This is a genomic window from Pantoea sp., from assembly GCF_039594315.1.
Taxonomy (GTDB): domain Bacteria; phylum Pseudomonadota; class Gammaproteobacteria; order Enterobacterales; family Enterobacteriaceae; genus Pantoea.
Genome location: NZ_JBCNNP010000019.1, coordinates 1 through 55,444, shown reverse-complemented (window position 1 = coordinate 55,444; position 55,444 = coordinate 1). Strand labels below are relative to the sequence as shown.

At 53.3% G+C, this 55,444-nt stretch carries 60 protein-coding genes (1 of these 60 cut by a window edge); 44 read left to right on the top strand and 16 right to left on the bottom strand.

The window, feature by feature from the left end; translation table 11 throughout:
- From ABDW13_RS13175 to ABDW13_RS13160, 4 genes are all read left to right on the top strand, one after another.
- A protein-coding gene (locus tag ABDW13_RS13175; protein WP_343553007.1) for an aldehyde dehydrogenase family protein crosses the window boundary here: on the top strand, positions 1-1,055 show its 3' portion. The gene continues 322 nt to the left of window position 1, outside the view; only the last 1,055 of its 1,377 coding nucleotides appear in the window; the start codon falls outside the window, past its left edge; it ends in the stop codon at positions 1,053-1,055.
- Between the two features lie 168 nt (positions 1,056-1,223).
- Positions 1,224-2,498 carry a nucleoside permease gene (locus tag ABDW13_RS13170; RefSeq protein WP_343553006.1) on the top strand — a complete coding sequence of 425 codons (1,275 nt, stop codon included), beginning with the start codon at positions 1,224-1,226 and terminating at the stop codon, positions 2,496-2,498.
- A 10-nt stretch (positions 2,499-2,508) separates the two neighbouring features.
- The gene (locus ABDW13_RS13165) at positions 2,509-3,537 is read left to right on the top strand and encodes an ADP-ribosylglycohydrolase family protein (protein WP_343553005.1); all 1,029 of its coding nucleotides are present in this window, start codon (positions 2,509-2,511) and stop codon (positions 3,535-3,537) included.
- Entirely contained in the window at positions 3,524-4,504 is a 981-nt protein-coding gene (locus tag ABDW13_RS13160; RefSeq protein ID WP_343553004.1) for a PfkB family carbohydrate kinase, read from the top strand. Before ABDW13_RS13165 ends, ABDW13_RS13160 begins: the two co-directional genes overlap by 14 nt.
- Here ABDW13_RS13160 and ABDW13_RS13155 read toward each other — a convergent pair.
- Complete coding sequence (locus ABDW13_RS13155; RefSeq protein ID WP_343553003.1) at positions 4,491-5,231, bottom strand: GntR family transcriptional regulator; 741 nt, start codon at positions 5,229-5,231, stop codon at positions 4,491-4,493. The genes ABDW13_RS13160 and ABDW13_RS13155 overlap by 14 nt on opposite strands.
- A 186-nt stretch (positions 5,232-5,417) precedes the next feature.
- On the opposite strand from ABDW13_RS13155, the gene ABDW13_RS13150 reads away from it, so the two are divergent.
- On the top strand, positions 5,418-7,118 hold the full coding sequence (locus ABDW13_RS13150; RefSeq protein WP_343553002.1) for a molecular chaperone HscC: 1,701 nt from the start codon (positions 5,418-5,420) through the stop codon (positions 7,116-7,118).
- Positions 7,115-8,473 (top strand): J domain-containing protein, encoded by a 1,359-nt coding sequence (locus ABDW13_RS13145; RefSeq protein WP_343553001.1) that lies wholly within the window; start codon positions 7,115-7,117, stop codon positions 8,471-8,473. Before ABDW13_RS13150 ends, ABDW13_RS13145 begins: the two co-directional genes overlap by 4 nt.
- A 62-nt stretch (positions 8,474-8,535) precedes the next feature.
- On the opposite strand, the gene ABDW13_RS13140 is transcribed toward ABDW13_RS13145, so the two are convergent.
- Together ABDW13_RS13140 and ABDW13_RS13135 are read right to left on the bottom strand one after the other, a co-directional pair.
- Complete coding sequence (locus tag ABDW13_RS13140; RefSeq protein ID WP_343553000.1) at positions 8,536-8,721, bottom strand: tautomerase family protein; 186 nt, start codon at positions 8,719-8,721, stop codon at positions 8,536-8,538.
- Between the two features lie 108 nt (positions 8,722-8,829).
- Positions 8,830-9,351, bottom strand: coding sequence for an N-acetyltransferase family protein (locus ABDW13_RS13135; RefSeq protein ID WP_343552999.1), 522 nt, complete (start codon positions 9,349-9,351; stop codon positions 8,830-8,832).
- Positions 9,352-9,548: 197 nt separating this feature from the next.
- Between ABDW13_RS13135 and ABDW13_RS13130 the strand changes: the two genes are divergently transcribed.
- The gene (locus ABDW13_RS13130) at positions 9,549-9,878 is read left to right on the top strand and encodes a type II toxin-antitoxin system RelE/ParE family toxin (RefSeq protein WP_343553021.1); all 330 of its coding nucleotides are present in this window, start codon (positions 9,549-9,551) and stop codon (positions 9,876-9,878) included.
- Between the two features lie 28 nt (positions 9,879-9,906).
- A complete protein-coding gene (gene nadS, locus ABDW13_RS13125) occupies positions 9,907-10,203 on the top strand; it encodes a NadS family protein (protein ID WP_343552998.1) in 297 nt (98 codons plus the stop codon).
- A 22-nt stretch (positions 10,204-10,225) separates the two neighbouring features.
- On the opposite strand, the gene ABDW13_RS13120 is transcribed toward nadS, so the two are convergent.
- Complete coding sequence (locus tag ABDW13_RS13120; protein ID WP_343552997.1) at positions 10,226-10,774, bottom strand: XRE family transcriptional regulator; 549 nt, start codon at positions 10,772-10,774, stop codon at positions 10,226-10,228.
- Positions 10,775-10,875: 101 nt separating this feature from the next.
- Here ABDW13_RS13120 and ABDW13_RS13115 point away from each other — a divergent pair, with 101 nt between their 5' ends.
- The 12 genes from ABDW13_RS13115 (at position 10,876) to ABDW13_RS13060 (ending at position 21,766) form a co-directional block, all read left to right on the top strand.
- A complete protein-coding gene (locus ABDW13_RS13115; RefSeq protein ID WP_343552996.1) occupies positions 10,876-11,550 on the top strand; it encodes an AzlC family ABC transporter permease in 675 nt (224 codons plus the stop codon).
- Positions 11,540-11,860, top strand: coding sequence for an AzlD domain-containing protein (locus ABDW13_RS13110; protein ID WP_343552995.1), 321 nt, complete (start codon positions 11,540-11,542; stop codon positions 11,858-11,860). The genes ABDW13_RS13115 and ABDW13_RS13110 overlap by 11 nt, the downstream gene beginning before the upstream one ends.
- 51 nt (positions 11,861-11,911) lie before the next feature.
- Positions 11,912-12,382, top strand: a complete 471-nt coding sequence (locus tag ABDW13_RS13105; RefSeq protein WP_343552994.1) for a GNAT family N-acetyltransferase — start codon at positions 11,912-11,914, stop codon at positions 12,380-12,382.
- 34 nt (positions 12,383-12,416) lie between these two features.
- A complete protein-coding gene (gene corA, locus ABDW13_RS13100; protein WP_343553020.1) occupies positions 12,417-13,385 on the top strand; it encodes a magnesium/cobalt transporter CorA in 969 nt (322 codons plus the stop codon).
- A 316-nt stretch (positions 13,386-13,701) separates the two neighbouring features.
- A complete protein-coding gene (locus ABDW13_RS13095) occupies positions 13,702-15,129 on the top strand; it encodes an amidase family protein (protein WP_343552993.1) in 1,428 nt (475 codons plus the stop codon).
- 36 nt (positions 15,130-15,165) lie between these two features.
- Entirely contained in the window at positions 15,166-15,963 is a 798-nt protein-coding gene (locus ABDW13_RS13090; protein WP_343552992.1) for a DeoR/GlpR family DNA-binding transcription regulator, read from the top strand.
- Positions 15,902-17,191 (top strand): M20 family metallo-hydrolase, encoded by a 1,290-nt coding sequence (locus tag ABDW13_RS13085; RefSeq protein ID WP_343552991.1) that lies wholly within the window; start codon positions 15,902-15,904, stop codon positions 17,189-17,191. The genes ABDW13_RS13090 and ABDW13_RS13085 overlap by 62 nt, the downstream gene beginning before the upstream one ends.
- Positions 17,188-18,123 (top strand): phosphotransferase, encoded by a 936-nt coding sequence (locus ABDW13_RS13080; protein WP_343552990.1) that lies wholly within the window; start codon positions 17,188-17,190, stop codon positions 18,121-18,123. The genes ABDW13_RS13085 and ABDW13_RS13080 overlap by 4 nt, the downstream gene beginning before the upstream one ends.
- Positions 18,120-19,058 (top strand): choline kinase family protein, encoded by a 939-nt coding sequence (locus ABDW13_RS13075; RefSeq protein ID WP_343552989.1) that lies wholly within the window; start codon positions 18,120-18,122, stop codon positions 19,056-19,058. The genes ABDW13_RS13080 and ABDW13_RS13075 overlap by 4 nt, the downstream gene beginning before the upstream one ends.
- A gap of 157 nt (positions 19,059-19,215) precedes the next feature.
- On the top strand, positions 19,216-19,485 hold the full coding sequence (locus tag ABDW13_RS13070; protein WP_343552988.1) for a hypothetical protein: 270 nt from the start codon (positions 19,216-19,218) through the stop codon (positions 19,483-19,485).
- On the top strand, positions 19,482-21,008 hold the full coding sequence (locus ABDW13_RS13065) for a sodium:solute symporter family protein (protein ID WP_343552987.1): 1,527 nt from the start codon (positions 19,482-19,484) through the stop codon (positions 21,006-21,008). Before ABDW13_RS13070 ends, ABDW13_RS13065 begins: the two co-directional genes overlap by 4 nt.
- Before the next feature lie 62 nt (positions 21,009-21,070).
- Positions 21,071-21,766 (top strand): DJ-1/PfpI family protein, encoded by a 696-nt coding sequence (locus tag ABDW13_RS13060; RefSeq protein WP_343552985.1) that lies wholly within the window; start codon positions 21,071-21,073, stop codon positions 21,764-21,766.
- A gap of 56 nt (positions 21,767-21,822) precedes the next feature.
- Here ABDW13_RS13060 and ABDW13_RS13055 read toward each other — a convergent pair whose 3' ends face one another.
- Positions 21,823-22,554, bottom strand: coding sequence for an SDR family oxidoreductase (locus ABDW13_RS13055; RefSeq protein WP_343552984.1), 732 nt, complete (start codon positions 22,552-22,554; stop codon positions 21,823-21,825).
- A 158-nt stretch (positions 22,555-22,712) separates the two neighbouring features.
- Between ABDW13_RS13055 and ABDW13_RS13050 the strand changes: the two genes are divergently transcribed.
- On the top strand, positions 22,713-23,639 hold the full coding sequence (locus tag ABDW13_RS13050) for an AraC family transcriptional regulator (RefSeq protein WP_343552983.1): 927 nt from the start codon (positions 22,713-22,715) through the stop codon (positions 23,637-23,639).
- A gap of 1 nt (position 23,640) precedes the next feature.
- On the opposite strand, the gene ABDW13_RS13045 is transcribed toward ABDW13_RS13050, so the two are convergent.
- Both ABDW13_RS13045 and ABDW13_RS13040 read right to left on the bottom strand, forming a co-directional pair.
- Positions 23,641-23,772 carry a hypothetical protein gene (locus ABDW13_RS13045; protein ID WP_343552982.1) on the bottom strand — a complete coding sequence of 44 codons (132 nt, stop codon included), beginning with the start codon at positions 23,770-23,772 and terminating at the stop codon, positions 23,641-23,643.
- A 203-nt stretch (positions 23,773-23,975) separates the two neighbouring features.
- Complete coding sequence (locus ABDW13_RS13040) at positions 23,976-24,680, bottom strand: SDR family oxidoreductase (protein WP_343552981.1); 705 nt, start codon at positions 24,678-24,680, stop codon at positions 23,976-23,978.
- Between the two features lie 105 nt (positions 24,681-24,785).
- Here ABDW13_RS13040 and ABDW13_RS13035 point away from each other — a divergent pair, with 105 nt between their 5' ends.
- The 9 genes from ABDW13_RS13035 to ABDW13_RS12995 all read left to right on the top strand — a co-directional run bounded on the left by ABDW13_RS13035 (position 24,786) and on the right by ABDW13_RS12995 (position 32,788).
- Complete coding sequence (locus tag ABDW13_RS13035) at positions 24,786-25,673, top strand: LysR substrate-binding domain-containing protein (protein ID WP_343552980.1); 888 nt, start codon at positions 24,786-24,788, stop codon at positions 25,671-25,673.
- Between the two features lie 264 nt (positions 25,674-25,937).
- Positions 25,938-27,125, top strand: coding sequence for a M20 family metallopeptidase (locus tag ABDW13_RS13030; RefSeq protein WP_343552979.1), 1,188 nt, complete (start codon positions 25,938-25,940; stop codon positions 27,123-27,125).
- A 24-nt stretch (positions 27,126-27,149) separates the two neighbouring features.
- Positions 27,150-27,986 carry a transporter substrate-binding domain-containing protein gene (locus tag ABDW13_RS13025; protein ID WP_343552978.1) on the top strand — a complete coding sequence of 279 codons (837 nt, stop codon included), beginning with the start codon at positions 27,150-27,152 and terminating at the stop codon, positions 27,984-27,986.
- Positions 27,987-27,998: 12 nt separating this feature from the next.
- A complete protein-coding gene (locus ABDW13_RS13020) occupies positions 27,999-28,718 on the top strand; it encodes an ABC transporter permease subunit (protein WP_343552977.1) in 720 nt (239 codons plus the stop codon).
- A 9-nt stretch (positions 28,719-28,727) separates the two neighbouring features.
- Complete coding sequence (locus ABDW13_RS13015) at positions 28,728-29,414, top strand: ABC transporter permease subunit (RefSeq protein WP_343552976.1); 687 nt, start codon at positions 28,728-28,730, stop codon at positions 29,412-29,414.
- Positions 29,411-30,187, top strand: coding sequence for an ATP-binding cassette domain-containing protein (locus ABDW13_RS13010; RefSeq protein WP_343552975.1), 777 nt, complete (start codon positions 29,411-29,413; stop codon positions 30,185-30,187). The genes ABDW13_RS13015 and ABDW13_RS13010 overlap by 4 nt, the downstream gene beginning before the upstream one ends.
- Before the next feature lie 93 nt (positions 30,188-30,280).
- Positions 30,281-31,612: an ATP-binding protein gene (locus ABDW13_RS13005; RefSeq protein WP_343552974.1), complete on the top strand. Its 1,332-nt coding sequence runs from the start codon at positions 30,281-30,283 to the stop codon at positions 31,610-31,612.
- A gap of 4 nt (positions 31,613-31,616) precedes the next feature.
- Positions 31,617-32,228, top strand: a complete 612-nt coding sequence (locus ABDW13_RS13000; protein WP_343552973.1) for a response regulator — start codon at positions 31,617-31,619, stop codon at positions 32,226-32,228.
- Positions 32,229-32,314: 86 nt separating this feature from the next.
- Entirely contained in the window at positions 32,315-32,788 is a 474-nt protein-coding gene (locus ABDW13_RS12995) for a heme-binding protein (RefSeq protein WP_343552972.1), read from the top strand.
- Positions 32,789-32,875: 87 nt separating this feature from the next.
- Here ABDW13_RS12995 and ABDW13_RS12990 read toward each other — a convergent pair whose 3' ends face one another.
- From ABDW13_RS12990 to ABDW13_RS12980, 3 genes are all read right to left on the bottom strand, one after another.
- The gene (locus tag ABDW13_RS12990) at positions 32,876-33,634 is read right to left on the bottom strand and encodes an ABC transporter permease (RefSeq protein ID WP_343552971.1); all 759 of its coding nucleotides are present in this window, start codon (positions 33,632-33,634) and stop codon (positions 32,876-32,878) included.
- The gene (locus ABDW13_RS12985) at positions 33,634-34,557 is read right to left on the bottom strand and encodes an extracellular solute-binding protein (RefSeq protein ID WP_343552970.1); all 924 of its coding nucleotides are present in this window, start codon (positions 34,555-34,557) and stop codon (positions 33,634-33,636) included. The genes ABDW13_RS12990 and ABDW13_RS12985 overlap by 1 nt, the downstream gene beginning before the upstream one ends.
- A gap of 115 nt (positions 34,558-34,672) precedes the next feature.
- Positions 34,673-35,233: a thioredoxin gene (locus ABDW13_RS12980; protein WP_343552969.1), complete on the bottom strand. Its 561-nt coding sequence runs from the start codon at positions 35,231-35,233 to the stop codon at positions 34,673-34,675.
- A gap of 280 nt (positions 35,234-35,513) precedes the next feature.
- Here ABDW13_RS12980 and ABDW13_RS12975 point away from each other — a divergent pair, with 280 nt between their 5' ends.
- Positions 35,514-35,783, top strand: a complete 270-nt coding sequence (locus ABDW13_RS12975; RefSeq protein ID WP_343552968.1) for a hypothetical protein — start codon at positions 35,514-35,516, stop codon at positions 35,781-35,783.
- Positions 35,784-35,905: 122 nt separating this feature from the next.
- A complete protein-coding gene (locus ABDW13_RS12970; protein WP_343552967.1) occupies positions 35,906-36,922 on the top strand; it encodes an NAD(P)-dependent alcohol dehydrogenase in 1,017 nt (338 codons plus the stop codon).
- Positions 36,923-36,962: 40 nt separating this feature from the next.
- Here ABDW13_RS12970 and ABDW13_RS12965 read toward each other — a convergent pair whose 3' ends face one another.
- Together ABDW13_RS12965 and ABDW13_RS12960 are read right to left on the bottom strand one after the other, a co-directional pair.
- Complete coding sequence (locus tag ABDW13_RS12965) at positions 36,963-37,493, bottom strand: hypothetical protein (RefSeq protein ID WP_343552966.1); 531 nt, start codon at positions 37,491-37,493, stop codon at positions 36,963-36,965.
- Positions 37,459-38,280 carry a winged helix-turn-helix domain-containing protein gene (locus tag ABDW13_RS12960; RefSeq protein ID WP_343552965.1) on the bottom strand — a complete coding sequence of 274 codons (822 nt, stop codon included), beginning with the start codon at positions 38,278-38,280 and terminating at the stop codon, positions 37,459-37,461. Before ABDW13_RS12960 ends, ABDW13_RS12965 begins: the two co-directional genes overlap by 35 nt.
- 653 nt (positions 38,281-38,933) lie before the next feature.
- On the opposite strand from ABDW13_RS12960, the gene ABDW13_RS12955 reads away from it, so the two are divergent.
- The 6 genes from ABDW13_RS12955 (at position 38,934) to ABDW13_RS12930 (ending at position 45,521) form a co-directional block, all read left to right on the top strand.
- Positions 38,934-39,443: a fimbrial protein gene (locus tag ABDW13_RS12955; RefSeq protein WP_343552964.1), complete on the top strand. Its 510-nt coding sequence runs from the start codon at positions 38,934-38,936 to the stop codon at positions 39,441-39,443.
- Positions 39,444-39,498: 55 nt separating this feature from the next.
- Positions 39,499-40,173: a molecular chaperone gene (locus ABDW13_RS12950; RefSeq protein WP_343552963.1), complete on the top strand. Its 675-nt coding sequence runs from the start codon at positions 39,499-39,501 to the stop codon at positions 40,171-40,173.
- A gap of 37 nt (positions 40,174-40,210) precedes the next feature.
- Positions 40,211-42,808 (top strand): fimbria/pilus outer membrane usher protein, encoded by a 2,598-nt coding sequence (locus ABDW13_RS12945; RefSeq protein WP_343552962.1) that lies wholly within the window; start codon positions 40,211-40,213, stop codon positions 42,806-42,808.
- Positions 42,809-42,874: 66 nt separating this feature from the next.
- Positions 42,875-43,780, top strand: a complete 906-nt coding sequence (locus ABDW13_RS12940) for a fimbrial protein (protein WP_343552961.1) — start codon at positions 42,875-42,877, stop codon at positions 43,778-43,780.
- A 40-nt stretch (positions 43,781-43,820) separates the two neighbouring features.
- Entirely contained in the window at positions 43,821-44,333 is a 513-nt protein-coding gene (locus ABDW13_RS12935) for a fimbrial protein (RefSeq protein ID WP_343552960.1), read from the top strand.
- A 168-nt stretch (positions 44,334-44,501) separates the two neighbouring features.
- Positions 44,502-45,521: an NAD(P)-dependent alcohol dehydrogenase gene (locus ABDW13_RS12930; RefSeq protein ID WP_343552959.1), complete on the top strand. Its 1,020-nt coding sequence runs from the start codon at positions 44,502-44,504 to the stop codon at positions 45,519-45,521.
- 84 nt (positions 45,522-45,605) lie between these two features.
- Here ABDW13_RS12930 and ABDW13_RS12925 read toward each other — a convergent pair whose 3' ends face one another.
- Both ABDW13_RS12925 and ABDW13_RS12920 read right to left on the bottom strand, forming a co-directional pair.
- The gene (locus tag ABDW13_RS12925; RefSeq protein WP_343552958.1) at positions 45,606-47,342 is read right to left on the bottom strand and encodes a DUF2534 family protein; all 1,737 of its coding nucleotides are present in this window, start codon (positions 47,340-47,342) and stop codon (positions 45,606-45,608) included.
- A 73-nt stretch (positions 47,343-47,415) separates the two neighbouring features.
- Entirely contained in the window at positions 47,416-47,832 is a 417-nt protein-coding gene (locus tag ABDW13_RS12920) for a DUF2946 domain-containing protein (protein WP_343552957.1), read from the bottom strand.
- Between the two features lie 186 nt (positions 47,833-48,018).
- Between ABDW13_RS12920 and ABDW13_RS12915 the strand changes: the two genes are divergently transcribed.
- Positions 48,019-48,960 carry a D-2-hydroxyacid dehydrogenase gene (locus ABDW13_RS12915; protein ID WP_343552956.1) on the top strand — a complete coding sequence of 314 codons (942 nt, stop codon included), beginning with the start codon at positions 48,019-48,021 and terminating at the stop codon, positions 48,958-48,960.
- 3 nt (positions 48,961-48,963) lie between these two features.
- Here the strand turns inward: ABDW13_RS12915 and glsB are convergent, their stop codons facing one another.
- Entirely contained in the window at positions 48,964-49,887 is a 924-nt protein-coding gene (gene glsB, locus ABDW13_RS12910; RefSeq protein WP_343552955.1) for a glutaminase B, read from the bottom strand.
- Positions 49,888-50,032: 145 nt separating this feature from the next.
- Here glsB and ABDW13_RS12905 point away from each other — a divergent pair, with 145 nt between their 5' ends.
- Positions 50,033-50,380 (top strand): cupin domain-containing protein, encoded by a 348-nt coding sequence (locus tag ABDW13_RS12905; protein WP_343552954.1) that lies wholly within the window; start codon positions 50,033-50,035, stop codon positions 50,378-50,380.
- Between the two features lie 139 nt (positions 50,381-50,519).
- A complete protein-coding gene (clcA, locus tag ABDW13_RS12900) occupies positions 50,520-51,929 on the top strand; it encodes a H(+)/Cl(-) exchange transporter ClcA (protein WP_343552953.1) in 1,410 nt (469 codons plus the stop codon).
- Here clcA and ABDW13_RS12895 read toward each other — a convergent pair.
- Entirely contained in the window at positions 51,926-53,119 is a 1,194-nt protein-coding gene (locus ABDW13_RS12895) for an L-talarate/galactarate dehydratase (protein WP_343552952.1), read from the bottom strand. The genes clcA and ABDW13_RS12895 overlap by 4 nt on opposite strands.
- Positions 53,120-53,319: 200 nt before the next feature.
- Between ABDW13_RS12895 and ABDW13_RS12890 the strand changes: the two genes are divergently transcribed.
- The 3 genes from ABDW13_RS12890 (at position 53,320) to ABDW13_RS12880 (ending at position 55,306) form a co-directional block, all read left to right on the top strand.
- Complete coding sequence (locus ABDW13_RS12890) at positions 53,320-54,333, top strand: LacI family DNA-binding transcriptional regulator (protein ID WP_343552951.1); 1,014 nt, start codon at positions 53,320-53,322, stop codon at positions 54,331-54,333.
- Between the two features lie 91 nt (positions 54,334-54,424).
- On the top strand, positions 54,425-54,892 hold the full coding sequence (locus ABDW13_RS12885; RefSeq protein WP_343552950.1) for a heme-degrading domain-containing protein: 468 nt from the start codon (positions 54,425-54,427) through the stop codon (positions 54,890-54,892).
- Positions 54,893-54,958: 66 nt separating this feature from the next.
- The gene (locus ABDW13_RS12880; RefSeq protein WP_343552949.1) at positions 54,959-55,306 is read left to right on the top strand and encodes a helix-turn-helix transcriptional regulator; all 348 of its coding nucleotides are present in this window, start codon (positions 54,959-54,961) and stop codon (positions 55,304-55,306) included.
- Positions 55,307-55,444: the final 138 nt, after the last annotated feature.

The window sequence follows — 55,444 nt, the reverse complement described above, 5'->3', positions numbered from 1 at the left end:
CTACGCTGGTGGAAAACCAGCAGGCCTGGCAATCATTTCGCCCGTTGGGTGTGATCCTTGCAGTGATGCCGTGGAACTTCCCTTACTGGCAAGTACTACGAGGCGCAGTCAGCATGCTGTTGGCAGGTAATACCTATGTCTTGAAACATGCGCCTAGCGTTATGGGATCGGCAAACCTAATGTCATCGCTGTTTGATGCCACAGAACTGCCTAAAGGCGCGTTTACCGTGATTAACGTCGACAATGATGGCGTTTCAGCGGCGATCAAAGATCCACGTATCGCCGCCGTCGCTGTTACTGGCAGCGTGCGTGCGGGCGGCGCTATCGCTGCGCAAGCCGGTGCGGTATTGAAGAAAACAGTATTAGAACTCGGCGGCGCGGATCCTTTCATCGTACTGGCTGATGCTGATCTGGACGCAGCAGTGGCCTCAGCGGTCACAGGACGCTATCAGAACACCGGACAGGTCTGTATGGCAGCCAAGCGCTTCATCATTGAAGAGAGCGTCGCAGAAGCGTTTGAGGCGCGTTTTAGCGCAGCGGTTCAGGCATTGAAAATCGGCGATCCTTTAGAGGAAGAAACCTACATTGGTCCGATGGCGCGTTACGATCTGCGCGATGAACTTGATAACCAGGTGCAGCAGACTATTCAGCAAGGCGCGCGATTAGTATTAGGCGGCCACAAGATCGAAGGCGTTGGCAATTACTACGCACCGACGATCCTTGCCGATGTCACGCCAGACATGATCGCTTTCCAGCAGGAGATCTTTGGTCCGGTTGCCGCCATCACCATCGCTCGTGATGCACAGCATGCGCTTAAACTGGCCAACGATAGCGAGTTTGGCCTGAGCGCCACCGTGTGGAGCGGCAATGAAACGCTGGCAAACGAGTTGGCGGAAAAACTCGAAACTGGCGCGGTATTCATCAACGGCAACGGCGCATCCGATCCGCGTGTCGCGATTGGTGGCGTGAAGAAGAGTGGTTATGGCCGTGAGCTCTCAAGCTTTGGTGTTCATGAATTCTGTAACATTCAAACGGTCTGGAAAAACCGCCGTTAATGCTCCGCAAGGCGCGCTTGTCGCGCCTTCATTGATTTAACCCGCCTAATATTGTTGTTGCTCATCAGTTAAATGTTGTGGACCAGTTCAAAAAATCCGCCATTGGTATTATAAAGGTATTATCACTGGTGCTAGATTGGCCCCACCTACACCGGGGAGTCCTAACTGATGAAAACAACAATCCCAAAACTGTCGTTCATGATGTTCTTAGAGTGGTTTATCTGGGGTGCATGGTTTGTGCCGCTCTGGGCATTTCTCAGCAAAAACGGCTTTTCGCCGGTTGAGATCGCCTGGTGCTACGCCTGTACCTCGATCGCCGCCATTCTGTCGCCGATCCTCGTTGGATCGCTGGCCGATCGCTTCTTCCAGGCACAAAAAGTGTTATCGCTGCTGACGATTGTCGGTTCGATTCTGATGTTCTTTGCCGCGCAGCAAACGCATTTCAGCGGCTTCTTCCCGCTGTTACTGCTTTATGCGCTCACCTATATGCCAACCATTGCCTTAACTAACAGCATCGCGTTTTCACATGTTGCTGATGTGGAACGTGATTATCCGCGCATTCGCGTGATGGGCACCATTGGCTGGATCGCGTCAGGCATCGTGTGTGGTTTTCTGCCGCCGCTGCTGGGTTATGGCGATATCTCTGCCAGTAATGTCCCGTTATTGATCACCGCCGCGAGTTCATTACTGCTGGGTATTTTCGCCTTAACGCTACCTGCCACCGAGCCAAAAAGCACCGGCAAATTCAGCCTGCGTGTCGCGCTGGGTCTGGATGCACTGCACTTGCTCAAAGACCGCAGTTTCCTGGTGTTTTTCGTCTGCTCATTCCTGTTCAGCATGCCATTGGCGTTCTACTACATCTTTGCCGAAGGTTATCTGACCGAAGTCGGATTGCCGCATGCAACCGGCTGGATGACGCTCGGCCAGGTCTCTGAGATTTTCTTCCTGCTGGCGCTGCCGTTCTTCATCAAGCGCTTCGGCATTGGCAAAGTCCTGTTGCTTGGTTTAGCGACCGCCGCGTTGCGCTATGTGTTCTTCGTGTTTGGCGGCGATCAGAACATGCTGACCTACGGTTTGCTGTTTATGGGCATTCTGCTGCACGGCGTCAGCTACGATTTCTACTTCATTACCGCGTACATCTACGTAGATAAAAAAGCGCCTGTGGCGATGCGTAATGCTGCACAAGGGCTGATCACGCTGGCATGTCAGGGCATCGGCAGTTTGCTTGGCTACCGCCTGGGCGGCTATCTGATGCAAGAGATGTTCGCCTATGACCAACCGCGCAACGGGCAAACTTTCAACTGGGCCGGCATGTGGATGTTTGGCAGCGTAATGATCGTAATTATCACCATCGCCTTTATCGTTCTGTTCCGCGACGGCAAAAAACGCAGCGATGAACTGACCGCTTTCGACAATTCAGCAACCGCTGACAGCCATAAATAAGGGATTCACCATGACGATGACACAGCAAGAAAAACGGATTTTGGGCGCGTTTTATGGCCAGGCGCTGGGCGATGCGATGGGCATGCCATCCGAACTGTGGCCGAGAACGCGCGTGAAGCAGCATTTTGGCTGGATTGATGGTTTCCTGCCGGGCCCAGCCGAAAACAACGCCGCCTGCTATTTTGGCCGCGCTGCCTTTACCGATGACACCTCGATGGCGCTGGCGCTGGCGGATGCCATCATCACGCACGATGGCGCAATTAACGCGGAAAGCATCGGCGCCAATATCCTCAAATGGGCTGAGAGCTTTGATGCCTTCAACAAAAACGTATTGGGGCCAACCTCAAAAATCGCGTTGAATGCGATGAAAGCCGGCACGCCGGTCTCGCAGCTGGAAAACAATGGCATGACCAACGGCGCAGCGATGCGCGTTTCACCGCTGGGATGTTTGCTGCCCGCGCGTGATTTATCAGCTTTCATTGATGATGTGGCATTGGCATCCAGCCCAACCCACAAGTCAGATGTGGCGATTTCCGGCGCAACGGTGATTGCCTGGGCGGTGTCACGGGCAATTGATGGCGCGAGTTGGACCACTATCCGTGATGAACTTCCTGCGATTGCGCGTGCAGCACAGGAAAAGCGTGTGACCACCTTTAGCGCCTCAATGGCGGCGCGTGTTGAACTGGCGCTGAGCGTTGTAGAGCGGGGCAGGGGCGTGGAGTCAACCATGCAGCAAATCTACGATCTGGTCGGCACCGGAACCGGCACCATTGAATCGGTTCCGGCGGCGATTGCCATGGTGGAATTGGCCGCAACCGATCCCAACCGCTGTGCCATTCTTTGCGCCAATCTGGGCGGTGACACTGACACCATTGGCGCGATGGCGGTGGCGATTTGCGGCGCGCTACACGGCATTGATGGCATCGACAGCGCATTGAAAGCCGAGCTGGATGCTGCCAACGCGCTGGACTTCACTCGCTACAGCGCCGCCTTTACCCGATTCCGCCAGCAGCGTGAGGCCGCTTATGCTGACGCCTGATGATTTGCAGCGGCTGGAAGGTCGTCTGCCGGTATGCGTGATTGGCGCAGCGGTGGTGGATGTGATTGCCGATGCTTACTCGTTGCCGCATCGAGGCAGCGATGTTGAACTCCACCAGCAAGGCGTCAACGTGGGCGGATGTGCGTTGAATGTGGCGATTGCGCTGCATCGTCTTGGCATTCCATCAATCAACGCTTTGCCGCTCGGCAATGGGACCTGGGCCAGCATCGTGCGGCAGAAGTTGACCGAATACGGTATTCACAGCGTGTTAGAAACGGCGAAAGGCGATAACGGCTGGTGCCTGGCGCTGGTGGAACCGGATGGAGAGCGCACTTTTCTGTCGGTGAGCGGCGTGGAAAACCAGTGGGATGCTGCGCTGTTAAGCACGTTGCCGCAGCCCGCCAACCGCTGGATCTACCTTTCCGGCTATCAACTCACCAGTAAGAGTGGCGATGTGCTGATCGATTGGCTTGAGCAACAAACGCAGCCGCATCAACTGCTGGTGGATTTTGGGCCGCGTCTGGCGGATATCGGTGATGCGCAATTTGATCGCATTATGGCGCGTCATCCACTGATTACAGTGAACAGACAGGAAGCAGAATTGCTGTGGCAGGAACGATTGGGAATCAACGAACCTTTTGATGCGCAGCAATTAATGACGCATTGGCAGCAACGTTTCGGCGGCGCGATGGTGGTGCGACTTGATAGTGAAGGTGCCGGTTTTGTTAACGCTGACACGCAAGGTTGGATTCCGGCGTTGGCGACCAAAGTGGTGGATACCATTGGCGCCGGCGACAGCCATGCAGGCGGTTTGTTAGCGGGTTTGGCATCAGGTTGGTCGCTGGCCGAAAGCGTTGCGTTGGGCAACGCGGTGGCATCGTATGTAGTGTCCCAGAGAGGCGGCGATTGCGCGCCCGATCGCGCCACCTTGAGCGCCTATTGGCAGCAACGTCTTACTCAGCAATAAACACGTACATGTCGCTACGACAGTAGCTAATGCTGTACTCCAGCGGATTGCCTTGCGCGTCTAACGCCAGTTGTTTGATCACCAACACTGGCACGTTGGCGGGCAGGGCGATCTGTTGCTGGAGCGCTTCATCAGGCATGCGAGCGCTTACTCTGCTTTGCGATTTCACCGGTTGGATTTGCTGCCGATGAAAGTAGTCATACAGTGAAATCCCAATGTCATCAGCATCTGCGATGAACCGCGCCGGCACCCACGATTCCTCCACCGACACCGCTTGTTGATCGACGTAGCGAATGCGTTTTAGCAAATAGACATCGCTGCCTTTGCTCAATCCCAGCTTCTCGGCAATCTCGGCGCTGCAATGGATTTTGCTTTTGTTGATCCACACCGTATCCGGCTTTTTCCCGCGCAACACTGCTTGCTGTGACAAGCCTTTTGGCTCTTTCAACGAATACTCAAACTGGCTGCAGATTTGCGTACCGTAACCGCGTGAACGCAGCACCACGCCTTCTTTCTCCAGTTCATCCATGGCCTTGCGCACCGTAATGCGTGAAATATTCAGCGATTGGCTGAAATCACGTTCGCTTGGCAGGATCTCTTCGTGCACCAACACGCCATCGCGGACCGCGTCTTTAATCGCGGCGGCAAAGCGCTTATACAGCGGCGTGCGACTCTCATCAGCCAGCGTGGTTATCAGCCGCGAAAACAGTGCAGTTTGTTCAGTCATAGCAGAAGGATTCACTCAGTTCGGTCAGCGGCAGAATGGCTTATGATACTGACTTTTCGCCGGATATTCATTGCTAGCAACATAAAGCTAAAGATCGAAATTGTCTCGCCGATAAGCCGAGTAACTCTCTTACACAGGGCAACAACCGCAAGCGCAGGCAACGCCGTTGCATCCAAAGGAATGAGCATGACAACCAGACAGGTTATAGGCATTGATCTCGGCACCACCAACAGTGCAGTTGCGTTGTGGTGCGAGGGAAAATCGCAGTTAGTTTCCAATCAAGCAGGTTCACTGTTAACGCCATCAGTGGTGGGGCTCGATGATGAAGGCAATCTCATTATCGGCCAGGCCGCACTCAATCGCATAAGTACCCATCCGCAGCTGACGCTGGCAAGTTTTAAACGTTTTATGGGCACAGAAGCCAAATTGTCGCTTGGCTCGCAGCTGTTTCGCGCGGAAGAACTCTCGGCAATGTTACTGCGTCAGCTAAAGCAGGATGCAGAAAACTGGCTGGGTGAGACGATTCATGATGCGGTGATAACCGTTCCGGCGTATTTCAACGATGTGCAGCGCCGTGCGGTTAAAACCGCAGGAACCCTTGCGGGGCTTAACGTTTTACGCTTGCTGAATGAACCAACAGCGGCTTCGCTGGCCTTTGGCTTGCTGGAAAACCGCGAACAAAAGTATCTGACCTTCGATTTAGGCGGCGGCACTTTTGATGTCTCGATCATTGATATGTTCGATGGCGTGGTGGAGGTGCGTGCGAGCAGTGGCGACGTGCAATTAGGCGGGGATGACTTCAGTGAAGCGATCTGCAAGTGGATGTTAGCGCAACATCCACTGCTGAAATCGGCATTACCGGCGGTAAAACCCAGTTTGCTGGCGCAGGCAGAGCAATTGAAACGTGGCTTAAGCCTGCAAAATGAAGCGAGCGCCGAGCTCGTGTGGCAAGGTGAAATCTGGCGCTGGACGTTAACTGAACAACAGTTCAGCGAATGTTGTCAGCCACTCATCGCTCGTTTGCAACAGCCGGTGATTCAGGCTTTGCACGATGCACGCTTTTCACTGCACGATCTCGATCATGTGCTATTAGTTGGCGGCGCGACGCGCATGCCGCTGGTGCGTCAGGCGGTTGCGCGTTTGTTTGGCCGCTTCCCTCGTCACGATCTTCATCCTGACGAAGCCGTAGCGATTGGTGCCGGTATTCAGGCTGGAATGGTGATGAAGGACGAAGCGGTGGAAGACATCATTCTCACCGACGTGATGCCGTTTTCACTCGGGATGGAGACGGTGAAACACAGCTACGGCCAAATGGAAGATGGGTTCTTTTTACCGTTGATCGAGCGCAATACCTTCCTTCCCGTCAGTCGCAGCCAAACTGTGCAGACGGTGGCGGATAACCAAAAGCATGTGCTGTTAAAGATCTATCAAGGCGAAGGTCGTCGCGTGAAGGACAATGTGTACCTCGGTGAACTGCATGTGGATGTGCCAGTGCGCAAAGCGGGCGAAGTGTCATTAGAGGTGCGCTTTACCTATACGTTGGACGGCTTGCTGGAAGTCGAGTGCCAACATGACGCAAGTTCAACGCCATCGCGATTGGTAATTGAAAAAGTCCCCGGCCAAATGAGCGCTGAACAAATCGCTGCCAGCTTAGAAAAGTTGAGCGGGTTGAAGCAGCATCCGCGCGATCGCCAGGAAAACCAGTCATTGCTGACGCGAGGCGCGCGCTTATATCAATTCCTGTTAGGTGAAGAGCGCGCGTGGATTGATAACGTGATCCATGCATTTGAACAGGCGCTAAATAGTCAGGATGAGCGGCGTATCGCTGATGTGCGGCAAAAAGTGATCGAAGCGTTTGCCCATTTTGATGAGGAGACGCCGCGATGAATGCCTGGCAAATTCTCGACATCGAACCAACACAGGACGAAGCGATCATCCGTCGCGCCTATTCGCGGCTGCTAAAAAAACATCGTCCGGATAGCGATCCTGAAGGTTACCAACGCTTACGAGAAGCGTTTGAACAAGCGAAGAGCAGCGCTGCCAGTGAGCAAATTGAGGAAGCTGAGCCGGAAGCTCACGCAGAATTCACCAGCGTCATCAGTGCTCAGCAAATGGATGCGTGGCTGGCAAGCGCAGATGAGCCGCAAGCCGATGGGCAGTTATCCGATTTCGCGTTTACGCTGACGCCGCTCTACACCGATGACGATCTCAATGAGCTGGCTGCGTTGCTGGTTGATGATGAAATGAAGGGCATCACATCGCTGAGAACGTTGTTCCAGTGCGTATCCAGCGCAGGGAATCTCCTGCAACAGCAGCAATTCCACAATGAATTGGCGGCTGCGTTGGCGGAACAAGCTGATCTCACCGACGGATTACTGCAACGGGTCAGCGATCAATTGGGTTGGGGATTAGACGATTATGACGTCCACCTCATTTCGCAACCCATGCAGCGCGCGCTGGAATGGCAAGTACGCAACACCGAACGCGAACAAGCCTGGAAAAAGCTCAATAACGAAACAGTAAACGGCAGTTTTCTACAGCGAAAAGCGGTGACGTTGCTGCTTAGCGATGGTGCGGAAATGCCTTTCTGGGCACGTTTGCTGCCAAATCTCGTCGCTACCATGTCGCAGCGTGTTAATGCGCTTTACGCCACTTTTCCTGAACTGATCGAACGCCTAAATCCGGCCATGCTGGCGTTCATTGGCTCCCAGCGGATTTGCTTAAACTGGCGCGGCATTTTCCTCGCGGTTTTCTGGGTAACGATGCTGAGTTTCCTGCTGCCGGGTGCTGTTGTGATGTCTGGCGCGGGTTGGATTGGCGTGACGCTGGTGCTGTTTTATTTGTATTTCAGCGACATGATTATGGTGGGGTTACAGCAACGAAAACGTTGGTTTAGTGCTTTTCTGATATTGGAATTTTGGTTTTCGTTGTTGCTTTTCTGCATCCTATTTCTGGCGATTTCCTTCGTGATTTTCGCGCACACACCGCCTCAAGGATTGTCGCGCTTATCCGGAATATTCATGTTTGGGATTTTAATTGCCGTGTCGACAGCTGTGTGGCCAAAAAATGTACCGGGACTTCGGCGCCCTGGCATTGCGATTAGCCATCTACTCAGTGCGCCGTGGCGATTGATGGAAACGCTGGAATTCAGTGTCATGTCCTATCCGCTGTTAGCGGTATTCAGCGGTTTTTGCTACATGCTTTTGCATGCTTTAGTGACGATACCTGATCATTACTTTTAATCGCCGCTAAATGCACAAAAGGCTGAATTTTCAGCCTTTTGTGCAATGTTGGTCATAACGACTCAACGCTCATCAAATGGCACGCCGCCTTTCGCCTTGTGATGCTTCGGCGTTTCAATGATGGAAACAGTCACTGAATTCGCATCGATCTCAAATGAATCGGCCACCGCAGCGGTAACGGCTTTCAGTAATTTCTTCTTCTGCTCAACGGTGCGGCCTTCCGCAGCATAGACAACGATTTCTGGCATCTCAGTCTCTCCTTCACAGTGAAATTTGGTTTTCAGCATACCTCAGGCCGTGTCCGCTGTGCAGCGTTAATCATTGCAAAATGAGAGACTTGGTAAACAGCATGACACTCAACGTTCTGGCGGTTGGCTATCACCGGCACCAAGTGAACGTTGCATCACTACAGTGTCGAGCCAGCGACCATGTTTGAATCCCACCGACTTCATCACGCCGGTATGTTCAAAACCCAGCGCACGATGTAATGCCAGCGAACCTTCATTCGCGCTATCGCCAACAATCGCAATGATTTGGCGAAAACCTGCCGCTTCCGCCAGCGCGATGGCTTTCTGCAATAAAGCACGACCAATGCCGCGACCAGTTTGTTGATGATCGAGATAGATCGAATCTTCGAGGGTAAAACGATAGGCATAGCGCGGGCGATACGGCGCTAAATAGCAATAACCCAGCACCTGATCATCTTCTTGGGCCACCAGCCAAAACCCGCCGCGCTGCTGTACATCTTGCACGCGGTTCTGCATTTCGCTGGTGGAAGGCGGTTCGGTCTCAAAGGTCGCGGTGCCATGCAAAACATGCCAAGCGTAAATCTGCTGAATAGCCGCCGCGTGATGCGGCCGCGCGGGAATAATATCCATATGTTCCTCTGTTTTGCCCAATAAAAACTACAGCATGCCACTACGCCACGTGCCAATCATCGGGTTTAACGATAGGAAATTGTTATGGCTGAATCACTAATTGCTTTTGAGACGGAACGTGTCGGCGGAATCATGATTAACTAGTACCTTGTACGATATTTTGCTGGAAAACAGTACGAGGTACGACTAAAGTGAGCATCAGCTATCTGGAGTTTATCGAAACACGCGTTTTCACTAAGGCGCGCAAAGTTCTTTTGGAAGACGATGAAGAATTTCATCAGTTGCAGTGTTTTTTACTCGATCATCATGATTTAGGGGACACCATCAGTCATACCGGTGGTTGTAAGAAGATTCGCTGGAGTCGCCCTGGCATGGGCAAGCAAGGCGGTACAAGAGTTATTTATTACTCAAGATTGTTATCGGGCAGGATTTACTTACTTCTTATTTACCCAAAGAACGTTAAGGATGACTTAAACCAAGATGAGAAGGCGCTTTTGAAAGTATTCACACGGCAGATCAACTTATAACTTTGCCACTGTCGGAACGAGGTGATGTATGGATAAGCAGTTATTTAATGATTTACTTGAAAGCATGCAGGAGATGGTCGCGATTGAAACAGGGCAAGAGATTCCTGATGCCAATCGGATTCATCGGCATGTACTCCCCGATGTGAAATTGATCAGAAAGAATGCGGGTCTCAAACAAGCCGAATTTGCTGATGCGATGGGCGTAAGTGTCGATTTGATCCGTAGTTGGGAGCAGCAACGGCGAAGCCCGACTGGGCCGGCGTTGAAGATGCTTTATTTGATTGAGCAGCAACCGCTGCTAATCAATGCGCTGCGCGCCATGTAGGGTCGCCATTCATGGCGACCGCTTAATTCTGCTCCGACAGTTGTACCGCCATGGTGTCTGGCTCCAGCGCTTCAAACACATGTGGTTCATCGGCGGGATAACAAATGTAATCGCCGGGATGTAATTCCACCGGCGAGTCGCTTGGGCCAACCAATGCGCGGCCACGCGCGATAATAATGTGTTCTACCGATCCCGGCGGATGCGGTTTGGATGCGCGCGGTGCGCCGGGTTGGCTAGTGACTAAATAGAGATCGCGACGGCCACCGGGCGGGCAGCTTGCCAGCAACGCGGCTTGGTAATCGGCCATTTCCGCTGAGACGATCATGCCTTCGCCGCGACGAATCACCTGCAAGCGTTTCACTTCCGGCTCCATCAAACGTGCGAAGGGAATATTCAACGCCACACACAGCGCCCACAAGGTTTCGAGGCTGGGATTACCGTTGCCTGCTTCAAGTTGCGACAGCGTCGATTTCGCAATGCCAGCGCGGCGCGCCACTTCCGTCAATGAAAGTCCCGCGCGTTGGCGTTCGCGCTGTAATCCGACAGAAATGATATCAATAGGCGTAGTCAAACCGGCTCCTGTTCTTTATATCGAACGTTTGTTCATCTTGTAAAACAACTCGGGTGCGTTCATTATAACGACTTTCTTGTTCGATATGAGATGAAATTGTGATGCGTCTGGGTGCAGTACCGCTTGATCGCGGCGTGATAAAAGCGATTTTCCTGGTGTGTTTGGCCGACGGCATCGTCGGTCTTTCGTATGGTTCGCTAGCGGCAGCCGAAGGATTTCCATTGTGGGTGCCGATTGCACTCTCGACCTTGGTGTTAGCAGGCGCCTCAGAATTTCTCTTTATCGGCATTGTGGCGGGCGGTGGCAGTCCGCTCACCGCAGCGGCGGCGGGCTTGCTGGTTAACGCGCGCCATCTTCCGTTTGGCATCGCGGTAAAAGATTTGGTAGGGAAGGGCGGACGCAGCCTGTTTGGCTGCCACATCATGAACGATGAAAGCGTAGTGTTCGGCATCTCTCAACCCAAACTGGCGCAACGCAAAGCCGCTTACTGGATTTGTGGTTTGGGCATTTTTGCCGTCTGGCCGTTAACCGTAATTGGCGGAGCGATGATCGGACGCTTTATTCCCGATGTCTCCGCCATAGGCCTGGATGCGGTGTTCCCAGCGATTTTGATTGCCTTGATATTCCCAGCGCTGCGCCAGAAACGCACCTTAATTCCCGCCTCGTTGGGCACTGCATTATCGGTGCTCGCCACGCCGTTTGTGCCCGCGGGCATGCCGGTGCTGTTCTCTTTATTAGGCTTACTGAGCTGGCGGGAGCGCAAAAATGCAAAATAACCTGATCATTGCTGGAATCGCGTTGCTGGCGGTCGGCACTTATGCGATCCGTTTCGCCGGTTATCGCCTTGGCAGCCGCATGCAGATGTCTGAAAAAGCACGCGCGATGTTATCCGATGCCGCGACGGTTTTATTGCTGGCGGTTGCGGTCACCACTGCGTTGTTTGAAGGCACTGATTTCGCCGGCGTGGCGCGCATTGTCGGCGTGCTGTTTGCGGTGTTCCTTGCCTGGCGACGCGCGCCGCTGATTGTGGTGATCATCGGCGCGGCTGTGATGACGGCGCTGTTGCGTTATTTAGGCGTTTCCTAAACGGTTTTGCTACTGTGTAGCATCACCGCTTACCCGCAAACAGGAACCGCTATGAAACCGCGTTTAGCTCGCTGCGATGAAACTGCTGTCTTATGGAAAATCCGCAATCTCGCCATTCGTCATGGCTGCCAATCTGTTTATTCTGCCGAGATTATTGCTGCCTGGACGCCTGATGCGTTGCCCAATGGCTATTTCGAAGCGGTGAAACACAATCCGTTCTTCGTGGTAGACGATCCCGAATATGGCGTGGCTGCCACCGGTTTTCTCGATCTGCACAGCGGCAGTGTAGAAGCGATCTTTACGTTGCCCGCGTGCAACGGCAAAGGTTACGCCAGCGCGATTATGCAGGCGATTATCGATGAAGCGCGCCAGCGCGGTTTTCGCAAACTGACGCTTGCCGCCACGCCCAATGCTTGTGGTTTTTATCTGCGTCACGGCTTTAGCGTGGTGCGTGAAGCGTTGTATCCATCGGCGTTAGCGAAAGCCGATCTGGCCTGCGTCGAGATGGTACGCGAGCTATGATGATATGAGTGCAAACAACAAGGACAGTGAGAATATGGTGATTAACTGCGTAGCGTATCGTCACGGTAAACGTGAAGAGCATGTTGATGTGGCGGACATTAGTGAGGTATTGAAAGAAGAAAAGTCGTTCGTGTGGATGGGATTGTATCAGCCTGAACCGGCCTTTATGCAGACCTTGCAGCAAGAGTTCAGTTTGCATGAACTGGCGATCGAAGATGCTTTGGTCGCGCATCAGCGTCCTAAAATCGAGCAATATGGTGATTCAGTCTTCATCGTGGTGAAAACCGCGCACATGGATGATCAACAACGTATTAGTTTTGGCGAAACTCACTTCTTCCTTGGCAAAAACTTTCTTATTACCGTGCGCCACGGTTCAGCAGAAGGCTATGCGGCGATTCGCGCTAAAGCGGAAAAAAATCATGCTTTGCTGTGTGAAGGACCGGGTTACGCGCTTTATTGCATCCTCGATTTCATCGTCGATAACTACAGCAAAATCACCGAATCGATGAACGGACGTATTGGCAACCTTGAAGAAGGCATGTTCACCACGCGCTTTGATAATGCTGCGTTGCAGGATGTTTACCACTTGCGGCGTGAGCTGCTGGCGCTGCGCAACGCGGCGTTGCCGGTAACGGAGATTTGCCAACAACTGGTGCGTTTTCACGACGATATCATTCCCAAAAATCTACGCGCCTATTTGCGCGATGTGCAGGATCATGCCCATCACGTGATGATTGATGCCGAAGACATGCGCGAAATGCTCACCAGCGCGATGCAGGTCAATCTGGCGTTGGTTTCGGTGCAGCAGAGCGAAGTGAACAAAAAGCTCGCTGGTTGGGGGGCAATCCTAATCGTGCCGACCATCATATTCAGCATGTATGGCATGAACTTCCCGGATATGCCCGAGTTGCATACTCACTTTGGTTATCCTGCGGTGTTAGTGGTTACTGTGGTGATTTGCGGCGTGATGTGGTCGCGGCTGAAAAAAGCCGGTTGGCTTTAGCGCCTGGCTGATTTTTATTCAGACTTTTTTGTTATCACTGCGAGCCGATTGGCTTCGCAGTGTCAGCGTTCTTCCTCCAGGTAAACCTTCCCCGACAAAAACACCAAGATGAATCAAACCGCGGCATGGCGAGCTGATTATTCATCTCAATGTCACTGAACTGACATATTGCTGCATTTTCCATCATCAACTTTTCCTATTACAAACTCGATTTAAATACAACATATCCCACATTAACCACATTTGCTGGTCTTGATTCGGGCAACAAGCCTTGCCACTATCATTCCACAGTCAAGCTAAAAAGCAGGATGTGGCGATGTCGGTTGAACACGAATTACCGCAGGAAATGCCCGATGTGCTGAGCGCGGCACAGCAAATTCGTTCGGGCGAACTCAGCAGCGAAGCCTTGGTGGCAAGTTGCCTGAAAAATATCAAAACCCACAATCCCACATTTAATGCGTTTGGCGATGTTTATGATCAACAAGCATTAGAAGAGGCGCGTCGCTGCGATGCGGAACGTCAGCAAGGTCAACTACGCGGCCCGTTGCATGGCGTGCCATTTGGCATCAAGGATCTGTTCTCCACTGCCGGATTGCGCACCACCAAAGGTTCGCTGACCTCGCTGGATAACGTGCCAGATAGCGATGCGCCGATCATCGCGCGGCTCAAGCAAGCGGGCGCCATCATCATTGGCAAAACCGCCACCACCGAATTTGGCTGGACCGGTTCGAGCTATTCGCGCGTTTTTGGTCACGGTCGCAATCCGTGGGATCCGGCGCTAACCAGCGGCGGCTCCAGTTCAGGATCGGCAATTAGCGTCGCGGCGCGCATGGTGCCAGCGGCGTTGGGATCGGACGGCGGCGGATCGGTGCGCATTCCCGGCGCGTTCTGCGGCATCTTTGCGCTCAAAGCCTCGCTGGGTCGCATCCCAACCTGGCCGTGGTCAGCGACCGAAATGCTCAGTCATGCCGGGCCGATGACGCGCACCGTACGCGATAGCGCGCTGCTGTTCGATCTGCTCTCTGGCCCCGACGCCCGCGATCATCAAGCGCTGCCGGCCAAAACCGAATCCTGGCTGGAACGCTGCGATGCGCCACTTGCGCCGCTGCGCGTGCATTACAGCCCAACGCTGTTTAACACGCCGGTGGACCAGCGCATTGCCGCATGCGTTGAGCAGGCAGTCGAGCAGATCGCACATGCCTTGCCGGTGATGCTGACGGCAAAACCGCTGACGTGGCCATCGCCATTCGACACGTTCGATACCTTGTGGAGCGGCGGGCGCGGCGTGGCGTACGGCGCAGCATTAAAGCAGCAGTTGGACCAACTCGATCCTGGCTTCGCCGCGTTAATCGAACGGGCGCAGCGTCTGGACTTAGCCGATTACCTCACGGCGCAAAAACAGCGTGCGGCATTTGCCAATCAGGTACATGCGCTGTTCGACGAAGTAGATTTACTGATTACGCCAACGCTGCCAATTCTGCCGTTTGCTGCCGATCGCCAAGTACCGGAATCGCAGCCAACAGGCGACAGCGGCGTAGAGTGGGCGCGCTGGACGCCGTTTACCTGGCCGTTTAATTTGAGTGGCAACCCAGCGGCGACCATTCCGTGCGGCTTTACACCAGAAGGTTTGCCGGTGGGATTACAGGTGATTGGCCGACGTTACGCCGAAGGCGATGTGCTGCAATTCTGCGCCGCGCTGGAAGCCTTAATGCCGTGGGATCAACATCGCCCGCCAAATTCGTAGGGTCGCCATTTAGGGTGACCGAAAATAAGGACAAACATGATCAATCAGCCGCGCCTCGATGAGATCAAAAGGATTCTGAGTCACGACAAACGGGTACGCGTCAACGAACTGGCGCAAACCTTCGTGGTGTCGGAAGAGACGATTCGCCGGGATTTGAAGTATCTCGAAGAACAAGGCGTGTTGAGACGCGTGCACGGCGGCGCCATCTTGCCGGTCGCCAGTGAAGAACAGCCGCTGCAAATTCGCAGCCGCATCAAACCGCGCGCCAAAGTACGCATTGGACAGTTAGCCAGCGAGCTGGTGGAGGAGGGCATGGCGCTGTTCCTTGATACCGGCACCTCAACGCTGGCGCTGGCACAGCAGTTAACGCGCTTTTCGCGCTTGAAGATTATTACCAATTCGATGGATATCGCCGCGTTGTTAACACAACAAAGCGAGAACGCTGTGACGCTAACACCAGGGCGCGTTCGGCGAAATGATAACGCACTGATTGGCCCCCATACGCTGGAGTTTGCCCGGCAGTTCCATTACGACATCGCTTTTATGGGCATTGGCGCAGTGGATCGGGAAAACGGGTTTATGGACTACGAAGAGCCGGAGGCGTTATTGCGGCGCGTGCTGAGCACGCACTGCCGTCAGAGTGTGATTCTGGCGGATGAAGGCAAATTTGGACTGCGAACGTTTGTGAATACGCTGCCGTTCAGCGCGGTTGACACCTTAGTGACCAATGCGCTTCCCGCGGCAGCTTTTGTAGCGAGTCTGGAGAATGCCCATGTCAACATCCTCCATCCCGGCAACGCCGCGGATGACACCACAAGATTATCAGGCGTTTGATGACCTGTTCGCACTGAGCAGCAGCATCGGCGCGACGCAAGCGGGTGGCTTACATCGTCTCACCGCGTCGGCCGCCGATAAGCAGATGCGCGATGCGTTTTGCAGCTGGCTAGCGCAGCAGGGTTTCAGCATTCGCATTGATGAGATTGGCAATATTTTTGGTTTGATGACGTTGCGCGAAGGTGCGCCGTGGATTCTGTGCGGTTCACATCTCGATAGCCAACCGTTGGGAGGACGCTTTGACGGCGCGTATGGCGTAACCGGCGCGGCTGCCACTATCGCCGCATTGGTACGTCAGTTAAAAGAATTACCTGAGGCAGCGCAACGTAATCTGGCGGTGGTGAACTGGACCAATGAAGAGGGCGCGCGTTTCCAGCCCAGCTTAACCGGCAGTTCGGTGTTTACTGGCGCGATGACATTAGCGCAAGCGTTGGCGTGTGAAGATAGCGATGGTGTGACTTTGCAAAGTGCATTGCACAGCATTGGCTATTGCGGCGAAACCTTACCGGCGTTGCCGCTGGCGGCTTACCTCGAACTGCACGTCGAGCAAGGGCCGCATCTCGAGCAGCAGAGCATGCAAATCGGCGTGGTGACTGAAACCTGGGCGGCGCTGAAGTGGCAAGTGACGTTTCGCGGTGAGCAAAATCATACCGGGCCTGCATTAATGCCGCGCCGCCGCGATGCGCTTTTGGCGGCAGCGCAAACCATCGTTGCGGTGCGCGCAGCAGCTGAACGCTACGGCGAAGTGCTGCACACCTCGGTTGGCCGTCTCGAAACCGCACCGAATTCACCCAACGTGGTGACGCGTGAAGCCACGGTATTTATCGAATTTAGGTCGGCTGATGAAGCGCTGTTGCAGCAACTGCGCGACAGCTTCAGCCAGCAGTTGCTGGAGATCGCCCAGCAAACCGCAACAGATGTCAGCCTTGATCGCGCCCAGTTGCGGCCACGCCAGCAATTGCATCACGGCTTAAGTCAGTTGGCGCTGGCGCAGGCACACAAGCTGGGATTGAGCGCCATGCCGATGCGCACCGTGGCAGGCCACGATGCCATCAGCCTGAGTTATGTCTGCCCGAGCGCGCTGCTGTTTGTGCCGAGCGTGAATGGCTTGTCGCATAACGAACAGGAATTTACCGCCGAGCAGGATCTGCATCGCGGTTTGGATCTGCTAATGGCGCTGTTAAGTGAACTCTGTTTGTCTCCGTACGCGTTGGAGGAAACATCATGATCAGCCGTTTACAACAGGCTTTGGCGCGCTGGCAACCGGAGCAGCAATTTGAGGTTCAGGCGGGTACTGCTGGCGTGGCTTCACCGCATCGTCTAGCCACCGAATGGGCCGGTTTTCATCTTGCCGCTGCGGGCGTGCGCTACTTCGCCAAAGTGTTATTCGACGATCAACAAGCATTGATCGATTTTACTCGCAGCGCGGAAATCAGCCGTCAGGCGGGCGAATTAGGCATTGCGCCCTCGCTGCTGCATGTTGATGCGGAATTAAACGTGCTGATCTTCGCCGCGCTGGATGCCGATTATCGCTGGGCGAAGCTGGAAACCTTCCGCGATCCGCAACACTTCGGCGCATTAACGCGCACGCTGGATAAATTGCATCAATCAGGCTTGCCGTTGCCTGTGCAAACTCGCCAGCACGATATGTTGCATCTGCGTCAGCAAATCGCGCTGCACGATGTAAAGTTGCCCGACGAACTGCATTGGCTGGGCGAATGTGTCGATTTAGCCTGGCAAGCGTTGAACAGCGCGCCGTTTGAACCGGTGCTGATCCACGGCGACAACATTGCCAGCAACTGGATGATCAACAGCCACGGCGATTGGCAAATGCTGGATTTCGATTACGCCGCGCAAGGCGATGCCTGGCACGATATCGCCACTCTGATTCATGAACAATTGCCAACGGACGATCGCTGGCGTGATGCGATTCGCGCATGGCGCGGCACTTGCAGCGAAGCCGACGTGGCGCGTTGCCGCTTGTATGCGCTGGTGGACGATTATCACTGGACGCTGTGGGGCATGCTGAATGGCTGCACCAGCCTGCGCGGTTTGGAATTTGCCAAGCTGGGACAGTGGATGCTGCTGCGCTGCCGTCAAAGTGCCAGCGATGCGCGATTTGAACGATGGTTAAGCCTGACTGCGGAGGCGTCACGATGAGCAAAATGCCAGGAGAAGCACAAAGCGTGCAGGAACAGCGCGTCGAACAAGCGATTGCCGCGATGTCTGCGTGGCAGGGCAGAGCAGTGCGTTATCGTCCGGTGAGCGGCGGCATTTCCAATGCCAACTGGCATGTGGCGGTTGAAGGTGCGCCCTGTGATTACTTCGTCAAAGTTCCCGGCGCAGGCACTGAGCGCTTTATCAATCGCGATACCGCACACGAAGCCAGCCTTAAAGCAGCAGAAACCGGTTACGGCGTACCGGTAGTGGCCTATCTGCGCGAGCTGGGCGTGGAAGTGTTCGAGTTCATTGATGGCTGGCGTGCGTCATCGAATCTTGATTTCCAGCAGCAGGCGATTCGTCATCGCGCGTTGCACGGGCTGAAAAGCTTTAACGATCAACCGTTGTTGCAGCAGAGCAAAACCGTGTTCAACATGCTGAATGAACACATTCAGCAAGTCACGGCATTGAAGGTGCCGTTCTCAGCGGATGCGGCGTGGCTGCACAAACAGGCACAGCGCGCACAGCGAGCATTGGAAGCGGCCGGGCTGGATTTGGTGCCGTGCATGAACGATACCCTCGCCGGTAATTTTATGCTCAACGCCGACAACGATATTCGGCTGGTGGATTTTGAATATGCCTCGAATAACGATCGTTGTTATGAATTAGCTTTGTGGTTTGGCGAAATGTTTTTCACGCCGCAAATTGAATTGGAATTATTAGAGGATTATTTCGGCAAGGTGGATAACGCATTATTTGCGCGCGTACAAATTCATAAATATCTCGCCGATATGAAGTGGTCAACGTGGGCGATTATTCAACATAACGTCGCCGATATTGATTTTGATTTTTCTAAATATGGCGCATGGAAGAATTTACGCGCCCGCAGCGTATTAAATCATCCCGATTGGGAAAATTGGCTGCGCGCAGTGTAATGGGCCAAGGCCACGTCATACCCGCGTTCGTAGGGTCGCCATTTATGGTGACCGCAAAAATTAACACGTAAATACTGATGTTTTACCACCGGGGAGAGGCTGTTTTTCAGCAGGTAATGGAGTGCGCATACCATAATTAAACGTTGAGGAAATCGCTATGAGTTCGATGGTCATCGGGCAACAACTGCGCGCCCGCATTAGCATTAAAAATAAAATATTTTCCATATACCTGCTGGCGTTATTACTGCTAGCGCTCTGTCCGCCACTTTATTTAAGCGTAAGTGGCAGCAGCGCACTATTTCTGGGGATTCCACTACCGATTATTTACTGGCTGGCTATCGCCGTATTTCTCGGTATTGGATTGTGGGTGATGTACCTCGCGGAGTGTGCATTTGGTGAAATTCCGCAAGATGAGGAAGTATCATGAAAATTAGCGCAGCAGAACCGCATTACTTAATTACCTTTGGCATGATTGGACTGTTTCTGGCGATCATGATCGCCGTGCTGTACGCCACCAATCGCAAAAGCACCTCGTTTTCTGATTATGCGGTTGGCGGACGTTCTTACGGTCCGTGGTACATCGCTATGAGTTACACCAACTCTTGGTGGCCGGGCGCAACCTTCACTGCGTTCTTTGCTTTATCGGTCAGCGGCGTGATTGGTTTTTATGGCGCGGTCTATTCCACGCTGGGCGTCACCGCGATGTATTTAATGGCGCGCCGGGCGTGGAAATGGGGCCAGCACTTCAACCTCACCACGCAACCCGATCTGTTGGGCATGCGCTTTAACAGCCCGGCAGTGAAACGCGTGGCGTCGATCATCGGCATCATCTGCGTATTCCCGTGGGTGGTGATGGGGATTCAGGCGTTGGCGCTGTTGGTGGAGTTCGCCAGCTTTGGTCGCTGGGGCGTCACCACATGCTTGATCGCGGGTGTGCTGTTGATTCTGGTACGCCAATATTGGACGGTCAGCATGGGCATGCGTGGGCTGATCATGACCGACATGTATCAGGGCATCATCGCTTACGGCCTTGGCGCGTTGGTTTGCGTGATCTTGCTGTTCACCGGCGATCACGGCTATGGACAACTCGCTACGCTGCCACCGGCAATGCTGCAAATCCCAGGCGCAGAAGGCTCGCATTATGGTCCGTGGTACATGTTCAGCCTGATTTTCACTGGCGTGATCGGTTCGATGTGTTGGCCGATGAGTTTCCAGCGCATCTACACCGCCAGCGGCATTCGTGCGGTGAAGAAGGGCACATTGTTGACCATCCTGCTGGTCGGCGGTTTCTATGCCATCCTGATGTTGTTCGCCACCGCCGTGAGCCAGGACGCCAATGTGCAAGCCAATCCACAAAACGGTTTCTTTACCGCGCTGTTTGATCAAGGCGGCCCGTGGTTGCTGGCGATTGCGCTGGTGATCGTTTTGGCAGCGAGTATCGGACACGTCGATGGTTGTGTGCAGGTGTGTGGCACGCAGTTCGCCAATGACCTCGCGACCTGGAACAAACCGCGTAGCGACCGTCAGTTAACGGTGTTAGCGAAATCGGGCATGGTGGTGTTTATCGTCGCGGCGGCACTGTTGGCGTACTTCACTTTCAACTATTCACGACTGCAATTGTTGGCGCAGATCTCGTATCAAGGCATCATTCAGTTAGCGGTGCCGCTGTTCTTCGGCATCTTCAGCCGCTTTGGCAATAAGCAGGGCGCGCTGATGGGCATGATGACCGGCATTGTGATCGCCATCGTGCTGACGGTGTTCTATCCGGACGACATCCCGGCGCTGGGATCGCTCACCAGCGGCATTGTTGGATTGGCGGGTAACGTTGCCGTATTCGTGGTGTGCGGTTTACTGATTCCAGTGGACGCTAAAGAGAAAGAGCGCGTCGAAGCTTTGTTCGCACTGGCTGATGGCGTGAAACAACCAGCGGCGAAACCGATTCTGAATTAATTCGTTGCGTTCAAATTAGAAGCAAGGCCATGATAACGCTCTGATTGCTGCTGGAGCTTATCATGGCCGCTACCTCGCCACTGAATATCGGTTTTCTGCTGTTTCCCAACCTGACGCAACTCGATCTCACCGGCCCGTGGGAAGTATTTGCCCGCATGCCCAACGTCAACAATTACCTGATTTGGAAAAATCGCCAACCGGTGATGTCGGATCGGGGTATGGCGATCGTACCCACCATGACGTTCAACGAATGTCCTCAACTCGATTTAATTTGTATTCCCGGCGGCCCCGGACAGATTGCGTTGATGGACGACGTTGAAACTCTGGATTTTATACGCCGCATGGCGGAAAACGCGCAATGGGTAACATCGGTGTGTACCGGCTCTTTGGTTTTAGGTGCGGCGGGATTGTTGCAGGGATATCGTGCGACGTCGCATTGGGGATCGTTAGATCAATTGAGTTTGCTGGGCGCTACGCCGGTTGCCGAACGCGTGGTGCGCGACCGCAATCGCATCACCGGCGCGGGCGTGACATCGGGGATCGATTTTGCCTTGACCGTGGCTGAAACATTGTTTGGTCGCGACGTGGCGGAAAATATCCAATTGCAGATGGAATATGATCCCGCTCCGCCATTCAATTCAGGTTCTCCGCGCAGCGCGTCGGCAGAACGTTTAGTCCAGGCAAAACTGCAAATGCATGACTTTATCGCCCGGCGACGTTTAGCCACTGAAATGGCCGCAGAACGGCTTAAACGCTGAAGATCTCCCGCCAAAGAGCTGGCGATTTCAGCCTGAAATCGCCAGCTTTTACCACATCAATGTCCGCTGGCCGTCGGGCGCACGGTGATTTCATTGACATCCACTTCGCCAGGCTGATCGATGGCCCAACAGACGGCTTTAGCAATCGCTTCTGGCTTGAGTGCGATCTGGCGATAACTCTTCATCGCATCGCGCGCCACACTGTCGCTGATGGTGTCGGCGAGTTCCGATTCCACCACGCCAGGATTGATCACCGTAACGCGTAGCTGGCGCGATTCCTGACGCAATCCATCCGAAATGGCGCGCACCGCAAACTTGGTGGCGCAATACACGGCGGCGGTGGGCGAAACGGCTAATGCGCCAATCGAGGCGATATTAATGATGTGGCCGCATTGCTGTGTTTGCATGGTCGGTAACACCGCTGCGATGCCGTACAGCACGCCACGGACGTTGACGTCCAGCATCAAATCCCACTCATCCACTTTCAGCGAACTCATTGGCGACAGCGGCATCACACCTGCGTTGTTGATCATCACATCAATGCGACCATATTTCTCCAGCGCAAAATCAGCCAGCTGTTGCGTATCGGTTCTACGTGTTACGTCGGTGGCAAGATAATCCACCTCCGCGCCGTTAAAGCGCAGTTCATCACGCAGCGCTGCAAGGCGATCGGTGCGGCGCGCGCCCAGTACCAATTTGTGGCCTTCAGTCGCCAGTAAACGGGCAATGCCTTCGCCGATGCCGCTGCTGGCGCCAGTTAAAATAATCACTTTGCTTGCGGTAGACATAATTAATTCCTCGTTGAGTTGACGAGGCTATTGTTGATGTTTGTCGAAAAACGCAACAGACCGGATTGTGGCGCATGATTGCCTGATCCTCTCGCCGTAGTTGTGCGGATTTCATTATCAAGGCTATGCTTTGCCTGAATCTCTCTGGGAACGTCATCATGCCGCAAACCGTGCAACAACGAACCTGCGCGTTACTCAGTCAACTGGCGCGTCAGGAAGGCTATACCGAATCATTGCTCGATAGCGTGCGCTTCATGCGAGCCGATCGCCAATGGGCCCGCACGCCGGTGCTGTACGAGCCGAGCATCATCATTATTTGTCAGGGTTCAAAACGCGCTTTCCTCGCCGACAAAATGTATCGCTACGATGCGCAACACTATTTGGTGTTATCGGTGCCGTTGCCGTTTTCCGCCGAAACAGAAGCAACCTCGGAAGAACCGTTGCTGGGAATCGCCGTGCGTTTGGATGCCACCATGGTGGCGCGGCTGGTGGCGCAACTGGTTAATGTAGAAACGGCGTTGCCGCCAGCTGGGATTATCTCCACGCCGGTTAATGAAACCTTGGCCGAAAGTACGCTGCGTTTACTGGAAGCGTTGAGCGATCCGCTGGAAGCCAAAGTGTTGGGGCCAGCGCGCGTAGAGGAGATCTGTTTTCGTGTATTGATGGGCGAGCAGGGCGGAGCGGTGCGGGCGGCGTTAACCTATCAAGGCCATTTTGGTCGTATCGCGCGAGCGTTACAGCGCATTCATGCTGACTGGCGCTTACCGTTAGATGTACCGCATTTGGCGAATGAAGCCGGTATGAGCGTGCCGCGTTTTCATTTGCACTTCAAAACCGTCACGCAAACCTCGCCGATCCAATATCTCAAATCGTTACGGTTGCATCAGGCACGTTTAATGATGATTCGCGATAATCTCACTGCCGCCGGAGCGGCGGCACGCGTGGGCTATGAAAGCGATTCGCAGTTTAATCGTGAGTTCAAACGGATGTTTGGTCGCAGTCCTGCGGAAGAGGCGCGAGTGATGAAGCGAGCGTTTGAGTTATTACCGCCGGAGCAATTATCCGGCCAATTACAGGCGCATTAACTTAGCGAATGCCCATTACGGCAACGATCAGCAAGATCCAAAATGCGGCACAGCCTGCGAACATCAACTGCCAAACCTGGTGGCGTTCAGTGGTGAACAGCGCAGAGATACGAGTACGTAAAATCGTTTGCATAGTAACCTCAAGTCAAAATGTTTAAAGGGAGTTCACTGAGCGAAGTAAGAAAGTGCTGTCAGTGGAATGCGAACATTCTGACGATTTGAGGGGTTGTAATCGACAAGACCGGTCTTGTTTTTTCGTTTAAAAAATAAACATTACAAACAATAAAGCTAAGCGTGGCACTGATTTACGCTTAGCTCTCAGGTAGGAAATTTCCGTTACACGCTGCGTGTGACGCCGCCATCGACGCGAATATTCTGGGCGGTGATGTAGGCTGCGCCCGGTGAAGCCAGGAAGGCGATGGTGGCCGCGACTTCCTCTGCTGTGCCGTAACGTTGTAGCGGCACGCTGTCACGACGCTGATCGGTTTTCGGCAAACTATCGATCCAGCCAGGCAACACGTTATTGATGCGAATGTTATCGGCGGCGTAGGTATCGGCGAAGATTTTACTGAACGACGCTAAACCGGCGCGAAACACCGCTGACGTTGGGAACATATCGGTCGGTTCGAAAGTCCACGCCGAAGAGATATTGATGATGCTGCCGCCACCTTGCTTTTGCATGATGGGTGTCACCAGACGCGTGGCACGAATCACGTTCAACAAATAGGTTTCCATACCAAGCTGCCACTGTTCATCGCTCAATTCGAGAATCGGCGCGCGCGGGCCGTGACCCGCACTGTTGACCAACACATCAATACGGCCCCAGCGCGCCATCGTTTGATCAACCAGGTTCTGCAAATCTGCGACCGACTGATTTGAACCCGTCACGCCCAATCCGCCCAAACGTTGCGCTAACGCTTCGCCTTTGCCGGAAGAAGAGAGGATCGCCACTTTGTAGCCTTCGCTGGCTAACTTCTCTGCCGCTGCTGCGCCCATTCCGCTGCCACCAGCAACGATTACTGCGACTTTTTCTACTGTCATTTTGTGCATTCCTTATCAATTACATTCGATTTGAACCAGTATAAAAGGTAATTTCAGGTGCAGAGAGTCAGTCTGTTTGCTAATTGACAGTAGGAAAACTACAGGATGAGCCAAAGATTTAACGATCTGCCGCCACTCAATGCGTTGAAGGTGTTTGAAGCGGTCACGCGCCATCTCAACTTCCGGTTGGCGGCCGAAGAATTGGGAGTAACGCAAGGCGCGGTAGCGCAGCAAATCCGCGGATTGGAAGCCAGCCTCGGGCTGAAACTGTTTGAACGTTTGCCGCGTACTTTGGCGTTGACCGGCGCAGGTGCGGGCTATGCGGTGAGTGTTCGCCAGGCGTTTGAATTGATCGATGAAGCCACGCGCACGCTGCGCCCGGAGCCGAACCGTTTAACGCTCAGCGTCACGCCCACCTTTGCCAGCCGCTGGATGCTGCCGCGTTTACCCAGTTTCACCGCCGCATGGCCGGATATTGATCTGCGCGTGCTGGCTTCTGAGCGTTTGGTGCAGTTTCATCATGAAGGTGTCGATTTAGCGGTGCGTTACGGGCGGCCGCCGTTTGGCGTGGGATTGGATGCGACCTTGCTGTTCAGTCAGTCGCTGTTGGCGGTGGTCAGCCCAACATTATTGGCAGAACACGGCGATCCGCGCGATGAGGCACACTGCCAGCGCTACGCCTTGCTCCACGATGGACATCATCTGTGGCCGGCGTTTCTCTCTTTTATCTTCCCAGGTCAGTCGATGCATCATCCGCATCATTTGCGCTTTAACCAAACAGCGCTGGCGCTGGAAGCGGCGATCAGCGGGCAAGGCATGGCGCTCACCAGCCCGCATTTTGTGCAGAACGATCTCGCCAGCGGGCGTTTAGTTCCGGCGTTTACACAGCAGATGGAAGTGGATGCTGGATGGTATTTGGTTTGGCCGCGCCGTCCGCGTGAGCCAGCAGCAGTGATCGCCGTACGTGATTGGCTAATGTGCCAGGTTTCGTAGGGTCGCCATTTATGGTGACCGCCATTTTTGGCATCAATAAATCTGATGATCCACCGTGGATCATGAATGTTATAACTGCCTAACGATGCAGAACTGGCTTTTTATCCTGCCCAGGCAGTGAATTAGAAAATTCTTGCGAAAATTCAGCAAGTAACCAAAAGGATTGCGCGTTGCAATCTGCTGGATGCTGTGAATAAATACGGAGTCAATTTTAATAAAAATGCCATAAAGGCCAGGCTCTGCCTGAGAAAGATCATTGCAAACATGACCGATCATAAAGATGTTTTAGCCAGGGACATCAGCGCCAAAAGTGAAAGCCTGCAAGCGCACCTCATCGCCATTCGCCGTGACATTCACGCGCATCCGGAGCTGGGTTTTGACACCGTTCGTACCGCCAATATCGTTGAGCAAGAGTTGCTGCGTTTAGGTTTGACGCCAAAAACCGGCGTCGGTCGCACCGGCGTGATGGTGGATATTGTCGGCGATCATCCGGGTAAAACCGTGCTGTTGCGCGCTGACATGGATGCGCTGCCAATTCATGAACAAACCGGCTTGCCGTTCAGCAGCCAATATCCCGGCAAAATGCACGCCTGCGGCCACGATATTCACACGGCAACGCTGCTCGGCGTGGCAGCGATTGTGCCGCACTATCGCGCGCAACTGCATGGCACGCTGCGCCTGATTTTCCAGCCAGCCGAAGAAACCCCTGAAAGCGGTGCCGAAGCGATGATTGCCGATGGCGCGGCGGACGGCGTTGATCTCGCCATTACGCTGCACAACAAACCTGAGCTGGCGGCAGGAGAGGTTGCCCTGACACGCGGCGCTAGCACCGCATCGAGCGATGATTTTGATGTGATTGTGCACGGCAAATCGGCCCATGCGGCGCGCCCGCACATGGGCGTCGATCCGATTATTGCCGCGGTGAATTTGATCAATCAGCTGCAAACCATTATTTCACGCGAGCTGGATCCAGCTGATTCGGCGGTGCTAACCATCGGCCATATTCATGGCGGCAGCACGCACAACATCATTTCTGACAGTTGCCTGATCCAGGGCACGGTGCGTACCAAATCGCCTGACGTCCGCAAGCTGATCGAAGCGGCGTTTAAGCGGATTTGCGCGGGCGTAGCGCTGTCATTGAACACGCGTATTGAGGTTAATTATCAACTTGGCGTGCCGCCGCTGATGAACGACGACGCGCTGATCGATGCGCTGGAACCGATTTTGTCGCATCAATTTGGTAAAGCGATTATCGCCAAACCCAGCGCCAGTTTTGGTGCCGAAGATTTCTCGCTGTTTACCGAACGCGCGCCGGGTTGCCAAATCCACATTGGTTCCGGCACGCCGGGCCGCGACGACCATTTGCACAACTCGGATTATCAACCCGACGAACGCAGTATCGATGCTGGCACGCAGGCGCTTGCCCGCATAGCCATTGATTTACTCTCTTAAAATAACGAACTCTGAGGTTTCATGATGATGCGTAAAGCACTGTTTGCGGCTGGTTTATTACTGGCTTCTTCCGCTCTGGTTCAGGCAAAAGATTTTGGTACGCTGAAATTCGCCACCGAAGCGGCTTATCCTCCGTTTAACCAATCCACGCCAAACGGCAAAATTGTCGGTTATGAGCCGGATATGGTGGCTGAAATCGCTAAGCGTGCCGGTTTCAAATACGAAATCGTGGCGCAGAAATGGTCGGGGCTGATTCCCGGTTTAGTCGACGGCAAATACGACGCGGTGATTGATGCGGTCACCGTTACGCCTAAACGTGAGGAAGTGGTGGATTTCTCGCGCCAGTACACCGTGAGCGTTTCTGGTTTCGTCACGTTGAAAAAGAGCGCGGTGGATACGTTGCCGGGCGATGGCGAAGTGGTGCAGGTAGCGAATGACGCTGACATGAGCAAAGCCATTGACGCACTGAAAGAGAAATTCAAAGGCAAAACCATTGCCGTGCAGGTAGCCACCATTCAGGCCGACTTCCTGAACAAATATCTGGCCGATGTTGCCACCATCCGCACTTATCAAGCCGGTCCAGAAACCTTCGCGGATTTGCTGAATGGCCGCGTGGATGCGGTTATGGCCTCGCGCACCAACCTCAATGCTTACGTGAAAAAGCATGCGGATAGCGTTAACAGCACCGGCTACGGTTTCTCCGGCGGCGTGTTGGGCCAGGGTTCGGCAATCGCGGTGCAGAAGAACAATCCTGAGCTGAAAGCGGCGCTGGATAACGCGATCAATTCCATGATCAAAGATGGCACGCTGAAGCAACTGTCGGAAAAATGGTTCGGCGAAAACGTCGCGCCTGCGGAGTAATGCTGGACGCTTATGGCTATTGATTGGCAACTTTTAGGTTTTGGTGATGAAGGCTGGGGCGGCGTGTTGTTGAATGCCGCCACGGTCACCGTCACGGTTTCATTGTGTGCATGGCTGCTGGGCGCGGTGCTCGGCAGCGTATTGTGTTGGATGCAAATTGGCGGCGCGCGCTGGCAACAGCGCCTCGCTAATGGCTACATCACGCTGTTTCGCGGCGTGCCGGAGCTGTTGGTGATCTACCTGTTTTACTTTGGTGGACGCCAGGTGGTTTCGTCTGTTGGCGAAGCGCTGGGTTTGCAAGGTCCGTTCGATGTGAACGGCTTTGTTGCTGGGGCGATAGCCATTGGCCTGATTTCGGGCGCGTATCAAAGCAGCGTGTTCCGTGGTGCATTTTACGCGATCCCCAAAGGCACGCTGGAAGCCGCAACGGTGACCGGCATGGGCCGCCTGATGCTGTTCCGTCGCATGATTGTGCCGCAAGCGCTGAAAACCGCGCTGCCGGGCATGGGCAATCAGTGGCAATCGGTGATCAAGGAGTCGGCGCTGGTTTCGGTCACCGGTTTGGTGGAAACCATGAACCAGATTTCTACCGCCTCGAACTCAACGCAAATGCCGTTCTTTTTCTACAGCGTTGGCGCGGTGATCTACCTGATCATCACCACCTGTTCCGATTTTGTTTTCCGCTATGTGGAAAAAGTGGCCATGCGCGGGCAACAACGCGCGCGGTTGTAAGGAGCCACGATGGATATCACTTTTCTGCAACACACCTTGTCGGCATTGCTGCGCGGCTTGCCGCTGACGCTTAATCTCGCGCTGTTATCGCTGCTGGGCGGCGGCGTGCTGGCGTTGCTGCTGAATCTGTTACGGCAAAATCGTGTTGGCAGCTATGTCACCCGTTTCTACGTTTGGGTATTTCGCGGTACGCCGCTACTGATTCAGATTTTCATGATTTATTACGGTCTCGGCAGCTTGCCCGCGGTGCGTGAAAGCGTGCTGTGGCCGCTGCTGCGCGATCCGTACTGGTGCGGGTTGATTGCGTTGATCCTCAACGACGCGGCGTATACCTCAGAAATTTTGCGCGGTGGCCTTAATGCCGTCAGCGTGCAGTCGCTGGAAGCCGCCAAGGTCAGCGGCATGTCGCGCTTCACCACGCTGCGCCGCATTACGCTGCCGCTGGCGGTGCGACAGGCGCTACCGGCGTACAGCAATGAAATCATCTCGATGATCAAAGCCACTTCGCTGGTCAGCACCATCAGCTTGATGGAAATGACCGGCATCGCCGATTCGATTGTTTCCGAAACCTTCCGCGCGCTGGAGGTGTTTATCAGCGCGGCGATTATCTATCTGCTGCTGACCGTGTTGGTGAGTAAAGCGGTGGCGCTGCTGGAGCGTCGTTTATCCCCTTATCACGTTGGAGCACGTTCATGAGTAAACCCACTATCGCCCTGAGCCACCTCAGAAAAAGTTATAGCGGGCATGAAGTGCTGCACGACATCAGCCTGACGGCGCAGGATGGCGATGTGATTTCACTGATCGGCGCCAGCGGCTCGGGCAAAAGTACCTTGCTGCGCTGCATTCCGTTTTTGGAAGTGCCGCAGGGCGGGGAAATTACCGTCGGCGATGAAGTGGTGACGATTGATAATCCTGATGAAAAGCTCAGCCGCGAACAACAACGCCGTATCAAATTGATGCGTATGCAACTGGGTTTCGTGTTCCAGAGTTTCAATTTGTGGCCGCACAAAACCGTGCTGCAAAACATCATCGAAGCGCCGGTTCACGTGCAAAAGCGCAGCAGCAAGGAGGCGGTTGAAGAGGCGGAAGCGCTGTTGCACAAAGTCGGGCTTTACGAGAAGCGTAACGCGTGGCCGTCGCAGCTTTCAGGCGGACAGCAACAGCGTGTGGCGATTGCGCGCGCGCTGGCGCAGCAGCCGAAAGCGATTCTGTTTGATGAACCGACGTCGGCGCTTGATCCTGAATTGGTCGGCGAAGTGTTGCGCGTTATCCGCAGCCTGGCGGAGGAGGGGCGCACCATGATTATCGTCACCCATGAAATGGGCTTCGCGCGCGACGTTTCAAACAAAGCGGTGTTCTTGCATCAGGGCAAAGTTGAGGAAGCGGGTTCGCCGCAGCAAGTGTTTAGCGATCCGATCTCGGACCGTTGTCGCGCCTTTGTTAGCAGTCACTTGCAGCGCAACAGCTAACCAGATTAGTGCTAATGGTTTTCCCGGCTAAATTGTGGAAAAATCGCCCTCCCCGAACGGAGGGTTTTTTTCACTGTAGAGCGATGGAAAACGATGCCGCACACTTACCGCCCATGGATGAAAAGGTATTGGCTGGTCTGGCTACTGTTAACGCTTGCCACCTTGTTAGCGTTATTTGCTGATCAAATTTTACAGCAGCAACAGGCGAGCGAAGCCAACTTTCACGAGCAATTTAATCGCATCGCCACTTACCAAACGCAGAACGAAACCCTGCTGCCGCTGCTTTCCGGTGATGAAGATCTGCTGACGCTGCAAGGCAAATTCCCGCAACTGGTGATGCTGGAGCGCACGGTAAATCGTCCGCTCACCGCGCCGCGTTTTGAAGAAGTCAGCGGCGGCCGTTACTGGCTTTACAATCCTTATCGCCAAATTCGCATGCTGGTGGATCTGCATTTTGCGCTGCAAAGCGCTGACGTTGCGCTGGCGCTGGCTTTTCATATCCACGCGCCGCCAGCAATTCAGTCGGCGGCCTATTCTGAAAATGCGCGCTGGCAATGGCAGCGCCCCTTTATCAATCACTATCAACCGTTTTTACTTAAGGGCAGCGCCGATCCCGATTGGCGTGCGCTGCATGTGCTGCCGTTCGTGCTGGCGTTAGTGGTGTGGCTAGTGATCGGCGTGCTCGGCTGGTGGTTGCTGCTGCACTGGCGGCGACATGTCGAGATGCGGCTGCGTGCCGACTATTTCCAACGCACGCGGCGTGAAGACCTCGGCGAGTTCACCGCGGGTATCATCCACGAAATCAATCAGCCGTTGACCGCCATTAACACCTGGTTGCACAGCAGCCAGTTACTGTTGAAGCAGGGCAAGCACGAGAATTTGCCGCAGGCGCTGAATGCCATGAGCCTGCAAACCGAGCGGCTTGCCGGCTTGCTCCAGCGTTTTCGCGATATTGTCAGCGAGCGTCCGGTGGCGATGAGCGCCGTCAGCCCGGAAGTTGTGTGGCGACGCGTCACGGTGCTGCTGCAACAGGAACTGGATGATGGTGATATTGAACTGCGGCAGCAATTTCAGCATGACCAGGCGCAGGTGTTGAGCGATCCACAATGGCTGGAACAGGTGTTCCATAACGTGCTGCAAAACGCCATTCACATGCAGCAAGGACGGCCCGATGCGTGGGTGAAAATTGCCTCAGAACACGTGCCGCACGGCATCAAAATCATCATTAGCGATAACGGCCCAGGCTTTACTGCGGAAGGATTAGCGCAGGCCTGCATGCCGTTTTACAGCTCGCGCGCCAACAGCATGGGATTAGGCATGACCTTGGTCGAGAGCTTGATGTTACGCATGAACGGCCAGCTGCGGCTGGCAAACCGCGCGGCAGGTGGCGCGGAAATCACCTTAATTTTCCAACTGGCGGAGTAACGGAATGGGCGCAAAGGTTTGGTTAGTGGATGATGATTTATCCGTGCGGGAATCGCTCGGTTTTTTGCTGAAAACGTTGGATTACGACGTCGAGGATTTTGCTGATTTAGCCACTTTCGAAGCGGCGACTCAGGCGCAGGAACCGCTACAAGGCTGCTTATTGTTGGATGTACGTATGCCGGGCATTAGCGGATTAAGCTGGCTGGCGGAGCAGGGCGATCGTCATCCGCTGTTGCCGGTGATCATCATGACCGGACACGGCACTATCGAAGCCTGCCGCCGCGCGTTTCGTCAGGGCGCGTTTGAGTTTTACACCAAACCATTGGATATCGAACCGCTGCTGGAAACTCTTCATCAAGCGATGAATGAGAGTGAGCAGCGTGCGCAGCGCTGGCAGTCGCAACAGGGTTTGCAGGCGCGTTTTGCCCTGTTGTCATCGCGAGAAAATGAAGTGATGCAGTTGATGATTGCCGGGCAAACCAGCAAAGAGATTGCGCGGGATCTTTCGCTGTCGCCGCGCACCGTTGAGGCACATCGCGCAGCGGTGTTTGCCAAGCTGGAGTTGAGCAACCTCGCGCAACTGATTCACGCGTGGCAACAGCTGAACCAGGTATAACTACCTGGTCGCACGCGTAATCCTCCGAATATTTCTTTTCCCTTCGGCTAGATAAAGTGTCACTCACCTAATTCAAGGAGTGACACATGAACATTCGCCTTTCCCTGATTGCCGCTGCGGCGGCGTTCGTCTCTTTCGGCAGCCACGCGACGTTAACTGAAACTAACCTTTCACTGGCTGATGCACAGAAACTGGCTAGCGCGGCGATTCAATCCTGCGCGGCAAAAAACTACAACGTGACGGTCACCGTGGTGGATCGCGCCGGTTTGGTGAAAGCGGTGCAGCGCATGGATAACGCCGGTCCGCACACCATCGAAGCCAGCCGCATGAAGGCGTTTACCGCGTTGAGCAGCAAAAACACCAGTGGCAAAGTAATGGAAGCGGCGCAGAGTAATGCCGGTGCGCAGAACATGCGTGATATTCCAGGCTATCTGTTATTGGCGGGCGGCGTGCCGGTGAAAAGCGGCGATCAGGTGATTGGCGCGATTGGTATCGGTGGCGCACCGGCCGGTAATTTAGATGAAGCCTGCGCAATGGATGCGTTGAAAGCGATGCAGTAAGCGTTTGAGTGGCGGTCACCATAAATGGCGACCCTACAAAAACCATGCAATCCGTAGGGTCGCCATTTATGGTGACCCCTTTTCGTATTACGACTTATGTCGCGACAGCGCAAAACACACCAGCGGCAGCGGCAAGGTAAACAGCAGCAATAGCCACAGCAGCACATACACCGAATCAATGCCGTTGTTTTGCAGATTGTTGTACAACTGCACCGGCATGCCCTGCGGGAAATAAGCAAAAATCATCACAATGCCAAACTCGCCCATCGCGCGCGCCCACGCTAATGCGCTGGCCGTAGCCAAACCGGGCGCGGCAATCGGCAGCGATAAGCGCCAAAAGCATTGCCACGATGACGCGCCCAGCGTACTGCCCACGTCCAAAATATCCTTTGGCACCGTGGCAAACGCCGAACGGGCGGTGGTGATGAAGTAGGGCAGCGCGCCATACCATTGCGCCAGAATAAAGGCGGCGGGGTTGTTCACCAGCGTCCATCCAAACTTGCTCAGCAACTCGCCCGGCACGCTATACGGGCCGTAAGCGCTCACCAGCAAAATCCCCATCGCCAGCGGCGGCGTCAGCAGCGGGATCATCACCAGCAATTCGACAACAAATCGTGCCCGGCCGCTGGCACGCGACAGCCACCACGCGACCGGCAAACCGGTAATAAATATCAGCAACAGTGCAATGCCGCCTAAACCTAATGAGGTGGCGATGGCGTGACTGTCGCCCCACGCCAACTGCAAATGCTGCCAGTTAGTGACGCCAATCAGCGTGATAAACGGCACTGCCAGCATCAACAGTGCTGGCAGTGACAGCCACAATGCGGTGGCGTGACGGTAGCGCATTATGGGTAGATCGAATCGCCTTTCGGCGCAGCGTAACCATTTTGTTTAAACAGCGCCTGACCCGGCTGGCTCAGCATAAAGTCGACAAACGCTTTGCCCGCTGCGGCACCGTGTGGTGCATTCTTCAGCACGGCGGCGTAGTAAACCAATGGCTGCGTGTGCAGCACCTTGTCTTTACCTGCGCTGTCTTTCACGCTGAAACTCACCGTGTCGTACCACTGTTTCGACATCGCCGGATTGCTCAGATTAATCTCGTCAGGCAGCGCCAAATACGGCAAGTGTGCAGAGATCACTTCGCTCTCATAACCAGCAGCGGCATCGACCTGGCCACTCTCCAGTCGCGCCAACAAACCGCCTTCCAAATGGGTTTGTGCCGGATTTTGATAGCCGCCCATAATCTTGTCGGCGATGCCTGGCTGGTGGTAATACTTCTCGGCCAGCAGCAGGGTAAAGACGATGTTTTGTCCTTTCGGATCGTTGATCGGATCGGTACGACCAAACTTCAGGCCCGGCGTCGCCAGCACCTTCAGCCAACTGGCATCGCTGCCTTTGGCCTGCGCGAACTGCTGCGCATATTTTCCTTTCGGGCTATATGCCACCACCATGCTGGTACTGGCAACCGGCACCGCATCGTCAATCAATCCGGCATCTTTCAGAATCTGCATCGGTCCTGGCGTGATGGAAATAAACACATCGGCGGTGATTTTTTTGCTGGCGAGCAAACGCGCCATGCCATATGCGCCCTGGCCCTGACCTTCATAGCTGCCGTTATTTTGTTTAGCAAAGGCTGGACCTAAAGATTGATCCATCACTTTGCCCATTGAACCAGCATAAGTGACACGGATATCGGTATTGGCTTGTGCATGCAGACTAAAACCTGCGCCAGCGGTGAGCAGCAGCGCGGTGAGGTGTGAAAAACGCATTCCCTTTCTCGCTATATAATTAGGTAGATAACGATTATCGGAATTCGATGCGGCGGTGCAAGCAAAAATCTGTTGCGAAATCATACCAAAAGCCCGCCGCAGCGGGCTGAAACTGTTAAGCGAGGATGCGCTGCGCCCAGGATTCAATGTCATCACCGCTGCCGATGTCCAGTTGCACTAAGCCGTTGGTAATAAAAGTCGGTGAGACGTGAATGCCGTTCTGGCGCGAATATTTGCTGTGCCATTTGATCTCGTTTTGCAACTCGGCACGCAGGAAAGCCTCGCGCGCGTTCACCCCACTGTATTTTTCTAGACGATCAAGAATCTGTTTTGGCGTCGCATCCATATTCGGGCCGTGGCTGTGATCGGTAAACTCAAACTCTTCACGATGATCGGCGACCGCCTGCAACACCTTTTTCGCCGCGGCTTTGCCTGCGGGCAAGGTAGAGGCAGCGAGGATGTAACGCACAATCACGCCGGAATACATATGCCAGGGCTGTGATTGCAAACGAATTTTCAGCGTCATCTGCTCTTCGCCAACCAACTTCAGCAGCGCATCCAGCTTATTGAACGCACGCACTGAGAACGGGCAAGTCGGCTCAAGAAACACTTCAAACACCTTTGGGCCGTGGCCCCAAACCAGCGGATCGGCATGTAATGCAGTGGATTGGCTCATGGTAATTCCCTGTGGATGGATAAAAGTTGCCTTACTGTGGCAAAGCGCCGCCGCGACAGCCAGCGTCGCCTTATGCTTTTTTGTTACAAGGCCATTCGGCGGGCGAAAATGTGGGGAAAGAAAAATCAGGTTATAGATCCGCGAGCTACAAGAAATTCCCCGTGCCACGCCGTTGTGCAGAAAATAAGCGACTATAGTTATTTTAACTTTTTGAGTGCTGCCCATGCCGCACGTTTTGATTCATTTGCCTGGAGCCAAACGTTAAGTAACGAGGTTCAATGTGTTTGCCAATCTCTCCTGGAAAATCATTCGTCAGGTGCTCAGTGAAACCATCGCTGAAATGATGGATGAACAACAAACGCTGGACGTGCCTGCATTGCGTGGTCGCCTGATGGAGCTGGCGGAAAGCGAATCCGATGAGCTCATGGTGTTGTGCTATTGGCAGGCGAGCAAAGTGTTAATGCGTTTGCCGCCTACCGTCACCGCCAGCCAGTTGCTCGAAGAGGCACGCCTCGCCTATCGCACGCCGCTCAATCATGATGTGCTTTAACGTTGAATGCTTTTCGTCGATTAAGGCGTGTAAAAGCGGCTAACTGACGGATTTATCTGCAAGGCTGTAAAACTCGCTCTGCTAGACTTGCCGAGTCAAAAACGTTGATACAGAGGACAGTAATGAAAATCAAAAGTTATGCCGCCTTGAATGCGGGTGAAGCGCTGGTGCCTTACGAATATGAGGCCGGTCCACTGGCGGCTGAAGAGGTGCAAGTTGAGGTCGATTACTGCGGAGTGTGCCACTCTGATCTATCCATGATTGATAACGAATGGGGCATTTCCTCGTTTCCTGTGATTGCCGGTCACGAAGTGATTGGTCGCATCAGCGCACTGGGCGATGCGGCGCAGGACAAAGGTTTGAAAGTGGGTCAGCGCGTCGGTATCGGCTGGACTGCCAAAAGCTGCCAGCACTGTAACGCGTGTATCAACGGTGAGCAGGTCAACTGCGAAAACGGTTCCGTGCCAACCATCATGAACAAAGGCGGTTTCGCCAGCCACCTGCGCGCCGATTGGCAATGGGTGATTCCACTGCCAGAAAGCATGGATATCACCTCAGCCGGTCCGCTACTGTGCGGCGGCATCACCGTGTTCAAACCGTTGTTGATGCATCATGTCACCGCCACCAGCCGCGTTGGCGTAATAGGTATCGGTGGTTTGGGCCACATGGCGATCAAATTGTTGCGCGCGATGGGTGCCGAAGTCACCGCATTCAGCTCCAACGCCAGTAAAACCGAATCGATCAAAGCGATGGGCGCTGACCGTGTGGTCAATAGCCGCGATCCGCAGGCGCTGAACGCGCTGGCAGGCCAGTTTGATCTGATTATCAGCACCGTCGCGGTGGATCTTGATTGGCAGCCGTACTTCTCGGCGCTGGCTCCGCACGGGAAATTCCACACCGTTGGCGCAGTAATGAAGCCATTCGAAGTACCGGCATTTAGCCTGATTATGGGCGATCGCGCGGTAACCGGTTCATCGACTGGTTCGCCAGGTCAGCTGCGTTCACTGATGAAACTGGCATCGCGTGCGGATATCGCTCCGCATGTGGAAGAGTTCCCGATGTCGAAAATCAATGATGCGCTGGAACATGTTCGCGCCGGTAAAGCCAATTACCGCGTGGTGTTGAAGGCAGATTTCTGATTTTTTTAAAGTAGGTCGCCAGCAATGGCGACCGTTTAATTTATTCGCGACACACCACGCGCGGCACATTTTCTGGCCCGGTTGAGAAAACTTTGCCGTTCAGCAGAAACAAGCCCGAGTTATTCACTTGCCCAATCTTATAGCTGGGAAAAACAAACTCTTGCATCAGTGCATCATCACTGTGATCGCCAACACGCCGATTAATCGCGGTAATTTCTGACACGATACGTCGTTCATGCATCACCATTTTCCAATCGATCTCGCGATTCACTGCGACGGTGCGTGTCACTTGTCCTTGCGGATCGGCGAAGAAAATCTTGCCGATGTAACTGGTTTTGCCCGTCATGCCGCCATGCGAATAGACATGATAAACACCGCGCGACATCGCCACACTGCCGTCATGCTTAACCTCGTAATAATTGAAAGGCGCATCACATTGCATCCCCGAAGCGACATAACGAATCTGATACCACGAATAGAGGCCAAAGGCGCCAGCAAAGCACAGCAGGCAAGCCACAATCAGCCACGGATGACGCTTAGTGCGTGCTAAAAACGTACGAACTGCATTCACTTTGCGTCTCTCCCAATGGCTGTTTACAGGCGAACAGCCCGGTGTAATCGTCATCATGACCCACGTTGACGTATAAATAAGAATAGTTATTCGCTTCTGGCGCATGAACCGCCCACTGCTTTAGTGTCTTATCGATTTGGACGGCATTGGGGTTGACCGCGCTATCGACAAACACTTTGGCTCCGGCAGGAACCTGGTTATCTGCGGTGTTATACAGGCGATAATTTACCGCCACGGCGGCATGTTTCATCCACCAGCCTAATCCCCAGGAACTGCCTGCACCGGCGAGAGCAAACAGCACCATCAGCAATAAGCCGATGCGCCACTTTCCGCTCGCGTTAGATTCACTCATTGGCTCCGGCTCCACCACAGCGGAAACAGGCTCGCTTTCTGGCACCTCAATCACGCTATCCTCTGCTGCCTCAACAGCAGGCGGCGCGGCAACTGGCTGGGTTTCTACGGCCGCATGCGGAATCACCAAGCGATAACCGGTGCGCGGCACGGTAATGATCATGATCTCCTTATCAACTTTTAACGATAGTAACGCGCGACGCAGTTGATTAATCGCCACGCGCAAACTGCTGGACGTCACTTCCATGCCAATTTGTCGCCAGCCGAGATTGATCAGCTCTTCCTGAGAAACAACTTCTTGCTGCGCGGCAATTAACCCTTCCAGGCATAAGCAGGCCGAGTTGCCTAAATTCACTTTACGATCATCGCTAACCCGTTGAAGCACGCGGGTTCGAGGATCGAGCGTAAGTAAATGACCAATTAATATTGGATGCATAAAAACCTTTTAATGCACAAAAATTGAAGTATAGGTTAACACCATCCGCTACTCAATATTCGGAATAAGGCTATTAATTGGCGTCGAATAATTCTAATAAAACAAGTATTAAATTAACGTGGCAAATAACTCATTAGGGTTAGAAAGAATTCGAGATATTGTTAGAATCTTACTGATAAAAATTCCCCTCATAAAAATAAATAGGGGCCGCTAATGAATGATAACTTTGTGATAAATGAAAATTAACATCTGCAACACTATTTATCGTTGTGATTCTTCTGTGTTTCAATAAATATCGGAATCTCAACTTTGTGTTTATTTGTAAGGTGATGGTTTCGATGAGTTTTATTACATAGGATCCCAGCAAAAAATGCCATAACTTGTTGTTTTTGAGGTGAACATTTTTTTATACTTACTGCATTTATAAAAAGAGGTTAAAGATAACCTTTTGCTATTGCCCACCCTAAATCAAATTCCTATACTGCGCCCCGAATCGAGATGACGGCAACACACCAAATATATTCCTGCTTCTACATATAGCAGTAAGTATTCAACTTTGCTTCTCTCTATTAATTTTAAACCCAATCTTCGGATGCGAAATTTTGTCATTTTTATTCGTTGATTTTCACTCTAGCTTTAATAGGAAATACATCATGTTTAAGAAAGCTCTGCTCGTTGCTGCTGTTATGTCTGCTGTTTCAATCAATGTTGCTCACGCTGCTGACGGTCAAATTGATTTTACGGGTAAATTCCTCGCGACCACCTGCACCATCGATAATGGTGATGACAACCAGAAAATTGCGATGGGTATCTTTGGTGCTGACCAGGTTACTGCTGCGAACCAGCGCTTAGGCCACCAACCTTTCAAGATTGGTCTGACTGCTTGTGAAACTTCACTGCAGAACGCCACCGTTACCTTTATTGGTACAGCTGATACTACCAATAAAGATCTGCTGAAAGTGGACGCAGCCACTGGCGTGGGTATCGGTTTGTTCGAAAATGATGGCACCCCAGTAAAACTGGGTCAACCATCCAAAGCTGTTGACCTGGCGACCAATAACGCTGGCGTCTTCAACTTCAACGCTCAATACGTTTCTACTCAAGCCCTTGTAACTCCAGGCGACGCTAACGCGACTGCTGACTTCGTCATCAACTACCAGTAATTGCCCATTGCGCCCGTTATCTAACGGGCGCTCTTTACCTAATCAGGAAACCATTATGCGTATTTTTAACCATCTGCTGAGTTCTGTTTTATTGCTGGCTGCGGCGCACAGTGCGACAGCAGGCGTGGTGATTGGAGGCACCCGCGTAATCTATCCAGAAGGGAAAAATGAAGTTTCAGTACAAGTGAAAAACCCAGATAAAAACACCGATTATTTGGTGCAGTCGTGGCTGGAAAATGCGGACGAAAAAAACACCGCCAAAGTGCCGTTTGTTATTACACCACCGCTGTTTCGATTGAACCACGACAGCGATAACGCGCTGCGTATTGCTAATACCGCCAGCAATCTGCCGAAGGATCGTGAAAGCCTGTATTGGTTGAGCGTTAAGTCGATTGCCGGTCAAAAAGAGAATAAACAGACCAATCAATTGCAGATTGCCCTGCGCAGTCGCATCAAATTTATTTATCGCCCAGCGGCGCTAGATCAAAAAGGGGCAGAAGAAGCCTATAAGTCGCTGACCTTCAGCCATCAGGGCGGTGAACTGCTGATCAAAAACCCAACACCGTATTACGTCTCCTTCTACAGCCTGAAGGTGGGTGGTAAAGCGGTGGACTTACCGGGCATGGTGGCGCCGTTTGCTGAGCATCGGGTCAAAGCGGCCCAATCCGGCACCATTGAGTGGCAGGCGATTAACGATTACGGCGGCTACACGCCAGTAACGAAAAAATAATTTCCGTTTCGGCTCTTCATTTATTTCAAGGTCATTTATGTCCCGCTTTAACTCAACATTGCTCAACCGCACTCCGCTATCACGCTTTGTAGCATCGCAATTTGCGCACTCTTGCTTGTTAAGCGCCTTGCTGCTGCCAGCAGCAGCGCTGGCTGAGGACATCAGCTTTAACCCGAAATTACTGGAGACCCGCGGCGGTCAGAGCATGGCGGATATCAGCCAATTTGAACGCGGTGGGCAATTGCCTGGTACTTATCGCGTTGATATCTATCTCAACAGCAATTTCATCGAAACGCGTGACGTGACTTTCGTTAGTGACGATGATCGACTTCTGCCGGAATTAACGGCAGCTTACTGGCGCAATTTGGGCATTAAGTCTGACGCGTCACCTGCGCTGATGGAGCTGGCAGATGATCAACTGGTGAGTAAGCCTGGTGATTATATAGAACATGCTTCGACGCAATTTGATTTCAACAAACTGCGTCTCAATCTGAGTATTCCGCAGGCATCACTGGAATTTAGAGCTCGTGACCATATCAGCCCAGAGCTGTGGGATCACGGTATGCCGGCGTTAATGCTCAACTACGGCCTGAACTACAACAACAGTCAGTCCCGTAATAACGGCGGTGATTACAGCAACCTGTTTGCCCGTTTTGATAGCGGTTTGAATTTGGGCGCGTGGCGTTTACGTAACAACTCCACCTTTAGCCGCAATGAAGGCAATCAGCCCACAGTGGATGCCAACGGCAAGCGCATCAAACAGAAGCAGGTAGAATCACGCTGGCAGAGTCTGAACACCTATTTAGAGCGCGATGTGCATCAACTTAATGCCCGCTTGACGATGGGGGAAACCTCGACGCCCGGCGATATTTTTGACAGCGTGCAATTCCGCGGCGTGCAGTTGGCTTCTGATGACAACATGCTGCCCGACAGTTTGCGCGGTTTTGCGCCGGTGGTGCGCGGTATTGCGCGATCCAATGCCCAGGTGACAGTTGAACAAAATGGCGCGGTGATTTATCAGACTTCGGTGGCGCCGGGCGCGTTTGAGATCCGCGATCTTTATCCCACCGCCAGCAGTGGCAACCTGGATGTCACGGTACGTGAAGCCGATGGTTCAGAAACACGCTTTGTTCAGCCGTTCTCGGCGGTGCCAGGCATGGTGCGTGATAACCAACTGCGCTTCTCTTTTAGCGGTGGCCAATATCGTTCCTGGTCAACCGATGTGCGCACCCCTAATTTTCTGCAAGGCACAGCGCAGTATGGTGTCAGCAATGCCACCACGCTTTATGGCGGATTATTGGGGGCGGATAACTATCAGGCCATTGTGACGGGCATCGGTCAGGGATTGGGTACGTTAGGATCGCTATCGCTGGATGTGACGCACGCCAAATCCCGTTTCGAAGATGGCCCGACGCGCAGCGGTCAATCTTACCGCGCTCAGTACGCTAAAGACATTATGCAAAGCGGCACCTCCTTTGTGTTGGCCGGTTATCGTTACTCAACGGAAGGTTATTACGACTTTACTGAAGCCAATGAACTGCTGCGTAACCGCAGTTTTAACAATGACGATCAATTTGATTTCTGGCGTCGTACCCACAATAAGCGCAGCCGTATGCAGGCACAGGTTAGCCAGCAACTAGGCGATTTGGGCAGCATCAGTCTTACCGGTTACAAACAGGATTATTGGGGCAGCGACGGCAGCGAGCGTACATTGATGTTGGGTTATCACTTCAACTATGCCGGTGCCAGCTTCAGCTTGAACTTGAGTGATACGCGCACGCCTTACAGCGACAGCGATCGCAGCTTATATTTAGGCATTTCGGTGCCGCTCGATCGCTGGTTAGCGGGCAGCAGCGCCAGTTATGGTTTGAACCGCGATAACCGTGGGCGCACCTCGAATCAGCTCGGGCTGAATGGTACGGCGCTGGATAACCGTCTGAACTGGAGCGTAAACGAAAGTGTCGCCAATCAGGGCGCTGGCAACAGCGGAGCGCTGAATGGTCAATACACCGGCGCGTACGGCAGCGCCAGTGCCGGTTATTACTATAACGATAGCTCGCAACAATTCAGTACCGGCCTGAGCGGCGGCGTGGTGGCGCATCCCTATGGTGTTACGTTGTCACAGCCGTTAAGCGATACCAGCGTGTTGGTGCGTGTGCCGGATGCGCAGGGCGTGAGCGTGCGTAACCAGCGTGGCGTTGCAACCGACTGGCGTGGTTATGCCGTAGTGCCGTACGCCACGCCATATCGCAAGAACAATATCAGTCTGAATACTGAATCATTGCCCGATAATGTCGATGTGGAAGAGACCGCCAAAACGGTAGTCCCGACACGTGGTGCGCTGGTGCTCGCCGATTACAAAGCCAATGTCGGCGCGCGCGTGCTAGCGAATGTGCTGTTTAAAGGTAAACCGGTACCATTTGGGGCCACAGCTAGCCTAATGGTTAATGGTCAGGCGGTAAGTAATAGTTTTGTCGGTGATAATGGCGATCTGTATCTCAGCGGTGTACCCGCCAAAAGCCGCGTACATATTCAATGGGGCAAAGGTAATGATGAACAATGTCGTGGTGACATAAGTCTTAATTCCGCCAACAAAGATAGCCGCTTCCGGAATGTTAATATTAGTTGCCGCTAATTTCAAAATCATCAATGCCATTCTGGATTAAGTTCGGAATGGTTTTTATAAAGTGAATTCGCGAAAATGAATAAATCCACAAAAAATATAATCCGTACATTACTAGCCTTCTCTCTGATTGGTTGCGTTAAAACCTACGCGGCTTGTTCAGTTCCGCAGAATGACCGCTACATCTATGATATGGGAATAGTAACAAATAAGCCATCAGGGATAATATACCTACCCAACCCAATAAAAGCTTGGAACTATGGCAGCGATTGTGAAGCTATTTACACATCTTCGTTCTCATCAAAGTTAGTAGGGAGTTATGTTAAAATTCCAATTAGTGGTTGGGGATATTATATGGTCGCAGGCATGATTTTTAACTATGACAATGGACCGGGTAGGAGTGTTCTCTTTCATGAAAATGTGACGCTCCCTACACGATACACCAGATTTTCTGTTAATAACTTAAATAACATGATGGGGTATACATATAATGATGGATTAGTAGATAATAATTTGCCAAATTCTGGTGCGTTTAATATGGAGTTAGGAACAGTGAAAACTTCAAGAGGAAACGTAGTGACGTTTTTTCTGAAGGGTACAATTAATGTTCAATCTTGCGAGGTTCAAGATAACGGCTCAGTTAGTTTGGGTGATCATTATTCCTCTGAACTTGATAATATGACTCCTGTGCCGGTTGGCATTTCGGTTCGTTGCATTGGCAGTCAAAATATTGATGTTAAATTAGATGGTGATAAAACTGTAGATGGCCTGTTGAAATTGGCTGGTAATGCAAAAGGTGCGGCTATCAAGATAACCCGTAATGGCAATCAGGTTTATCTTGGTAATACATTTACTACATCCGTTCCTGTGAATACTTGGTCGGATCTTGGATTTAATGCTGAATATGTGAAAGATAATTCACAGCCAGCATTTTCTGGTGGTAGTGCAAATGCAACTATGACTTATACAATAACGTATCCATAATTTTTAATCGTTGTTTGCAAATATTCATTGGAAATTGATAATGTTAAATAGAATACTATTAATCATTGTTTTAATCTATGGTTATTCAGTTAATGCTGCGCATGCAATAGGTGGAACGATAAACTTCACCGGTAATCTTCTTGAGAGTACTTGTCAAATTACATCAGGTGATGAAAAACAAACCGTTGCAATGGGTGATTTCCAGATTAGTGGGTTTAACGGACAAAGTGGTATATTTCAAGGAAATCAATCCGTCACCATTCGGCTGGAAAATTGTGGGCCGGGATTAACGGGGGCGAGGGTGGTATTTGATGGTGTACGCGATCCACTTTATGCCAATGCCTTCAAATTGGATGGTGTAACTGGAGCAGGACTTGCGTTATTTGAAGATGACGGAAGTACATTAATTACTCCAGGTACAGCATCACGAGTAAAAGCGATTTCTGCTCAGAGAGCGACATTGAATTTCAAGGCAAAATACCGATCGTCCTCTGCCACGGTTACGCCGGGAAGCGCCAACGCCGCAGTAGATTTTACCATTCAGTATCAGTAATAGAATTTTGAACCTCGACGATGAATGCCGTCGGGGTTTTGCTTTGTTAACGATTTAAATTTTTAAAATCCGCTAAACAGCATCCCCTCACTCAATCCCCTGATTATTCAGCATTATATGATGTGCTGCTTTGGTAAACTGCTGTCGTCAAATCAACCTTCGAGGACAGTGATGAAGATTTCCAGCTATGCCGCTCTGCAAGCGGGTGAGGCGCTGGTGCCTTATGAATACGATGCCGGGCCACTGGCCGCCGAAGATGTGCAGGTCGAAGTGGAATATTGCGGCGTATGCCATTCTGATTTGTCGATGATTGATAACGAATGGGGCGGTTCGCGTTATCCCTTGATCGCTGGGCATGAAGTGATTGGACGCGTGGTGGGGTTGGGCGATGCGGCGCACAACAAAGGGCTAAATATTGGCCAGCGCGTTGGCATTGGCTGGACGGCGAAAAGCTGTCAGCACTGCGATGCCTGCATTGAAGGCGATCAGGTCAACTGTGAAAACGGTAAAACCTCGACCATCAACAACAAAGGCGGCTTTGCCAGCCATTTGCGCGCTAATTGGCAATGGGTGATTCCGCTGCCGGATGCGCTGGATGTCGCCAGCGCTGGCCCGTTATTGTGCGGCGGCATTACCGTATTTAAGCCGTTGTTGATGCACAATATTTCCGCCACCAGCCGCGTCGGCGTGATTGGCATCGGCGGGTTGGGGCATATGGCGATCAAACTGCTGCGAGCGATGGGCGCGCATGTTACCGCGTTCAGTTCGTCGGCGGCAAAAACCGATTCGATTAAAGCTATGGGCGTCGATCGCGTCGTCAACAGCCGCGATCCTGAAGCTTTGAGCGCGTTGATTGGACAGTTTGATTTGATTATTAGCACTGTGGCGGTGGATTTGGATTGGAAGCCGTATTATCAGGCGCTGGCGCGTAAAGGTGCGTTTCACACCGTTGGCGCAGTGATGAAACCGTTTGAAGTTCCGGCGTTCAGTTTGATTGTGGGCGATCGCGCGTTAACCGGTTCATCAACCGGATCGCCGGGCCAACTGCGTGCGTTGCTGAAGCTGGCTGCGCGCAGCGATATCGCGCCGCAGGTGGAGGAGTTCCCGATGTCGCAGGTGAATGATGCGCTGGAACATGTGCGTGCGGGAAAAGCTAATTATCGCGTGGTGTTGAAGGCGGATTTTTAAACCAGGTTGTGCACCATTCGTTCCCTCTCCCGCTTGCGGGAGAGGGTTAGGGTGAGGGAAATCAGTGCACAGTCTAACAATCGACTATCCGCGATCATCCTTCTCGCCAAGGAAGAAATACCACAACGGAATCGACATCAACGCAGTAAACACCGTGGTGTACAAGGCAATCATAAAGCCCTGCGTGATGTACATGGTCAGCGACCAGTGGCTGAAGGGAATGCCGTATTGATCGATCACGCCACCAATAATCGCGTTGCTCATCACTGAACCCACAATCATCGCCAGAATGAACAAACCGCGCAGGAAGTAGCGCATCTCTTTACGCTTCACCGCAAATCGCGCGCGGATAATGCCCAGCGGCGATTGCTGCGATGCCAACAGTGCGGCTTCGTCCAGTGGTGCACGTTGTTGCTTGCGCCAGCGCAGAATATCCACCAGCAGAAACGCCACCAGACTGGCTCCCATCACCGGCAGCGCATAACCCAGCATCAGCGCCACCATCAACCATGCGCCTTTGGCGTAATGTGGCAACGCCAGCCAGGTTTCAGTCAGCGTTTGCGCCGGATTGGCTTCTACGTCCTTCGGACGGCGAATCCACCACATGCGATATCCGAACACGATCATGCTGCACAAACCGATGCCGAAGAAGGCCAGCAGCAACTGATTCGGCAAGCCAAACAAGACGCCCATGTGCGCATCCACGCCCCAACGCGTTAGCTTGGCAACCAGCGGGAAATTGGCAAAATAGACGTGATCGACCACGCTGAAGTCCTGCGGATTGATGGAAACCGCATCAACCTGAGTCGGCCAACTGCGATCAATTTCCGTTACCGCCCAGGCTTTATCGGCGCTTTTTGGCTGACGCAGCTCAAGCTTACTCGCGCTCAGTCCATCCTGGCGCGCGGCGTTTAACACGCGATCCCAATCGGCATCGGCGGCATTGTTACGTACCGGTTTAGCCGGAGCCGCAGCTGGTTTGGTCATCGCCGACATTGGCATGCTCATACCCGACATATCCATATCTGCCATATGTTCGGCATGCGGATTAGTCGGTGCCGCAGGCGCATCGCTATTCAGCGAGGTATTCACTTGCGGCGTTAACCAATTTAGCTCGGTTCGCCAGCGATCAATATTGCCGCCCGCCCATTGTGACCAGGTGAGGCCAGTGATCGAGAAGAATACCAAACCCACAACTAATGTCAGACCGAGCGTAATGTGCCAGTGGCGACTAAAAGCAAAGCCGTTGCGCGGTTGTTTCAGCTTGCGCTTCGGACGCGTTCCCAGCCACAACACCACGCCGCCTAAGGCCGCGACCCACAACCAGGACGCTGCCAGCTCGCTGTAGTTACGACCGAAATCGCCGAGCAGCAAACTGCTGTGCAACAAGTCGATGGTGGTACGCAGCGGCAATACACCGCTGGTGCCGTAAACCGGCATATCACCTTTCACTTTTAGGCTGTAAGGATCGATAAACACCGCGCGAGTGCGTGAATCAGTGAGCGTGGCATCGCTGAATTGCACGCGCGTGGTGTCGGTCGCGCCAGGTGCAGGACGAACCGCGTAGATGTGCTGGTTTTCGCCAACATAAGCGCGTGCGGCACTGATTTGTGCCGACAGTGGTTGCGCATCGCCGTGCGGCTGCACCGTTAACGCATCGGCATAAATCAGATTTTCCAGTTGTGGTGTCAGCACATACAGCGTGCCGCTGAGCGCCGCCACAAAGATGAAGGGCGCGACAAACAGCCCAATATAAAAATGTAAGCGACGTAGCAGATTAAGCACCGCACCGCGCGGTGATGCAGAGTGAGCAACAGACAAAGCCGTCTTCCTTCCGATAAAAGAATGCCAAAGTGCATGACGGGCGTACCCGACATCGTTGCACCGTAATCAATCAGCAGAGAAGCGTTGCAGGCGGGGCGCGCGGTCGATGGAGGCAACTGACGCGACGCACAATCGGCGCAACCACAACGGGCAGCGGCGGGGCGCGCGAGATCACCATGATCAGCCAGATGAACGGAATAAACACCCACAGCAGCAGCGGCACATGTACCAGCAGATCACAGTAGCCGCAGGCAAATTCGCCATCGTCCATCATGTGATGATTCATGCCCGGCATCGACATATCCGCCATCATCATCTGGTGATGGCTCATCGAATTGTCCGTCATGCTGTGCTGCGGCATGGTCATCATTTGACGCTGCCGCTCCATCAACGATTTCGACACAATCGGCGCAACGAACAGCAGCAACACCGCCACAATGGCGACGCAGGCAGTTAAGCTTTGGCGGAATTGATGTGTAAACGTCATGGTTGCTAGTGGATGATTCCGTAAATGAGGCGGAAGTGTAACGCGATTGACGTGGCGGGGTTAAAAAAATAGAGACTATTTAAGGAAAAATTCGCACCTTTTGAAAATCATCACTTTCGGTCGAGCTTTTGTTAACCTTAATGCAACTTGATGAGAACAATGCAGAAACAACAAAACGGAGCCACGATGAAAATAGTCACGCTAGATGGCGATACCTTGCCGCAACCACCTGCACGTCCAAATTGGTGTACCGATTGGCACTATCACAGCAGCACGCCAGCCGCGGAGATTGTCACTGCGCTGCAAGGCGCACAAATCGCCATCACCAATAAAGTGCCGCTGCGCGCAGAAACGCTGACGCAACTGCCCGATCTGCGTTTCATCTGCGTGGCTGCTACCGGTTATGACTGCATTGATTTAGCGGCCTGCCGCGAGCGCGGCATTGTGGTCAGTAACGTGCCGGGCTATTCAACGCGCAGCGTAGCCGAAGGTGTCATTGCCGCGCTGTTTGCGCTGCGTCGTCATCTATTGGATTACGCTAACAGCACGCGTTCAGCCTGGCCGGAATCGGCCCATTTTTGTGTGCATCGCCAGCCGATTCAGGACATCTTTGGCGCGACTTTGGGTATCGTCGGTAAAGGTGATATCGGCAGCGCGGTTGGTGAGATGGCGCAGGCGCTGGGCATGCAAGTGCTGTACGCCGAACGTCCTGGAACCTCTGCGCCGCGCGCCGGTTATCTTCCGTTTGAGGAAGTGCTGGCGCGCTGCGATGTGCTGACATTGCATTGTCCACTAACGCCGCAAACCGCGCAGTTAATCAATGCTCAAGCGCTGGCGCAGATGAAACCTTCCGCGCTGCTGATCAACACCGCACGCGGTGGATTGATCAACGAAAGCGAATTGGCACACGCGTTACGTCAAGGCGTGATTGCTGGCGCCGCGCTGGATGTGCTGACCCGTGAACCCCCGTCAGCCGATCATCCGCTGTTGCAAGCCGATGTGCCGAATCTGCTGCTAACCCCGCACATCGCCTGGGCCAGCCAGCAAGGTGTTGCCAATCTGCTGCGTGGCATCGAAAGCAATCTTGCTGCCTTTGCGCAGGACAAAGCGCAAAATGTGGTGAATTAAACACTAGAAAATCGATCTGCCCAGTCGCTCGGTGAGCTTCTCCAGCAGCGCGGTGCCTGCCAATGAGTTGCCCGAGTGATCCAGCGCGGGCGACCACACCGCAATACTCATGTCGCCGGGAATGATCGCCACAATCCCGCCGCCTACGCCGGATTTTGCCGGCATGCCGACGCGCCACGCGAATTCGCCGGCACCATCGTACATGCCACTGGTCATCATCAGCGCATTGACTTGACGCGCCTGACGCGGAGAAATCACCGCCGATTCGTTGTCCTGAGTGCGTCCCTGATTCGCCAGATAGAGGAAGGTGCGCGCCAGTTCTTCGCAGTTCATCGACAGAGAGCAGTAATGGAAGTAGGTTTCCATCACTTTGCTCACGTCGTTATGGAAGTTGCCAAACGATTTCATCAGCCATGCAATCGCCGCGTTACGCGCGGAATGTTCATATTCGGAACGCGCCACTACGCGGTCATAATTGATGTCATTTTGCTGCGCCAATCGTCGCACAATTTCTAGCATGCGCTGACGTGGCGCGGTAAGGCGGCTTTCCAGCAAATCACACATCACCAATGCACCCGCATTGATAAATGGATTACGCGGTTTGCCTTGTTCCAGTTCCAACTGCACCAGCGAATTAAACGCCTGCCCGGACGGCTCTTTGCCCACGCGTTGCCAGATTTCTGCATCTTCATACAATGTCAGCGCAACGCTCAGTGACAACACTTTGGAAATGGATTGAATCGAGAAGCGCGTGGTGGCGTCGCCCGCCTGATAAGTGCGCCCATCGGGCGTGCAAATCGCGATGCCCAGTTGATCGGCATCAACATCGGCCAACGCCGGAATGTAATCGGCCACTTTCCCCTGTTGGGTTAAGGGACGCACTTCGCTCACAATCTCTTCGAGCAATGCATTACTGAGTTCTGACACCGTCACGCTCCATGTCGCTATTGATGGCCGGGATGATGGTGATTTGCGTGCAGCGCGTCAATTGCCTGCTTAAAATTCTGTGAGCCTTCTGGGTGAAGCCTGCGTTACATTGCGGATTGTTTTCATTAAATGTCGAGCCCGCACGATGATCACTAATTTACTCCGCGATTTTCCCGCTGCGGCGAATAACGCCAGCGCGGAGACATTTGAAACTTTGCTGATGCAGCCGAATCTGCATATTGAACGCATTGTCTCGACCGGGCAGGCCAGCCCGCCGGATTTTTGGTATTGCCAATCGCAAGGGGAATGGGTGCTGGTGCTGCAAGGCTCGGCCGGATTGCAGTTAGAAGGCGAAGCGCAGGAACGCCACCTACAAGTGGGTGACACGCTCAACATTCCACCCGGTTGCCGCCATCGCGTTAACTGGACCGACAGCAATGGCCCAACCGTGTGGCTCGCCGTACATTACGGTGAATTGCCGAGTTCAGCGTAAAATTCTGTTGCGAATGATTGCGTTACACCGCGATGCATTTGAGTATGCTGCTTATCTTTGTAGGGTCGCCGTTTATGGTGACCGAAAGATGCTTAATTGACGTGCTGAAATGATTGCAAAGCTGTTGTTGAGGAAACCGATGTCTGCTGCACATAACTCTGCCGAAACCACCCAACCCCAAACTGCGGGACGTTTTTTGCTGCTGCAAAAATTATTGCGCCGCGATAAAACGCCGGTTGCTCTGTTGCTGCTCGCGGCACTGGTTGGCGTGCTAACTGGATTGGTGGGCGTGGCGTTTGATCGCGCGGTGAATTTTATTTTGCACGCGCGGATAAATTGGTTAGAAGGCGCGACAACGCATCCGCTGTTGAAAATTGTCTGCGCCTTTGTCGCGGCCGCTTTGTTGGGCAGCATCGGCTATTACCTGGTGCGCCGCTTCGCGCCGGAAGCCGGTGGTTCGGGGATTCCCGAAATTGAAGGGGCGCTGGAAGAGTTGCGTCCGTTGCGTTGGTGGCGCGTATTGCCGGTGAAATTTATTGGTGGCTTAGGCGCGCTGGGATCGGGCATGGCGTTAGGCCGCGAAGGGCCAACCGTGCAGATGGGCGGCAATATCGGCGGTATGTGTTTGGACCTGTTTCGCGTGAAATCGTCTGAATCGCGCCACACTTTATTGGCTACTGGCGCGGCGGCAGGGCTTTCGGCGGCGTTCAACGCACCGTTGGCGGGCATTTTGTTCATCATCGAAGAGATGCGTCCGCAGTTTCGCTACAGCCTGATTTCCATCAAAGCGGTGTTTGTTGGCGTAATCGTGTCGAGCATCGTGTTTCGCCTGTGCAACGGCAACGAAGCGATCATTAACATCGGTCAACTGCGCGATGCGCCAACTGAAACCTTGTGGCTCTATTTGGTGCTGGGCGTGTTGTTTGGCGGTTGCGGCGTAGCGTTTAATCGTTTGATTTTTCTCGCGCAGGATCAGTTTCAGCGGCTGCACAAAGGACGCGTTGGCGCTTGGGTGATGTGGGGAAGTTTGCTGGCCGGATTGTGTGGTGTGCTGGGGCTTTGGCTGCCGCATGCCGTCAGCGGCGGCATCACCTTAATCCCCGATTTTTCTACCGGCCAATATGGTGCGCTGGCGTTATTTGGCCTGTTTATGCTGCGCACCTTGGTGACGATTTGTTGTTTCTCGTCTGGCGCGCCAGGCGGCATTTTTGCGCCGATGCTGACGTTGGGCACGCTGCTCGGCACCTGTTTCGGTCAGTTGTGCCTGCAATGGTTTCCTGGCTATCACCTCGAAGCGGCAACTTTTGCTGTCGCGGGCATGGGCGCACTGTTTGCCGCCTCGGTGCGTGCGCCATTGACCGGCATCGTGCTGGTGCTGGAAATGACCAACAACTACCAGCTGATTTTGCCGATGATCATCACTTGCCTTGGGGCAACGTTGGCGGCGCAATTCTTCGGCGGCAAACCGCTGTATTCCTCCATTCTGGCGCGCACCTTAGCTAAAGCGCAGCTCAATCAGCCTGCTGCGCTACCAAAGAACGGCGGTTAAGGCCGTTTGCCGACGCTGTGCGTTAAGCGGGTCCAGCGGCGGGCCTGCTCGCTCAGGCTGAAGCCGAGGCCGTGGCGATCGGAAATCAGCATGCGACCCTCACGCAGTTCCAACTGCTCATTGAACAATGGATTCAGCCACTCGAAGTGCTCAAGCCAGGGTTCAATCGGGTAAGCCGCGGCCAGATGAATATGGATTTCCATGGCAAAATGTGGCGCCAGTTTGCGACCGTGACGCGCGGCTAAATCCATGATTTTCAGGAACGGCGTAATGCCGCCAACGCGTGGTGCATCCGGCTGCACAAAGTCGCTGGCGTTGCCGAGAATCAGTTGTTCATGTTCGCGGAAACTGGTGAGCATTTCACCGGTGGCAATTGGCGTATCCAGTGCGGTGGTCAGCGCAGCGTGACCCTCCACATCGTAGGCATCCAGCGGCTCCTCAATCCACACCAAATTAAACTGCTCCATTTTGCGGCCCATGCGAATGGCGGTTTCGCGATCCCATTGTTGGTTGGCATCCACCATCAGCGGGAAGTCATCGCCCAGCGTCTGGCGCACGGCGGTTAAACGGCGTAAATCTTCGGCGGTATTCGGTTGGCCGACTTTGAGTTTGATACCACCAATGCCGCTTTCGCGCGAAATCGCCACGTTCTTGATCACCTGATCAAGCGGCGTATGCAGGAAACCGCCGGACGTGTTGTAGCACTGCACCGAATCGCGATGTGCGCCAAGTAATTTCGCCAGCGGCAACTGCGCGCGACGCGCTTTCATGTCCCACAGCGCGATATCAAACGGAGAAATTGCCTGCACCGCCATGCCGCTGCGTCCCACTGACGCGCCAGCCCACAGCAGTTTGGTGTAAATCTTGTCGATGTCATTCGGGTCTTCACCCAACAACGCATCCGCGATTTCACAGGCGTGCGCGTAGATGCCTTGCCCTCCGGCGCGCTTAGAATAACTAAAGCCGATGCCGCTAAAGCCATCGCGGGTTTCAATTTCCGCCACGATGATGGCCACTTCGGTCAACGGCTTTTGCCGTCCGGTCAATACTTTGGCATCACTGACTGGCGTTGCCAACGGTAAAAAGGCCAGCGACAAATTGACCCAAACAATACGGTCGCCGCTTTCGCTGGCATTACCCGCGCCTTGCGTAGTGGCGTAACTAACGGCATTGGAATTCACACTCGACATAAAACCTCCGCTAAATGATTGCGCTAACATTCATGTTGTAAAGAACTATGCCGCAGGAAAAGAGTTAATTAATACAGATAAGATCACATTTTGAGCATGAGGTTTGTAAAAGATGATAGCCCTAACATTTATACGTTTTAAAATTGTCTCCTGCCTTTAGCCTGTTAAGCTAATGCCAATTTCCCGCATTCTGAGCTGCTATGAAAGAGACTAAAACAGTGCGTAAAGCCGCACCAACGCTGGAAGATGTGGCACGCGTTGCCGGGATTTCGCCGATGACGGTCAGCCGCGCCTTAAATTCGCCACAGCAAGTGCGACCGGCAACGGTGGCGAAAGTGAAAGCGGCGATCAGCGCCACCGGTTATATCCCCAATGCGCAAGCCGGCAGTTTGGCAAGCAATCGCAGCCGCTTAATCGCGGTGGTGGTGCCGCAAATCAACAACAACATGTTTGTCGATACCATCCAAACGCTGAACGACACGCTGAGCGCGCGTGGCTATCACATGCTGCTGTGTGTGACCGGCTATGAAGCCGAAACCGAAGCGGAAACGGTAGCAACGCTGCTATCGCGGCGTCCGGATGGCATCGTGTTGACCGGCATTCATCACAGCAGCCAACTGAAAAAAATACTGTTGCAGAACGAGGTTCCGGTGGTGGAGATCTGGGACATGACGCCCACGCCAATCGATATGCTGGTGGGATTCTCGCACGAGAAGGTTGGCGCGCGCGTAGCGGCTTACTTGGTGGAGCGCGGTTATCAGCGGCCGGGGTTGATTTGGACCGACGACCGCCGCGCGCTACAACGAAAAAAGGGCTTGCTGGAAGCATTGAGCGTGCAAGGTATCGCGACGCTCGTTGATATGCCGGTCGCTTTGCCTGCTTTGATGTTGCGCGGCAGGGAAGCGTGCGCGCAATTACTCGATGCGCATCCGAATGTGGACGTGCTGGTGTGCAGTTCAGATACGCTGGCGCAAGGCGCGTTAATGGAAGCACAAGCGCGCGGAATGAACATACCAAAAGAGCTGGCGGTGATTGGTTTTGGCGATTTGGATTTTGCCGCAGCTAATTTTCCCGCCATCACCACGGTCAGCATCGATCGCCATCGCATGGGTCAACTGGCGGCAGAACAATTGTTGAATCGCCTGCACGGTAAAGAGGTTAACCAACCGATTATCGATCTCGGCTTTGCCATGGTGCCACGCGATTCCGGCTAGCGGAGATGAACTGAGAACCTCATCACATGCGAAAAATATATTCCATGTTATAAAATATGGAAAATTAATTTCAATTGAAAGGATCTTGAACATGTCTGCACTTCCATCGTTAGAAGCTCTATTGCAACAAGAAGCTGAGCATCGCTTGCCTCAGTTTGATTTTGATTTAGCGTGGCAAATTGGGCAAAGCATCCAGCAGCGCGGGCGTGAAGAACATGCGCCCATCGCGATTGAAGTGTATGCATTTGGTCAGGTGGCGTTTCTGGCGGCATTGCCGGGTTCCGCACCCGAAAACCTCGAATGGGCGCGCCGCAAACGTAACACCGTGCTGCTAACCGGCCACTCATCAATGTATGTGGGTTTTCTTAATGAACAGAAAGGCGAGCGGATGGCGCAACAGCGCAATATTCGTCAGGAAGATTACACCGATCATGGCGGCTCTTTCCCGCTGCTGACGCCGCAGGGCGCGATCATTGGTGCGGTGACAATTAGCGGTTTACCTTCCGAAGACGATCACGCGTTAGCGCTGTGGGGCATTGCACAGTTGTTGCGCGGATAGACAACTGTACACCGCGTGAATCCTGCCTGATAATTCGTATTTATACGAACAAAAGAGAGACTGTTCATGCTGGATAACCATCCGCAACGCGATGAAATTCGACTGGAAAATGTACTCACCGCCTTGGGCAATCCGATGCGCATGACGGTGGTGAGTATTCTGGCGGATGGCGGCGAACACACCTGTGGATCGCTGCTGAAAGGGGTTTCCAAATCGACGTTGACCCATCATTGGCGCGTACTGCGTGAAGGCGGCGTGATTTGGCAAAAACCGTCTGGACGCGAAAACCTGCTGTCGCTGCGTCGCGACGATCTCGATGCCCGCTTTCCTGGCTTATTGGATTCACTGTTAATCGCAACCAAGCAGGATGCATTAACTCGTTTAACTCTGGATGATTACCAAATCAAACCGTAGGGTCGCCATTTAGGTACGACCGGGCACATAGGTAACAGATCAGACCGGGCACATAGGTAACACATTTGTGCTCAGTCTATTCGGATAATACGTCTTTCTTCCCGGTCATAATATGCCAGTATCAGCCTGTCGAAGAGG

Excerpts from the sequence above, each read along its gene's own strand:
- ABDW13_RS13170 (WP_343553006.1), top strand. The coding sequence starts at position 1,224 with ATGAAAACAACAATCCCAAAACTGTCGTTCATGATGTTCTTAGAGTGG.
- ABDW13_RS13165 (WP_343553005.1), top strand. The coding sequence starts at position 2,509 with ATGACGATGACACAGCAAGAAAAACGGATTTTGGGCGCGTTTTATGGC.
- ABDW13_RS13160 (WP_343553004.1), top strand. The coding sequence starts at position 3,524 with ATGCTGACGCCTGATGATTTGCAGCGGCTGGAAGGTCGTCTGCCGGTA.
- ABDW13_RS13155 (WP_343553003.1), bottom strand. The coding sequence starts at position 5,231 with ATGACTGAACAAACTGCACTGTTTTCGCGGCTGATAACCACGCTGGCT.
- ABDW13_RS13150 (WP_343553002.1), top strand. The coding sequence starts at position 5,418 with ATGACAACCAGACAGGTTATAGGCATTGATCTCGGCACCACCAACAGT.
- ABDW13_RS13145 (WP_343553001.1), top strand. The coding sequence starts at position 7,115 with ATGAATGCCTGGCAAATTCTCGACATCGAACCAACACAGGACGAAGCG.
- ABDW13_RS13140 (WP_343553000.1), bottom strand. The coding sequence starts at position 8,721 with ATGCCAGAAATCGTTGTCTATGCTGCGGAAGGCCGCACCGTTGAGCAG.
- ABDW13_RS13135 (WP_343552999.1), bottom strand. The coding sequence starts at position 9,351 with ATGGATATTATTCCCGCGCGGCCGCATCACGCGGCGGCTATTCAGCAG.
- nadS (WP_343552998.1), top strand. The coding sequence starts at position 9,907 with ATGGATAAGCAGTTATTTAATGATTTACTTGAAAGCATGCAGGAGATG.
- ABDW13_RS13115 (WP_343552996.1), top strand. The coding sequence starts at position 10,876 with ATGCGTCTGGGTGCAGTACCGCTTGATCGCGGCGTGATAAAAGCGATT.
- ABDW13_RS13110 (WP_343552995.1), top strand. The coding sequence starts at position 11,540 with ATGCAAAATAACCTGATCATTGCTGGAATCGCGTTGCTGGCGGTCGGC.
- ABDW13_RS13105 (WP_343552994.1), top strand. The coding sequence starts at position 11,912 with ATGAAACCGCGTTTAGCTCGCTGCGATGAAACTGCTGTCTTATGGAAA.
- corA (WP_343553020.1), top strand. The coding sequence starts at position 12,417 with ATGGTGATTAACTGCGTAGCGTATCGTCACGGTAAACGTGAAGAGCAT.
- ABDW13_RS13095 (WP_343552993.1), top strand. The coding sequence starts at position 13,702 with ATGTCGGTTGAACACGAATTACCGCAGGAAATGCCCGATGTGCTGAGC.
- ABDW13_RS13090 (WP_343552992.1), top strand. The coding sequence starts at position 15,166 with ATGATCAATCAGCCGCGCCTCGATGAGATCAAAAGGATTCTGAGTCAC.
- ABDW13_RS13085 (WP_343552991.1), top strand. The coding sequence starts at position 15,902 with ATGTCAACATCCTCCATCCCGGCAACGCCGCGGATGACACCACAAGAT.
- ABDW13_RS13080 (WP_343552990.1), top strand. The coding sequence starts at position 17,188 with ATGATCAGCCGTTTACAACAGGCTTTGGCGCGCTGGCAACCGGAGCAG.
- ABDW13_RS13075 (WP_343552989.1), top strand. The coding sequence starts at position 18,120 with ATGAGCAAAATGCCAGGAGAAGCACAAAGCGTGCAGGAACAGCGCGTC.
- ABDW13_RS13070 (WP_343552988.1), top strand. The coding sequence starts at position 19,216 with ATGAGTTCGATGGTCATCGGGCAACAACTGCGCGCCCGCATTAGCATT.
- ABDW13_RS13065 (WP_343552987.1), top strand. The coding sequence starts at position 19,482 with ATGAAAATTAGCGCAGCAGAACCGCATTACTTAATTACCTTTGGCATG.
- ABDW13_RS13060 (WP_343552985.1), top strand. The coding sequence starts at position 21,071 with ATGGCCGCTACCTCGCCACTGAATATCGGTTTTCTGCTGTTTCCCAAC.
- ABDW13_RS13055 (WP_343552984.1), bottom strand. The coding sequence starts at position 22,554 with ATGTCTACCGCAAGCAAAGTGATTATTTTAACTGGCGCCAGCAGCGGC.
- ABDW13_RS13050 (WP_343552983.1), top strand. The coding sequence starts at position 22,713 with ATGCCGCAAACCGTGCAACAACGAACCTGCGCGTTACTCAGTCAACTG.
- ABDW13_RS13045 (WP_343552982.1), bottom strand. The coding sequence starts at position 23,772 with ATGCAAACGATTTTACGTACTCGTATCTCTGCGCTGTTCACCACTGAA.
- ABDW13_RS13040 (WP_343552981.1), bottom strand. The coding sequence starts at position 24,680 with ATGACAGTAGAAAAAGTCGCAGTAATCGTTGCTGGTGGCAGCGGAATG.
- ABDW13_RS13035 (WP_343552980.1), top strand. The coding sequence starts at position 24,786 with ATGAGCCAAAGATTTAACGATCTGCCGCCACTCAATGCGTTGAAGGTG.
- ABDW13_RS13030 (WP_343552979.1), top strand. The coding sequence starts at position 25,938 with ATGACCGATCATAAAGATGTTTTAGCCAGGGACATCAGCGCCAAAAGT.
- ABDW13_RS13025 (WP_343552978.1), top strand. The coding sequence starts at position 27,150 with ATGATGCGTAAAGCACTGTTTGCGGCTGGTTTATTACTGGCTTCTTCC.
- ABDW13_RS13020 (WP_343552977.1), top strand. The coding sequence starts at position 27,999 with ATGGCTATTGATTGGCAACTTTTAGGTTTTGGTGATGAAGGCTGGGGC.
- ABDW13_RS13015 (WP_343552976.1), top strand. The coding sequence starts at position 28,728 with ATGGATATCACTTTTCTGCAACACACCTTGTCGGCATTGCTGCGCGGC.
- ABDW13_RS13010 (WP_343552975.1), top strand. The coding sequence starts at position 29,411 with ATGAGTAAACCCACTATCGCCCTGAGCCACCTCAGAAAAAGTTATAGC.
- ABDW13_RS13005 (WP_343552974.1), top strand. The coding sequence starts at position 30,281 with ATGCCGCACACTTACCGCCCATGGATGAAAAGGTATTGGCTGGTCTGG.
- ABDW13_RS13000 (WP_343552973.1), top strand. The coding sequence starts at position 31,617 with ATGGGCGCAAAGGTTTGGTTAGTGGATGATGATTTATCCGTGCGGGAA.
- ABDW13_RS12995 (WP_343552972.1), top strand. The coding sequence starts at position 32,315 with ATGAACATTCGCCTTTCCCTGATTGCCGCTGCGGCGGCGTTCGTCTCT.
- ABDW13_RS12990 (WP_343552971.1), bottom strand. The coding sequence starts at position 33,634 with ATGCGCTACCGTCACGCCACCGCATTGTGGCTGTCACTGCCAGCACTG.
- ABDW13_RS12985 (WP_343552970.1), bottom strand. The coding sequence starts at position 34,557 with ATGCGTTTTTCACACCTCACCGCGCTGCTGCTCACCGCTGGCGCAGGT.
- ABDW13_RS12980 (WP_343552969.1), bottom strand. The coding sequence starts at position 35,233 with ATGAGCCAATCCACTGCATTACATGCCGATCCGCTGGTTTGGGGCCAC.
- ABDW13_RS12970 (WP_343552967.1), top strand. The coding sequence starts at position 35,906 with ATGAAAATCAAAAGTTATGCCGCCTTGAATGCGGGTGAAGCGCTGGTG.
- ABDW13_RS12960 (WP_343552965.1), bottom strand. The coding sequence starts at position 38,280 with ATGCATCCAATATTAATTGGTCATTTACTTACGCTCGATCCTCGAACC.
- ABDW13_RS12955 (WP_343552964.1), top strand. The coding sequence starts at position 38,934 with ATGTTTAAGAAAGCTCTGCTCGTTGCTGCTGTTATGTCTGCTGTTTCA.
- ABDW13_RS12950 (WP_343552963.1), top strand. The coding sequence starts at position 39,499 with ATGCGTATTTTTAACCATCTGCTGAGTTCTGTTTTATTGCTGGCTGCG.
- ABDW13_RS12945 (WP_343552962.1), top strand. The coding sequence starts at position 40,211 with ATGTCCCGCTTTAACTCAACATTGCTCAACCGCACTCCGCTATCACGC.
- ABDW13_RS12940 (WP_343552961.1), top strand. The coding sequence starts at position 42,875 with ATGAATAAATCCACAAAAAATATAATCCGTACATTACTAGCCTTCTCT.
- ABDW13_RS12935 (WP_343552960.1), top strand. The coding sequence starts at position 43,821 with ATGTTAAATAGAATACTATTAATCATTGTTTTAATCTATGGTTATTCA.
- ABDW13_RS12920 (WP_343552957.1), bottom strand. The coding sequence starts at position 47,832 with ATGACGTTTACACATCAATTCCGCCAAAGCTTAACTGCCTGCGTCGCC.
- ABDW13_RS12915 (WP_343552956.1), top strand. The coding sequence starts at position 48,019 with ATGAAAATAGTCACGCTAGATGGCGATACCTTGCCGCAACCACCTGCA.
- ABDW13_RS12905 (WP_343552954.1), top strand. The coding sequence starts at position 50,033 with ATGATCACTAATTTACTCCGCGATTTTCCCGCTGCGGCGAATAACGCC.
- clcA (WP_343552953.1), top strand. The coding sequence starts at position 50,520 with ATGTCTGCTGCACATAACTCTGCCGAAACCACCCAACCCCAAACTGCG.
- ABDW13_RS12895 (WP_343552952.1), bottom strand. The coding sequence starts at position 53,119 with ATGTCGAGTGTGAATTCCAATGCCGTTAGTTACGCCACTACGCAAGGC.
- ABDW13_RS12890 (WP_343552951.1), top strand. The coding sequence starts at position 53,320 with ATGAAAGAGACTAAAACAGTGCGTAAAGCCGCACCAACGCTGGAAGAT.
- ABDW13_RS12885 (WP_343552950.1), top strand. The coding sequence starts at position 54,425 with ATGTCTGCACTTCCATCGTTAGAAGCTCTATTGCAACAAGAAGCTGAG.
- ABDW13_RS12880 (WP_343552949.1), top strand. The coding sequence starts at position 54,959 with ATGCTGGATAACCATCCGCAACGCGATGAAATTCGACTGGAAAATGTA.